The organism is Bacillus sp. J33 (genome assembly GCF_000518885.1).
Classification (GTDB): Bacteria; Bacillota; Bacilli; order Bacillales; family Cytobacillaceae; genus Cytobacillus.
This window is the reverse complement of the sequence record NZ_JAEL01000044.1, coordinates 1-46,252: the sequence shown is the minus strand read 5'-3', so window position 1 is coordinate 46,252 and position 46,252 is coordinate 1. Positions and strand designations below refer to the sequence as shown.

Annotated in this window: 45 protein-coding genes and 1 pseudogene; 20 read left to right on the top strand and 26 right to left on the bottom strand. The window is 37.1% G+C overall.

Annotated features, from left to right (window positions below; translation table 11 throughout):
- Positions 1-182 (bottom strand): IS200/IS605 family transposase (gene tnpA, locus L634_RS32725; protein WP_026582985.1); only part of this gene is annotated, 182 nt, incomplete at its 3' end.
- A gap of 297 nt (positions 183-479) precedes the next feature.
- On the opposite strand from tnpA, the gene L634_RS0113970 reads away from it, so the two are divergent.
- A complete protein-coding gene (locus L634_RS0113970) occupies positions 480-908 on the top strand; it encodes a cell wall hydrolase (protein ID WP_026582984.1) in 429 nt (142 codons plus the stop codon).
- 48 nt (positions 909-956) lie between these two features.
- Here L634_RS0113970 and L634_RS0113965 read toward each other — a convergent pair whose 3' ends face one another.
- From L634_RS0113965 to L634_RS0113945, 4 genes are all read right to left on the bottom strand, one after another.
- The gene (locus tag L634_RS0113965) at positions 957-1,556 is read right to left on the bottom strand and encodes a YdcF family protein (protein WP_026582983.1); all 600 of its coding nucleotides are present in this window, start codon (positions 1,554-1,556) and stop codon (positions 957-959) included.
- Between the two features lie 130 nt (positions 1,557-1,686).
- Positions 1,687-2,322 (bottom strand): FMN-dependent NADH-azoreductase, encoded by a 636-nt coding sequence (locus L634_RS0113960; RefSeq protein WP_026582982.1) that lies wholly within the window; start codon positions 2,320-2,322, stop codon positions 1,687-1,689.
- 213 nt (positions 2,323-2,535) lie between these two features.
- Entirely contained in the window at positions 2,536-2,685 is a 150-nt protein-coding gene (locus tag L634_RS33860; RefSeq protein WP_198029770.1) for a hypothetical protein, read from the bottom strand.
- A 430-nt stretch (positions 2,686-3,115) separates the two neighbouring features.
- Positions 3,116-4,348, bottom strand: coding sequence for a hemolysin family protein (locus L634_RS0113945; protein ID WP_026582980.1), 1,233 nt, complete (start codon positions 4,346-4,348; stop codon positions 3,116-3,118).
- 362 nt (positions 4,349-4,710) lie between these two features.
- Between L634_RS0113945 and L634_RS0113940 the strand changes: the two genes are divergently transcribed.
- A complete protein-coding gene (locus tag L634_RS0113940) occupies positions 4,711-5,961 on the top strand; it encodes a hypothetical protein (protein WP_026582979.1) in 1,251 nt (416 codons plus the stop codon).
- 50 nt (positions 5,962-6,011) lie between these two features.
- Here the strand turns inward: L634_RS0113940 and L634_RS0113935 are convergent, their stop codons facing one another.
- From L634_RS0113935 to L634_RS0113915, 5 genes are all read right to left on the bottom strand, one after another.
- Positions 6,012-6,722: an ABC transporter ATP-binding protein gene (locus tag L634_RS0113935; protein ID WP_026582978.1), complete on the bottom strand. Its 711-nt coding sequence runs from the start codon at positions 6,720-6,722 to the stop codon at positions 6,012-6,014.
- Between the two features lies 1 nt (position 6,723).
- A complete protein-coding gene (locus tag L634_RS0113930) occupies positions 6,724-7,671 on the bottom strand; it encodes an ABC transporter permease (RefSeq protein WP_026582977.1) in 948 nt (315 codons plus the stop codon).
- A gap of 32 nt (positions 7,672-7,703) precedes the next feature.
- Positions 7,704-8,177, bottom strand: coding sequence for a nitrous oxide reductase accessory protein NosL (locus tag L634_RS0113925; RefSeq protein WP_026582976.1), 474 nt, complete (start codon positions 8,175-8,177; stop codon positions 7,704-7,706).
- On the bottom strand, positions 8,167-9,525 hold the full coding sequence (locus L634_RS0113920) for a right-handed parallel beta-helix repeat-containing protein (RefSeq protein WP_026582975.1): 1,359 nt from the start codon (positions 9,523-9,525) through the stop codon (positions 8,167-8,169). The genes L634_RS0113925 and L634_RS0113920 overlap by 11 nt, the downstream gene beginning before the upstream one ends.
- 129 nt (positions 9,526-9,654) lie before the next feature.
- The gene (locus L634_RS0113915; RefSeq protein WP_026582974.1) at positions 9,655-10,716 is read right to left on the bottom strand and encodes a multicopper oxidase domain-containing protein; all 1,062 of its coding nucleotides are present in this window, start codon (positions 10,714-10,716) and stop codon (positions 9,655-9,657) included.
- A 258-nt stretch (positions 10,717-10,974) separates the two neighbouring features.
- On the opposite strand from L634_RS0113915, the gene L634_RS0113910 reads away from it, so the two are divergent.
- Positions 10,975-11,802: an undecaprenyl-diphosphate phosphatase gene (locus L634_RS0113910; RefSeq protein WP_026582973.1), complete on the top strand. Its 828-nt coding sequence runs from the start codon at positions 10,975-10,977 to the stop codon at positions 11,800-11,802.
- A gap of 754 nt (positions 11,803-12,556) precedes the next feature.
- Here the strand turns inward: L634_RS0113910 and L634_RS0113905 are convergent.
- A complete protein-coding gene (locus L634_RS0113905) occupies positions 12,557-13,123 on the bottom strand; it encodes a DUF1836 domain-containing protein (protein ID WP_026582972.1) in 567 nt (188 codons plus the stop codon).
- 347 nt (positions 13,124-13,470) lie between these two features.
- Between L634_RS0113905 and trhA the strand changes: the two genes are divergently transcribed.
- From trhA to L634_RS0113885, 3 genes are all read left to right on the top strand, one after another.
- Positions 13,471-14,118 carry a PAQR family membrane homeostasis protein TrhA gene (gene trhA, locus L634_RS0113900; RefSeq protein WP_026582971.1) on the top strand — a complete coding sequence of 216 codons (648 nt, stop codon included), beginning with the start codon at positions 13,471-13,473 and terminating at the stop codon, positions 14,116-14,118.
- A gap of 739 nt (positions 14,119-14,857) precedes the next feature.
- Positions 14,858-16,009, top strand: coding sequence for a hypothetical protein (locus L634_RS32265; RefSeq protein WP_051428336.1), 1,152 nt, complete (start codon positions 14,858-14,860; stop codon positions 16,007-16,009).
- A gap of 327 nt (positions 16,010-16,336) precedes the next feature.
- On the top strand, positions 16,337-16,723 hold the full coding sequence (locus tag L634_RS0113885) for a M67 family metallopeptidase (protein ID WP_034262690.1): 387 nt from the start codon (positions 16,337-16,339) through the stop codon (positions 16,721-16,723).
- 76 nt (positions 16,724-16,799) lie between these two features.
- On the opposite strand, the gene L634_RS0113880 is transcribed toward L634_RS0113885, so the two are convergent.
- On the bottom strand, positions 16,800-18,044 hold the full coding sequence (locus L634_RS0113880; RefSeq protein WP_026582969.1) for a hypothetical protein: 1,245 nt from the start codon (positions 18,042-18,044) through the stop codon (positions 16,800-16,802).
- 352 nt (positions 18,045-18,396) lie between these two features.
- On the opposite strand from L634_RS0113880, the gene L634_RS0113875 reads away from it, so the two are divergent.
- The 3 genes from L634_RS0113875 to L634_RS0113865 all read left to right on the top strand — a co-directional run bounded on the left by L634_RS0113875 (position 18,397) and on the right by L634_RS0113865 (position 22,510).
- Positions 18,397-19,899 carry a hypothetical protein gene (locus L634_RS0113875; protein WP_157452404.1) on the top strand — a complete coding sequence of 501 codons (1,503 nt, stop codon included), beginning with the start codon at positions 18,397-18,399 and terminating at the stop codon, positions 19,897-19,899.
- Between the two features lie 599 nt (positions 19,900-20,498).
- Complete coding sequence (locus tag L634_RS0113870) at positions 20,499-21,380, top strand: glycosyltransferase family 2 protein (RefSeq protein WP_026582967.1); 882 nt, start codon at positions 20,499-20,501, stop codon at positions 21,378-21,380.
- A gap of 53 nt (positions 21,381-21,433) precedes the next feature.
- Positions 21,434-22,510, top strand: a complete 1,077-nt coding sequence (locus L634_RS0113865) for a glycosyltransferase family 4 protein (RefSeq protein WP_026582966.1) — start codon at positions 21,434-21,436, stop codon at positions 22,508-22,510.
- Positions 22,511-22,541: 31 nt separating this feature from the next.
- Here L634_RS0113865 and L634_RS0113860 read toward each other — a convergent pair whose 3' ends face one another.
- Genes L634_RS0113860 through wecB form a run of 7 tightly spaced genes read right to left on the bottom strand, consistent with a single transcriptional unit; the run spans position 22,542 to position 29,684 of the window.
- Complete coding sequence (locus tag L634_RS0113860; RefSeq protein ID WP_026582965.1) at positions 22,542-24,296, bottom strand: glycosyltransferase; 1,755 nt, start codon at positions 24,294-24,296, stop codon at positions 22,542-22,544.
- On the bottom strand, positions 24,289-25,029 hold the full coding sequence (locus L634_RS0113855; protein WP_026582964.1) for a glycosyltransferase: 741 nt from the start codon (positions 25,027-25,029) through the stop codon (positions 24,289-24,291). Before L634_RS0113855 ends, L634_RS0113860 begins: the two co-directional genes overlap by 8 nt.
- Positions 25,030-25,049: 20 nt before the next feature.
- The gene (locus L634_RS0113850; protein ID WP_026582963.1) at positions 25,050-25,835 is read right to left on the bottom strand and encodes a sulfotransferase family 2 domain-containing protein; all 786 of its coding nucleotides are present in this window, start codon (positions 25,833-25,835) and stop codon (positions 25,050-25,052) included.
- 43 nt (positions 25,836-25,878) lie between these two features.
- Positions 25,879-26,790, bottom strand: a complete 912-nt coding sequence (locus L634_RS0113845) for an NAD-dependent epimerase/dehydratase family protein (protein ID WP_026582962.1) — start codon at positions 26,788-26,790, stop codon at positions 25,879-25,881.
- The gene (locus L634_RS0113840; RefSeq protein WP_026582961.1) at positions 26,787-27,614 is read right to left on the bottom strand and encodes a dTDP-4-dehydrorhamnose reductase family protein; all 828 of its coding nucleotides are present in this window, start codon (positions 27,612-27,614) and stop codon (positions 26,787-26,789) included. The genes L634_RS0113845 and L634_RS0113840 overlap by 4 nt, the downstream gene beginning before the upstream one ends.
- Positions 27,614-28,600 carry a polysaccharide biosynthesis protein gene (locus tag L634_RS0113835; RefSeq protein ID WP_026582960.1) on the bottom strand — a complete coding sequence of 329 codons (987 nt, stop codon included), beginning with the start codon at positions 28,598-28,600 and terminating at the stop codon, positions 27,614-27,616. Before L634_RS0113835 ends, L634_RS0113840 begins: the two co-directional genes overlap by 1 nt.
- Before the next feature lies 1 nt (position 28,601).
- Positions 28,602-29,684 carry a non-hydrolyzing UDP-N-acetylglucosamine 2-epimerase gene (gene wecB / locus L634_RS0113830; protein WP_026582959.1) on the bottom strand — a complete coding sequence of 361 codons (1,083 nt, stop codon included), beginning with the start codon at positions 29,682-29,684 and terminating at the stop codon, positions 28,602-28,604.
- 298 nt (positions 29,685-29,982) lie between these two features.
- Between wecB and L634_RS0113825 the strand changes: the two genes are divergently transcribed.
- The 4 genes and pseudogenes from L634_RS0113825 (at position 29,983) to L634_RS34930 (ending at position 34,128) form a co-directional block, all read left to right on the top strand.
- Positions 29,983-31,749: an SLC13 family permease gene (locus L634_RS0113825; protein WP_026582958.1), complete on the top strand. Its 1,767-nt coding sequence runs from the start codon at positions 29,983-29,985 to the stop codon at positions 31,747-31,749.
- Positions 31,750-31,774: 25 nt separating this feature from the next.
- Positions 31,775-32,383, top strand: coding sequence for an adenylyl-sulfate kinase (gene cysC / locus L634_RS0113820; RefSeq protein ID WP_026582957.1), 609 nt, complete (start codon positions 31,775-31,777; stop codon positions 32,381-32,383).
- Positions 32,384-32,400: 17 nt separating this feature from the next.
- The gene (sat, locus tag L634_RS0113815) at positions 32,401-33,555 is read left to right on the top strand and encodes a sulfate adenylyltransferase (RefSeq protein WP_026582956.1); all 1,155 of its coding nucleotides are present in this window, start codon (positions 32,401-32,403) and stop codon (positions 33,553-33,555) included.
- 82 nt (positions 33,556-33,637) lie between these two features.
- Positions 33,638-34,128: pseudogene (locus L634_RS34930) on the top strand (CotY/CotZ family spore coat protein).
- A gap of 293 nt (positions 34,129-34,421) precedes the next feature.
- Here L634_RS34930 and L634_RS34320 read toward each other — a convergent pair.
- From L634_RS34320 to L634_RS34310, 3 genes are all read right to left on the bottom strand, one after another.
- A complete protein-coding gene (locus L634_RS34320) occupies positions 34,422-34,559 on the bottom strand; it encodes a hypothetical protein (protein ID WP_232233766.1) in 138 nt (45 codons plus the stop codon).
- Between the two features lie 129 nt (positions 34,560-34,688).
- Positions 34,689-35,081, bottom strand: a complete 393-nt coding sequence (locus L634_RS34315) for a hypothetical protein (protein WP_232233765.1) — start codon at positions 35,079-35,081, stop codon at positions 34,689-34,691.
- 23 nt (positions 35,082-35,104) lie between these two features.
- The gene (locus tag L634_RS34310; RefSeq protein ID WP_232233764.1) at positions 35,105-35,695 is read right to left on the bottom strand and encodes a hypothetical protein; all 591 of its coding nucleotides are present in this window, start codon (positions 35,693-35,695) and stop codon (positions 35,105-35,107) included.
- A gap of 275 nt (positions 35,696-35,970) precedes the next feature.
- Here L634_RS34310 and L634_RS0113795 point away from each other — a divergent pair, with 275 nt between their 5' ends.
- Positions 35,971-36,753 carry a CsxC family protein gene (locus L634_RS0113795; RefSeq protein WP_051428334.1) on the top strand — a complete coding sequence of 261 codons (783 nt, stop codon included), beginning with the start codon at positions 35,971-35,973 and terminating at the stop codon, positions 36,751-36,753.
- Between the two features lie 80 nt (positions 36,754-36,833).
- Entirely contained in the window at positions 36,834-38,696 is a 1,863-nt protein-coding gene (locus L634_RS0113790) for a hypothetical protein (protein WP_026582954.1), read from the top strand.
- Between the two features lie 36 nt (positions 38,697-38,732).
- On the opposite strand, the gene L634_RS0113785 is transcribed toward L634_RS0113790, so the two are convergent.
- Positions 38,733-39,437, bottom strand: coding sequence for a CsxC family protein (locus tag L634_RS0113785; protein WP_026582953.1), 705 nt, complete (start codon positions 39,435-39,437; stop codon positions 38,733-38,735).
- Positions 39,438-39,764: 327 nt separating this feature from the next.
- On the opposite strand from L634_RS0113785, the gene L634_RS31140 reads away from it, so the two are divergent.
- A complete protein-coding gene (locus tag L634_RS31140; RefSeq protein ID WP_051428333.1) occupies positions 39,765-40,979 on the top strand; it encodes a S8 family peptidase in 1,215 nt (404 codons plus the stop codon).
- A gap of 107 nt (positions 40,980-41,086) precedes the next feature.
- Positions 41,087-41,491, top strand: coding sequence for a hypothetical protein (locus L634_RS31135; protein WP_051428332.1), 405 nt, complete (start codon positions 41,087-41,089; stop codon positions 41,489-41,491).
- 665 nt (positions 41,492-42,156) lie between these two features.
- Here L634_RS31135 and L634_RS0113770 read toward each other — a convergent pair.
- On the bottom strand, positions 42,157-42,960 hold the full coding sequence (locus tag L634_RS0113770; protein WP_026582952.1) for a PHP domain-containing protein: 804 nt from the start codon (positions 42,958-42,960) through the stop codon (positions 42,157-42,159).
- 125 nt (positions 42,961-43,085) lie between these two features.
- Complete coding sequence (locus L634_RS33425) at positions 43,086-43,250, bottom strand: hypothetical protein (protein ID WP_157452403.1); 165 nt, start codon at positions 43,248-43,250, stop codon at positions 43,086-43,088.
- 125 nt (positions 43,251-43,375) lie between these two features.
- Between L634_RS33425 and L634_RS0113760 the strand changes: the two genes are divergently transcribed.
- From L634_RS0113760 to L634_RS33420, 3 genes are all read left to right on the top strand, one after another.
- On the top strand, positions 43,376-44,140 hold the full coding sequence (locus tag L634_RS0113760; RefSeq protein ID WP_026582951.1) for a type II toxin-antitoxin system SpoIISA family toxin: 765 nt from the start codon (positions 43,376-43,378) through the stop codon (positions 44,138-44,140).
- Entirely contained in the window at positions 44,121-44,300 is a 180-nt protein-coding gene (locus L634_RS31130) for a type II toxin-antitoxin system SpoIISB family antitoxin (RefSeq protein WP_034262688.1), read from the top strand. The genes L634_RS0113760 and L634_RS31130 overlap by 20 nt, the downstream gene beginning before the upstream one ends.
- 105 nt (positions 44,301-44,405) lie before the next feature.
- Complete coding sequence (locus L634_RS33420) at positions 44,406-44,549, top strand: hypothetical protein (protein ID WP_157452402.1); 144 nt, start codon at positions 44,406-44,408, stop codon at positions 44,547-44,549.
- Positions 44,550-44,577: 28 nt separating this feature from the next.
- On the opposite strand, the gene L634_RS0113745 is transcribed toward L634_RS33420, so the two are convergent.
- Positions 44,578-45,948 carry an aldehyde dehydrogenase gene (locus L634_RS0113745; protein WP_026582950.1) on the bottom strand — a complete coding sequence of 457 codons (1,371 nt, stop codon included), beginning with the start codon at positions 45,946-45,948 and terminating at the stop codon, positions 44,578-44,580.
- Between the last annotated feature and the right edge of the window lie 304 nt (positions 45,949-46,252).

Genomic DNA, 46,252 nt, shown 5'->3' with positions numbered 1-46,252 from the left:
ATGTGGTCTGGCATAGCATGTGCTTCAATGATTTCCACATCTTTCATTTCACACAGCCTTCTCAATATCGCTCCTATATCTCGTCTCAACTTTCCATAAATTACTTTTCTTCTGTATTTTGGGATGAAAACGATGTGGTACTTACAATTCCACCTGGTATGTGATAAACTATTGTCACTCATGAGTACTGCTCCTTTCGTTATATAGAAGTTGGTTTGACGGCCAGTTTCTATTATAACGATAGGAGTTTTTTTATGTCACATTACCACTCTAGAAGCTTTGTTTTCACACGTGCAGAGCACGTGGTTTTAAAACCTATAATAAATAAAAAGCATCTGCATATAAAATTTGCAGATGCTTTTTTATGAGGGTTTTGCCATTGTTAAAAAGGACTTAACGCTGCTAGTCTTTGAACATTTCATTTATTCATGCATAACCTATAACAGCCTAACACAAATTTTTGATATGGCGGTGAGAATATGGCAGTTGTTAATGCCCGCGAAGCGGATATTGATTTATTGGCCCGGCTCCTGCGTGCAGAAGCGGAAGGTGAAGGACAGCAGGGAATGCTGATGGTTGGAAATGTGGGCATCAATCGAATAAGAGCCAATTGTTCAGATTTTGTAGGCCTTCGTACCATTCCCCAAATGATTTATCAGGAGCATGCCTTTGAAGCAGTTCAAAAGGGGTATTTTTATCAAAGAGCCAGAGAAGCTGAGAAAAGGCTTGCCCGCAGGGCCATTAATGGGGAAAGGCTTTGGCCTTCCAAGTTCTCCTTATGGTATTTCAGGCCGCCTGGCGATTGCCCGCCAACCTGGTATAACCAGCCGCATGTTGGAAGATACAAGCTGCATTGTTTTTATGAGCCGACTGCAGAAGAATGTGAGAATATTTATAATACCTTTTAAAAAAGTTCCTGCCATCCTAATCGTGGCAGGAATTTTTTTCGGCTTTATTTATATGTCCATATCATATAATATCCCCTGCTGGACATAGGAAATAATTTTTTTCGCCTCATCCTCTGCCCTTTTCCGTCCATAGGGATTTAAAAACCAATTGTCAGCTCTTGTAGAACCATCGTTTGCACAAACTAAAGAGTATTCAATCCATTTTGGCATGTAGGTCTTCATCGTTAAAAACATCCTCCGCATATGAAATGGAGCCGTCACAATAATTAAACGGTTAACGTTTTGAAGTCCAATTATCCGGTCAAGCACCAGCATCGAAGCCAGGACATTCTCCTTTGTATGGAGTGACATATCTTCCACTAATATATCCTCTTTGGGAACACCCATATCGATAGCCTTAATCTTTAAAATTTCTGCTTCTGTTAAGTTGCTGCCTGGCCACACTACGCCTCCAGAAAAAAGAATCTTGTTTGCCCTTCCCTCTTTGTAAAGCCGTATCGCTTCCGGAAGCCGATACTCAGCGGCCTTGCTGCTCCCAGGGACAAATATGCAATCTCCGTCTTTCATATCATCCGTAATACAGGAGTAAAGCAGCCTTGCTATATCTTCATCACTCAATTTTTCAGGATTAAGTTCGGAAATTTTCATACGGCCTCCCCCTTCTCTTATCCATGTATTGCTCCTTTATTATACTATTCATTCTGGACAAGAAGCTCTAATGGGAATGCCTATTTTTCGGGCAAAATAAAAAGCAGCGGATTCCGCTGCTTTTTGCTGATTAGAATGTTTGCGCCTTCTCCTTTGCACGGGCAATGGCATTTGCTTTAATTTCTTCTGCTTTTTCAGGCATCGCATTATGCCCTTCTACAAAGATTCCATCAAATGAAGGGACGCCGAAGAAATTCATAATAATATTAAGGTAACGGTGTCCCATTTCCATTTCAGCTGCAGGTCCTTCAGAATAGATACCGCCGCGGGCTTGAATATGAAGAGCTTTTTTATCGGTAAGTAATCCAATTGGGCCTTCTGCAGTATACTTGAACGTTTTTCCGGCAACTGCAACAGAGTCCAGATACGCTTTCATAACAGGCGGGAATGAGAAGTTCCAAAGTGGTGTAACGAAAACATATTTATCGGCTGCAACAAATTGTTCGCTTAATTCAGATAAGCGGCCAACCTTAGCTTTTTCATCTTCTGAAAGTTCCTCGAATCCTTTGCCGGATTGAAGCTTGCCCCATCCGCTAAACACATCTACATCAATATGGGGAATATTTTCTTTATACAAATCAATATGAACCACTTCATCATTCGGATTTGCTTCTTTATACGCGTCAATAAATGCTTTTCCTACTGCCATGCTGTATGACATCTTATCATCATGAGGGTGTGCAGTAATATATAATACTTGTGCCATAATCAATCACCTTTCTGTATAAAATGATATTTTAGTTTGAATCAGAAACATGATATGTATTCACCTGCAGGCTGAATAAATTTTATTCTGAATTCGAGATAATATTATTCGAAATAACATCCAAATTCAACTCATTTGCTCACGAGCTTATTTATTTGATTATAAATATTCCTTAATTAATTCCAAAATTAAAAAAAGACCCTAATGGGGTCCTTAAGCCTGATCTTCTGGGGCATACTGGTTACGCCCGATATTTTTTCTCATTTCCTCTGTCATTTCAAAAGGAATGTTATTATTTAGGTCTTCGCTTTTTTCATAGTTTATTTGTACGCTTCCATCATAATGATAAGGCTTTTGATCCATGTAAAATCACCTCGTAAAAGTTATTGTGTTTATTATATGCTGAAATAGGCCCATTTTATCAGAAAATACAAAAATCTATTTATTTTATTTCCCTTTTTTATAGAGTTCCCTGCTTATTACTTTTTATTATGGTTGGCTGTAAAAAACGTATTAATAATTTGAGCATGCTGTGGACTGGAGAATTTGTCTAAAATGGAATTCATATTTCTTTCGTTTGGGGATTTTGCAGGAAGCAAACTTTCAGTGGGAGGAGCGTGCCATTAGACGAATCTGCAGGAAAAAAGACTAAGGTGTCCGACTGCCTGCAGCTCAAAGCGTCGGAAGAAACTGCAAGGGCAAGGTTAACAGAAAAAAAGCATTATCTCCAAATGGAAATAATGCATAACTTTTATTCCCTTGCTAACGGGCAGTGTGAGATGGAAGTTTCACTTTAATTCGGGGCTTTTTTCTTAATTTCGACGAGTTTTAGCCTATTATCTTCAATAGATTTGATCTCAAAATGCAAATGATGGTATTCGAATGTTTCCCCTTCTTCAGGAAAATGGCCCATTTCTTTCAATAGAAATCCTGCCAAAATATCTTCCTCTTCAGGGATCTTTGTTTTAAAGGCTTCATTAATTCTGCGAATGGCGAGTTTTGCATGTACAATAATATGGTTTTCAGTTAATTCTTCGATTAGAACCTCACTATCTTCGTCCGTCTCGTCTTCAATTTCCTGGCCGAGCATTGCTTCAAGTATATCTTCATGTGTAATAATGCCTTCTGTACCGCCATATTCATCTAGAACGATGGCAAGATGTTTTCTTTCCCTCATCATCATTTTGAAAACTTTATCGATTCTATGGAACTCATAGACAAATAAAGGTTCAAGGTCCGTGAAATCCTTTAGCGTTTTATCCGGGTGATTTGACCATGCCAGCAATAGTTTTGAGTGGAAAACGCCAATAATGTTATCCATATTCTCTTTATAAACCGGATACCTTGTAAACCGGTTATCCATAACAATATCCTTGGCCTCATCAATGGTTGCATCAAAAGGTATGCCTTCGATTTCCATCCGGGGAGTTTTAAGAGCGTCCCTTACGTCCAATTTATAAAAGTCAATAACCCCTTTAATCCTCTGGGTTTCTTCTGCTTGGAATGTTCCCTCGCTAGTTGCAATATCCACCATCGTAATGAGTTCTTCTTTGGAAACTGAAACCGATTCAGGGGTATTTTTTGACAATAGCTTAATAATAGCCCTTGTGAGTTTGGACAATAACCAGGTTAATGGCTTTAAAATGATTAATAATAGCCTGATAATTGGAAACACAAGATAAGCAATTCGATCGGCAAATGTAGCGGCAATTGATTTGGGGATGACCTCTGCAAATATAATGAGCGCTACAGTTAGAATTCCGGTTGCAACTCCCACGTTAATTCCATATTCGATGGCAATAATTGTTACAAGAGTTGGCAGCATAATATTTGCGACATTGTTCCCGATTAAAATTCCGGTAATTAATTCATCCGGTTTTGATACCAATTCCAGGATCTTTTGTGCTTTTTTGTCATTGTTTTCTGCTCTTGTTTTCAATTTCATTTTGTTAACTGCTGTTAAGGCTGTCTCACTTCCCGACAGGAAGAATGACATAAGCATAAAAAACAGTATAGCGATAAACAAAGTTCGTTTCCTCCATTATTTGTACATTTGTATTGTTATTTGTACCCACTTTGTATAGGCAAAACACCTTTCTTCGCTCAAGTTTTAATTAATGATTTATATTATAGAGCACTTGAATGGATTATAAAAAAGAAATGACTTCAAAATAATGCTGGCTATTCAAGAAAATAGGCATATAGGGCATTTTTTACAGCTTCAGCAAAAAATGCCTTCAGCACCCCAATCAAATTTTTAATGTTTACTATGCAATACGGCCTGTTGGATCTTTCGTTTCATTTTTAAAGGATCTTTTTCTATAAAAGCTCTAAACATGCCAATACTAATATTTGCGTTGAAATAATGAATTGAAAGAAGGAAGATACATGAGGAAACTTCTTTTCTTAATCAGCTGCATCATCCTCCTCTTTCCTGCTGTGGCATTTGGGCAAACTGGGGAACAACAGGTCAAGGCTGCTTTTATTCGAAATGGACATTTATGGTTAAAAATCGGCAATAAGGCAGAGCAAATTTCTGCTGAACCTGCTAAATATTATCACTCCCCGAAATGGTTGCATGATGGGCAATGGCTAACATATGAAAAAGAATCCAAGGAGCCGATTAATCCAAATTTGGAGAATCAATCAGATATATGGGTTTATAACCTTAAGTCAGGGAAACATAGGCTTATTTTTCGAAATGGGGGCAATGCCAAGTGGTCTCCTATTGATAACAGAATTGCATTTACTGCTGGAGGAGTATTAAATGTTTCTGATTTAAACCAGTTTTATAATGTGGCTTTGGGGGTTGATGACTTTAATTGGTATCCTGACGGCAAAAGCTTAGTAGCATCATCAAGTGCTGTTCCGAGGCCTGATGGCTGGACAAGTCCAGTCCTTTATAGAGTTGCATTGCCTGAAAATTTGAAAGATGTCAAACTGAATGAGAATGCAAAACCGCTATTTATAATTCCAAAGGAAATCGGAAACGGCAATGCGACAATAATGTCCATCAATGCCACCACTTTCGAATTTTCACCTGATGGCAAATGGATCTCCTTCATCGTAAATCCTACTGCATCTTTATCAATGGATAGCGATATGGTTTGTGTCATGAGGGCTGATGGAAAAAACTTTAAAGTTCTTGATGAAATGATTCTTCATTTGGATGTTCCCAAATGGGCGCCTTCTGAAAATTTATTGGGATATATTGCAGGCGGCGGAAGGATTGTATTTGGCTTCAAAAATAAAAATCTTAAAGTAACAGAATTGCCGGCCTATAGGACACTGAACCTTACCCCTCGCAGATTTGCAGAAATGGGTTTTACTTGGGTGGACAATCGAACCCTTATTGTGTCAAGAGTAGTTGAAAGCGAATGGTCAAATGATCCTCAAAAGCGGCCAGAGCCTGCACTGTGTATAGTCCGTTTAGACACGCCACATCAAACTCGAGTAACCTATCCAAAGCCATCAATTGGAGACTATCACCCGCTTTATCTTAAGCAAGCTGACAAAATTACATGGATTCGCAAAAAAATCGCTCAAGAAGACGGAGATATTTGGATGGCAGACAGCAGCGGAAAAAATGCAAAACGATGGGCAAAAGGGGTCGAGAGTTATTCCTTTTATATAAATTAGATAATGTAAAAAGCGATTGCCCATAATAGGAATCGCTTTTTTGCTGACCTTTAGGCCTCCTCACTTTTATTCTGCTGCTCGCTTTTATGGATGAACAGAAATACTTCTTCAAGCGAACCGCACTTGTATTCTTCATATATTTTATTCAGTGTGCCATAAGACTTTACTTTTCCATTAAATAAAATTAGCACTTTATCAGCGATTTCAATAGCATCCCGCATAATGTGGCTGCTGACAATGACCGTTTTGTTTCTGATTTTAAGTTGCTTAATGATTTCCTTCAGCTGAATCACCCAAAATGGGTCGAGTCCGTTTGTCGGTTCATCAAGAATATAGATATCTGTATCTGCCAAGAGGCATTGTGCAAGATTAAGACGCTGCGACATTCCTTTGGAGAAGCCTCCGACTCTTTGATTCCTCTTCTCCCATAACCCAACTTTTTCTAAAACAGCCTTAATGGAACCCTTGCCTTTATTTAATAATTGACCATAATACTGCAGAATTTCTATAGGGGTAAGTTCTGGCGGAAAATTCATTTGGTCGGGCATATAGGCAAAACCTTTCTTTTGCTTGGAATGAAATGCCGCCTTTCCTTTGGATGGTTTTTCAACACCAGTAAGAAGCTTGATCAATGTGCTCTTCCCTGCCCCGTTTCCTCCGCATAAAACAACACATTCACCTTTTTCTATACAAATGTTCACAGGCCACAATGCAGTCTTCTTTTTATAGGCTTTTGATAAATCCGTTAATTCAATTATCAAATTATACACCCCTTTTCTTTAAAAGCTGGGTGGATGAACCTATTGTAAACAGAATGATCGCTGCCAGCGATATTATTAAAGATAGCGTAAGAATGCCATTTCTTCCCCATTGCTCAATCATTAAGTATTCTGGCCCGAATACATATTCTGCGTTTAATCTGGATATGGACCAAACCCGAATAGACTCAATTGGATTTAGCAATATGAAAAAAAATAGGATGCTTTGCTTAAACGAATACGGAATTAAATCAATAGCTGAAAAAATAATGAATTCATAGACAAAGACAACGAAGCTCCAGAAAAACAGCGCCAATGAAAATCCTTGCATTCTTGTTTTTGAAACTGCACCTGCCATCAATGAAGCAGCAGAGAAAACAAGAATCAGAAACATATTGACCAGCATAAAAATCTGATAAATTCCAGCGGCAATTGAATTTCCGGAAAGTGAAAGGATAAATCCAAACAGACCATATGATACACCCATTACGATAAACATCGATAGGACCAGAGACAAAAACTTGCTGGCCATATAATAGCCTAAAGAGGCTTGATAGGTTTTATATAATGAAAATCTGCCGTTTTCTTTATCAGAAATAATTGAATTTGCCCCAAGGATCATACAAATGATTGGGAGCAGCCACAATGACAGATTAATCAGCATCGCAATTGAACGGCTATAAGCAGATTGGTTCGCGTTTCCCTGTTCTTTCTGCTTCATTTCCTGAAGTCCATAATATTCAGGGTTCACTCCCATTGTATCAATATTTGTCTTTACACCCTCTATTCCATAGGATATTTCAGCCTGGTCAGACTTTACAGATTGAAGTCCATAAAAATATAGAAGCCCAGACAAAAATATAAATAGAATCATAAAATTCAGAAGCCATCTGCTTCTCAAAAGCAGCCGCAATTCATGCTTTGTCATAGAGAATAACAAAGCAGACTTCATATCCATTCCCTCCTTATGAGGCTCACATACACCTAGTGGCTATGTTTCATTCCAGGTTTCTTAAAGCTGTTTAAATCTGCATTCAGCAAATCATCCTTTGAATACGCTTCACCTTCATGCTCTTCAAGAAATGCGAGTGCATCTTCTTCTGAATGAAATGCAGCGATACCATAGCTCATCGGACTGGCAATATTCTGATCGTGAACAAACCAGCTTGCATCGAATGATATCCATTCTTTGGTTTGATAATCATGAACAAAAGCAGCTTCATATTCCGGTTTTTCTTTTTGAAAATATTCCACCATGCATCCAATATCGTCAAAAAGAACAGGCTTGCCATTTTTTAAAATCATCTGTGCTGCGGCGTCCATTTCTTCAATGCCCATATGGCAAACATCACAGCTATCTTCATTTTGCCTTATATCGACGGGCTTCGCCGCTTCCGACGTACAGGCTGCCAGCAGTATAGTTAAGCATGACATATAGATAATTTGTTTAAGCTTCATGCCGTTTCCTCCCTGCGTTAAATAAAATAAACAAGCTTCCGAATAAGGCTATGACAAAAAATAGAATTATATTGATGTCATGGCTGCGAGCAGTGTCACCCGTTTTAGCGGAGGTTTCCTTCCGTTTCATTGGAGCCGGTTCTGCCAGAGGCGCTTCATCTACTATCAGGGATTCAGAAGGGATCGGTGTGTATTGTTCAATTGTATTCCATAGCTCCACTGCCGGGCTTTGAAAAAATACCTGCAATAAAGGTTCGCGGCTTGCCATCTGATAAAATATATCCCCGCTTTTGTAAGCGTAATCGACCGTGCTATCTTTATCCATGTTTAAAGACCCATGGTTATCATAATAATTTCCATAACCATCTTTATTAAAATTATTGCTATTATCTTTTTCAGAGATTATCTGTCTTGTATTTCGATAATAATTGTTAAAAAAGATTGTATTATCATTAGAATTGATCCCTATTTCAAGTCCAGTATCATTTTCCAGCAATGTATTAAATTCAATTCTGTTTCTTTGAGCATTTTCAAGCACGATGCCCCTGTAATTCCCTTTTACAATATTAGAAGAAATTTTGGAGTCAAAGGTGTCATAAATAAACATCCCGGCTCCATCAATCTTTGTATTTAAATAGAAATAGTTTTCCATTATGAAAATCTCGTAGCTTTGCATTATCATTAAGCCATTAATGCTTTCAGTCACCTGGTTATTCGCTATTAAAACATTACGGGAATCCATTGTATGAACTCCGTAACGCGCTTTCCACATTGAATTCCGTGATACCTCACAGAAATCCGAATAAGAAACATAGACCCCATCCTGAGTATCATAAAAATAATTCCCTTTTACGGCCGTATTTGGCGACTCAACGAGATAAATCCCATAACCCTTATGGCTTTTGGAGCTATCAAAGCTTGAAATCATATTATTTTCTAAGCGATGGCCATACGAATCACTGGCATAGATCCCGTGAAAAACATTATTAAAGGCATTCCCATGAATATAGGATCGGTCTCCTTTTATATAAATGCCGGCATTTTGCGAACCGCTCCCCTCTATAATCAACCCTTCAACAATGACATCATCTGCTTCTATTGTCATGACATTGCCTCTATTAGGACCTTTAATCACAGTTCCCTTTTCCCCTTTAATATGAACCGTTTTTCCTACTGAAAAATTCCCTTCATATTTTCCGGGTTTGACTTTAATAACGGAAACTTCCTCATCGCTGGACAGGGCATCCATAAGTTCAGCAGAATTGGATACTGTCCGTTCCTCGCCGAACGCTTTGCCGGCCAGGATCATACTAAAAAGGACTAGAAACAAGCCTATTCTTATAAACATTCAGCATTCACCAGCCCGGTTCTTTCAAATTTCCGGCCTCCATTTTTGAAAAGAGGAGGCCGGAAAAAAGATTCACATTTCTCTATTTTTCTTGTATACTTATTTTTAGTTGAGTTTTTATTTATATTTTTAATGGCTCATTGTAGCCTTGCCGTCGTCTTCACCGGTCTCTGTTACCTTTAAAGTTGCGACGGCTCCTTTTTGTGCATGGTTGAACTGGTGTGTAACGATTGGATAGCTGCCAACACGGGTAACAGTGAATTCGACGACTGCCCCTCCGCTTGCCGGAAGCATAACGGTTTGCAATCCTTTGTAATGATTAAATGGATTGCCGTCAATGTAAACATCATCAAATACCGTTCCAACTACATGGAATGAGCTGACTTCGTTTGGCCCTACATTATTGACATATAACCTTACCCTATCTCCCACCTTTGCCAAAAGCGGCTTGTCTTTTAATGTGAAAGTATCCCCATTGGTATTAGGATCTCCTTCCTTCAAGGCCTTTGTTGAGAACACGACATGGCTTGGAACTCCATTTGCGAAATCGTCCAGATCATTGTATTTGTACCACTCATTTTGGATAATGGCATATTCTCGATCAATCTCTTTATCTGTCGGATAGCCATCTTTCGGTTTTACAATAATAGTTCCGTGCATTCCATTTGCAATATGTGACAGAACTGGTGACGTACCGCAGTGATACATAAACACGCCAGGTTTATTTGCCGGGTAGCTGAAAGTACCAGTTTCATCCGGCTGCACGTTGGAAAAGTCCTTGGAAGGAGCAGCGTGAACAGCATGGAAATCCATGCTATGCGGGATCGCCGGGTCCATATTCTTTAATGTGAAAATTATGGTGTCGCCTTCATTGACTACGACAGCTGGTCCAGGAGCTTCCCCATTAAAGGTCCATGCTTTGTAGAATTTTCCTTTGTCAATTTCAATGTCCGTAATCTGGGAAGTCATCTCAATGTTTACTTCATTGGGCCCCGCCCTCTCTACTTTTAAAGGAATCGGCTCCTGATTTAAATCCTTATGAGGCGCAATTGCTTCAACTTTATTCGATTCTGCTGCAAGCACTTTTTCCTCAGGCTGCTTGGTCTTTTCAGGCACAGCCCCTTGACTGCATCCAGCCAATAAACTTAAGCCAATCGCTGAAGTCACCAAAAATTTTGTTCCTCTTTTCATCTTTGTTCCTCCTCTTAAACTATTGGTTTATCTGCTTTTATCATATGGTAAATAGAGCCTTTTTTTGGTGATTTTTCTCACAAGACTCCATTAATCTGTGAAGAGTTTGTGAATTAGTGATCGTACTTTAGTTAACACGCAGAACTAATTTAAAAACCTTAATCTAACAAAAATGTACCCATTATTTATAGATGCGGTTATAATCAATGAATGGAGTTCTGATTTTCTATTAAGGATAAAGGAGAAATACTAGTGGAATTGGATTTGCTAACAATCATTAAAGCAATTATTCTTGGTTTTGTTGAAGGCATGACAGAGTTTGCCCCTGTGTCCTCTACCGGGCATATGATTATAGTGGATGATATGTGGCTTCACTCAAAAGAGTTTTTATCAAAGTATGAAGCCAACACGTTTAAGGTTGTCATTCAGCTTGGCTCCATTTTGGCTGTTGTCATTATTTTTAAAGACCGCTTTATAGAAATGCTTGGACTGGGAAGCAGGAATAATAAGACAAAAGGACAGAATCGCTTAAAACTATCCCAAGTCATAGTCGGGTTAATTCCAGCTGGGATTCTGGGGGTTTTATTCGAAGATTATATTGATGAGCATTTGTTTTCGACTGAGACTGTTTTGATAGGATTGGTTATTGGAGCAGTGCTGATGATCATTGCAGATATTTATGGAGGAAAACAGCCGAAAACGCTAACTGTTGATCAAATCACATACAAACAAGCTTTTTCTATCGGGCTGATTCAATGCTTCTCCCTCTGGCCAGGCTTTTCACGGTCAGGTTCTACCATTTCCGGCGGTGTATTGCTTGGCTTAACGCACCGGGCAGCTGCAGATTTCACATTTATCATGGCTGTACCAATTATGGCCGGAGCCAGTTTGCTATCATTGCTGAAAAATCTCGAATACTTTTCGATCGATGCCCTGCCTTTCTTTATTGCTGGATTTCTAAGCGCATTTGTATTTGCTTTAATATCGATCCGCTTCTTTTTAAAGATGATCAATAAGGTGAAATTAATCCCTTTTGCCATTTACAGAATCATGCTGGCAGGCTTGATTTATTTCGTATTTTTATAAAAGCAGCCGGTCCATTGATGGCCCGGCTTTTCCTATTTTATTTACCCAATTGTTTGAGTGGCTTCCATTAACCAGTTATTTTCTTTATTTGCCTCCAAAAATTTAATAATGTCACAGGCTTAATATTATTTTTCCAGGGTGAAGGGATCCTGGTTTACGATGGAATCAGCCTCCTCTTTCCCTTTACAATGAAAGACCATTAAAGCACCCTCATTATCGGTAAAAGGGCCTCATAGCTTTAAATGACCTTCTTCACTTAGTTTTTATAAGTATTGAATATGGCTGTCCTTCATCAAGGTTATGAAGGCCAAATCTTGAGTCTGCTTCAGGCAAAATGTCCTTTATTGAGGTTATGAAGGCCAAATCTTGAGTTTGCTTCAGACAAAATGTCCTTCATCGAGCTTATGAAGGACAAATCTTAAGTCTGCTGCGGGCAAAACCCCAGCTGTAAGAGAAATTGCCTTCACTCAGGGTCTTTGCCCAATGTCCTTCATATTTATTTATAAATTCCATTGTTATCTTTATAAGCAATCTCCACTAATAGTGAGCCAGTTGCTTTTGAGTTGTTCTACTTCTCTTTTATTGCTCGAAATACTAAAACAAGTTTTTAATCATCTTCACTAATATCCTTGGCACCCATAAAATGATCTCGGCAATTACGGAGAAAATGACCGAATCACGAACTTCATGGAAAATTTCCCGAATGAAGCTGTGTTGTTTCCTGGTTTTCTTTTTTATATTATTTATTGCCTGTCTATTTGTGGTCTTTTTCATCTATTAATTCATCAACCAGGCGTTCGGCCGCTTTCCTGTATAAATTGCTCATGTGTACTAAAGATGTTGCCATGAGGACTTTATCAAGCTGAACAGATGCTGTTTCATTAAGATCCTTGGCCTTTTCTTCTATCCTGCTCGATTGATTTTGCAATTCCCCCTTAAATGTTTCCAGATTGATTTTTGTCAGGTCCAAGTATAGCTGATAAAAATGATCAAGATCAAAATCACCTTCTCCAGTCTGTTCGTTTATTCCCTTTAAGACAGTTTTAATATCGCTGATTGATAAAGCTCCTTTCAGCTGATAAATCAGGGCAATAAAAATTAAATGTTCCTTTGAGTACTTCTTATTTTTTACAGGAAAAAATAGTTTCCCCTTCGCATAATTATTAATCATCGTCTTCGTTAGGACCTTTTCATCTTCATTCCGTCTTGTATTGCTGAATGTATTTTCAAAAAGCTGAATTACCTGGTCCATATATAAATCTATTTGCGGTATATCTTCAAGGTGAATTTGATTATCCGCAATTAACTTTTCCAATTCCATTCTATCCCTCAAATCATTCATATTAGTGGTAAACTTGTCTGTTGATTTTCGCTCAAGGCGCTCAGCGCTCGCAGAAGAACCGACGCTCCTCTTTACTTTGCGCCTGCAGGATCTCCCGTTGTCAACATTCCCCCAGGACATTTAAATAGCGCACCGTGTGCAGATAATACGAAAGCATTATCGGGGAACAAAGTGCCAAAATCAGCATTGATCTTTAACACAGCCATCTGATAAATAAATTTTACATAAAAAAGGCCAAGATGTAAACATTGACTACCTTTCGTTTTATCTATACCATTATAAGTAGTTATCGAAACTACATACGGAAATATTAGGAGGAGATTATAATGAATACGTACATCCGGGAGCCAATCAATGGCCTAACTCATCTTGCTGGAGCTATTTTATCCTTTGTCGGACTGCTTGCCATGGTTATTAAGGCTTCCTTGACAACATCTTCACCGCTTAGTATTGCGGCTGTTACAATTTTTGGGGTCAGCTTAATTCTGCTTTATTCAGCATCTGCAACTTACCATATGGTCATTGCAAAAGATAAAGTGATAGCTTTTTTAAGGAAACTGGACCATTCTATGATATTCGTATTAATTGCAGGATCCTATACACCTTTTTGCCTTATCACTCTAAACGGGGTAACAGGCTGGGTCCTTTTTTCAATTGTAACAGCCGTTGCAGCTGCAGGTATACTTTTTAAAATGGTCTGGTTTAACTGCCCGAGATGGCTTTCTACAGCACTTTACATCGCCTTGGGCTGGATTATTGTATTTGCCTTTTCACCTCTTTCGGATATGCTGAGCATGGCGGGTGTTTCCCTATTGGTGCTTGGCGGCATCCTATACACAATTGGCGGAATTATTTACGCTGTGAAACCGAAATTCCTTGAGTTCAAGCATTTGGGATTTCATGAGATTTTTCATATTTTTATCATGATGGGCAGCATGGCGCACTTTCTTTGTGTGTTTATGTATGTGCTTTAAATTAAAGTTATCACTTCATCTTCTATAAAAAATCCCTTTGAAAAGCTATTTTATGGTCATAATTATTGAATTAGCGGAAAATCCATCTGCCTGTCTTTAATCCTATAAAATACAAGCAGTTGGATTTTCTAATATGTACAACTATCAAATTTAAATCAATTTAATCAACGGCATTTGACAAGGTTAAATGTCTTTTTAATACTTCAATAACTCTTCCTCTCCTTCCAGCAATATAAAGTGAGAATCAAAATTTCTTCACCCTTCATATAATATTAAGTCCTTGTCATTGAAATACTTTCATTTTTAAACTGCATTTTAACCCGGTATTTTTCATTTCTTTTTCAATTTCACCAAAAAAATTTGTTCATCTATAAAATGAATGTTTGTACCCCAGACACCAACTTGAACACTCTTACTATAAAAAATTACTAGCAGTACTAATTTTCCTCCTGAAAGGGATATTATTTAAAGCCTTTAAAAAATAGGTGGAATAAAAGTTGTGTAATCCTTTCGAAATAATTCATAAATTGACGTAGACAAGATTGATTTTATTAATGGATGCAGAATCCTCCTTCTTTTTATCCTGAATCAACTGCAGAAAACGGCTGATTAACAGAAAATAAGGATTTTAGCCTATTATAGCCTATTTTAAAAGATAACTGTACCCGTTCCACTTATTCACCATATTATATTAAAGAACTAGATATAAACATCAATTTAATGAAAGGAAAGATGTTGGATGAAAAAAAACATCAAGCCCATTCAGGGTCAGCAAGTTACGCCAAATCCCATTGGGCCTGAATGTATTCGTGTTACTAAAGTTTATGACTGGGTAGTCCTGACTAATCGTGATCGGAATAAGGTTCCTATTCCTGATGAGTGTTTTGCGCAAATTGAAACTTGCCGGGATGAAGGCAATAGTATTACTGCTACATGCTCTGAGGTTTTAAATACCAGGAGCTGCGATTTTATTGGGGCTGTGCCTGCTGATATTGGAGTTCCAGGGGCACAAATTGTTACTCTAGCTTTCCATGTGCACATTCGTGTTCAATTTTTCTGTAATGGTGTAGCACTCCCGGGCTGCAACTTTGTCGTACCAGTAAGCTTTGTTGACGATGTTATATTGTGTTTCCCGGAAGGTACAGAAATTAATTGCAATATCTTTGATGTTCAATGTACAGTATTGCTAAATCAGATGCTTGGTAACATGGTCGTAATTGATGTTGTAATGTGTAAGGATGTTCAGGTTGAAGCAGAAGTGAAATTGGAAGTGGAAGCAAGATTCTGTGGACCTCGGCCAGTTATTCCGATTCCTGAAGAAAATGCTGTCTGCCCTCCTTTCCCTAGGTTCCCTCAGCAATGCCCAACCTTCTTCCCTCCTTTGAACACAGTTGTTCAGGGTGCAGCTGAATACGATGGGCCTGCAACGATCATTTATGCAGAAGGTGAGGATGCAGGAGGAGTAGCAGCACTGGCAACCTTCAATGCGACACCAACTGGAGAACTAGATTTAACAGCCTTAATTGCTGATCAGTGTAACCTTGCAAACAGCAGCCTTCAGGTTAGCTTCCTGGATACACCGGGACCAACACCAATTGGTACACCTGATGATGAACTTGATCAAAGTTTTACATTTACAGCTGCAGAATTCAATCAGCCAACTGAGGTTGGGACGAATGGACTAAGTGTTACGGGTACAGGTACTATTACTCCTTCTGGCGGTGTAACGGAAAATGCTACCTTTACTTTAGTAATGAACGATGTTGATCCAGCAGGGGATACCTTGACCCTAACAATTACAAGTCCTTCCCTCTTTATTCGAATTAACTTGAATGAAACGGCTAACCCTGGACTTGAGGTTGAAGTTGAAGATTGTGGCAGCAATTTCTAAGAAAAGTGCTGCTGAACCAAAATTTTTCATTTGCGCCAGGAGGAGAAAGTATTCTGTCTCCTGGCTTAATTTGGTTATTTGAAACTTATTATTATTAGGAACCCAATTGTTTCTTTCGGTGTAGCGATACCAATATTCAAAATAATAATGGAGTTGATTAAATGGCTAACGGCAGATTAAAGCGCAAAGTTAAGAAAAAGTTAGGAATATCCAATGCACAGCCTGTTCAGTTGAAACAGAATAAACCAGCTAAAATGAAAGTTCAGCAACCCAGTACAAAGGGATGTTGCGGCAGAAGCAGATGATTTTCAACCTGAAATAGTAAAAGTGACATCTAATGTTTATGATTTGTTGGTCTATTACTGCCGGAAAGAATTACCTAATGAGGCATGCGGTTTATTATCTGGAAAAGAAGGACTGGCAGCTACTATTTGGCCAATGAAGAATATGGATAAGAGCCCTGTTTCATTTTCAATGGACATCAGGCAAATAGAGCATGTATTTAACCGAATTAAAAAAAAGAATGAAGAGGTTCTGGGAATCTACCATTCACATCCTACTGCTGATGCCTATCCCTCAAAAGGGGACATAGCATTAAATAATCATCCGGACCTTTTCCACATTATTATATCTTTTGAAACTATTTACCCCAAGATTAAGGCCTATCAAATAAATGAAAACTATGTTACATCGAAAATAATTCAAATTGTTTAACTAAACTCGGGGTATAGTAAGCGGACCATGGGTCTAATACCCCGAGCATCCATATTATGCGCTGGCTTGATTAATTTTATTTTTGCTTATCTTCCTTTCCATTATTTGTTAATAATAGAGATATTTTATTACTTGCTGGTATTTCAAGGCTTTCTTCTTGAAAGAAGACAAACGCGTCTACCTGTATATTCCTATGATCTTCATTATTCAATAGTTTTATTTGAATATTTGGGATAGAAACTGTTTCCTGTTCAGGTATACATAGATTCTCAATCGTATTTATCCATAATTCTCCCTTTTCCTCTAGTTCATTAAACCACTCTTTATTCATATATTTCCACCCCTTTGCTCCGTTACCTGTTTGAATTCCCATGGTATTAGTTAAGTGTGGAGGCAATATTTGTCCTGTAATTTTTATGCTGCCGGGGGGACTTACCCGAATACATACAATTGGATTGTTTAGATGAACATTTCCAGTATTTTTTATATTTAAGTTTCCTATTATTTTTATATTTCTGCTGTGCATTTGATCAACTAATAGATGATAATCAAAAAATGCTTCAGCACTTGCCATTTCTTTATCTTTGTCTATTACAATATTTTCTTTTATAGACTTATTATCATCCACAGGTTTTTTTGGCTGAATGTTCACTTCTTTTTTGTTAACAGAATGGTTCATTAACCCTGCATACACCTCAAAGGGCAGTAAAGAAAATGCTGCTGACCCTGCCTTATCTAATAGCATGCACATCAAACCAATTGAAAGGATATGTGACAATGTCTTTGATACTTCTTCCTCCTCTATATCTTCTTTTACAATCGAAAACATAAATTGCACTTTGACCCATGGCGTTTCACCCAAATTTTCTTCTGGATAAGATATAAATTTTATTCCTGATTTTTTACATTCATCTTTTAGGAGCAGAATCCACCTGTCGTGTTCTCCTTTTATATCATGGTATATTTCCATAACTGGTTGCTTCAGCCCCTGCATTTTAAATAATTCCAAGGAAAATGCTAAGTTCATTTTTATTTCCTTATTGAATTCTGTTAAGTGACTTACTTTTGCTCCACACTTGGAAATATAAGCTCCAATTGTTTCCAGTGCCTTTTCCTCCAACCCAGGTTTCCTCAATGGACTTTGATTTAATGTTTTCTCTCGCAATATACCAACCTTCTTATCATGTAAGCTAGTATTCAGCTGCATTTTTTTATCACCTAAATTAACCTGAAAACCCATTTCCCTGCTGAAGAAATACAAAGCAGGAATATACTCATTTTCTATGGAACCAATATACATATCTCCCAGTTGGATTTTCATGAAACAAAACCTCTCTTTCAATCTTCTGTGATATTCCCTTTATAGATCTGGGCTTCTGTAAAATTGTACGTATTTATTTTATGTTCTTAAAGGCTTTGTATGATAATTGCAGCAAATCCCCGAGCAGTAAATCTGTGAATGTAACATCCAGTGGATATATGCATATAATTAATATGAAGAATATCAATTTAAAAACTACTACAATGCTAATCAAGTTGAACAGTTTCTAAATTAAAAACAGTCAACTAAGGATGTGAACAGTTATGCGGTGTCAAACCATATTCTTTAATATAGATGGAGAAGAAGAGCAATGCTGAATGACTCACACAATAGAAGGTTTACAATCCTGCAAATGGAACAATTAATTATTCATCTTAAATCAGAGGTCGAAAAATATAAGGTTTTAGCTCAAAAATATGAGGAGGAATACAAAAAAAGCAATTTAAAAAAGCTTAAAGATAAATACTCGGAGTTAATTCTGGAAAATGAAAAGCTCCGGCAATATTTAATCAATGAAGAGGAAGATAAACAAATGTTAAGGGATAAGATTGAACAATTAGAAAAAGAACTTAAATCTTATGAAGCGCAAATAAAGGAGAAAGCTGCCGCTTATGAAGAACAAATGCAAAAAGAAAAAAAACATCACAGTACTCTCGAAGAAGAAAACTTGCAATATCGGAATTTAATTAAAAGCTTTGAAGCCAAGCAGTCAAATTGGCTTTATCAGCAAAAAGAATTACTAATTGAAATTGAACAAATGCAAAAAGATAGAGAAATTATAAAAAAACTTGAAGCAAAGTTATCAGATTATACAAATCAAATAAATTCTCGAAGTGAAGAAATCAAGGCATATCAGGATCGTGAAATTGAATATAAGAAAGAAATAAATGCCCTTTTAAGCGAAATACAGGATCTGGAAATCAAACATGATCAAGAGATTAAACAGCTAATGAATGAAATTTCTAAACAGCAAAATTTAGAAAAGGACTTCCTTGATGAGAATCAACGTTTAAAATCATTATTGGCAGAAAAAGAAAAGCAATATAAGTCAGATATAGAAAAAATAATAAATGAACAAGTCCCAAGCGAAGATGAAAAAGAGTCCTATCTTAAAGAAATCGAACGTTTGAATATCCAATTAATTGAGAATCATGAGGCCTATTCTGAAGAATTGCTTCAACTTAGGGAAAAAGCTTCCCTTCTTACTGAAAAAGAAAAACAGCTTAACAAGGAAATTACGCGATTGGATGCTGCCTTAGTTGAAAAAGAAAAATTTTATAGCAATAAAATTGATGATATGCAGGATTTGTTTAAAAAAGAGGAGCAATTAAAAAATCAGCTATTAGAAGAACTATTGGAGAAAGACGAAAAGAATCGCAACAAAATAGACATAACTGAACAAAAACTGAAAAAGGCAAAAGAAGAAACAGATAAACTCGGAAAACAGCTTAAAGAAAAAGAACAAAAATGTGAGGAGCTGGAATCATTTATTAAAAAAATGAAACAAAAGCAGCCAAAAGACTCGGATAAAAATGAGCAAAAGACAAGATTCTATTTTTCACATAAAGATATAGAGAAAAAGTCCCGCTTGCAGACACCTTCTGTTTCATCAAGACAGATGGAGCCAGATCCCAGTGATCATAACCATACTCAATTCCAGTTCAAACAAAGCAGTAAAAACGTTCAAAACGGAATGGTATCATTAAAAAATAATCATAACAATCAAACATCCAAAAGTACTAAGTTATCCGAAAATTATTCTTTAGAAAGATTCTTTGAATCCCACCCTTTATATAATTCACAATATCCCTCTATGAATACTACATTGGATCCATTTAAAAACATTAGGAAATGAAAGCGGCAGCTCATTACTTCAGGAGTTGCAACTTTCTAATTTTGTTATTCCCCCAATATTATAAAGCGGGTGGCAAAACTGAAGTAATGGCCACCCTATTTATTTTATTACCGTATGACTTTCATATGGGGAATCGGACACCTTTTGCTTCATTTCCTGTTACTCCCAAACTGCTAAAATTGTTTTGAATTGCTCTTATCTTGGTAAATGTTCAGGAACGAAAAACAATTTAAAATTTCACTTACTTTTTTATTTTATAAGCAAGTTATTTTTTTTAAGTACTTTTTTAAAATCATCCTTCAATACCACTGAGTACCACTGAGTTCCTTTCGAGGGTTAATATAAATTATGATTTAAATTTTATTTCGACTTGTACTATTGACTAGGGCAAAGATACAATTTTTTTCACTCCCCTTATGATAATTGAGTATAAAAGTTGATTTGCTTGCATTGATTTTAAAAAGTTTTATTTCAAAAATGTTGGATTCATTTTTTTGTTTGTATCCTCATATATTTAAAAATGGGATTCATCCAGATAAGGAAAAGGCTTGCCTATTAGAATCCAACATCCAAGAATTAGGTAAAAAGGGGATTATTTTATGCAAAGCACTACTAGTATGGTTTCTATCATTTTCCCTGTTAAAAATGAAGGAGAAAATGTAAAAAAAACGTTAGATTCCCTATTTACAAAGAAAACAAATTATACTTTTGAAGTCATTATTGTAAACGATGGATCAACAGATAATTGCTGTGAATTTTTAAAAGATTCTTATAGACAGGAAAAAATTAAACTTATCGAAACAAAAGGAATCGGCGCTGCAAATGCACGGAATTTGGGTGCTGATTTCACTTCAGCGGCTTATCTAATATTTTGTGATGCCCATATTGAATTTGAAGACTGGTGGATTGATCGCCTGCTTGAACCATTAATTTATGGCAAAACGGACGCTATTTCACCTGCAATTGGCTCTATGACTAAAGATGACTTCACCGGTTTTGGTCAAACACTGAAGCCTAACCTTAGAATTAAATGGAACCCAAAGCCTGCGGCTCTAAATGAAACAGCTATATTGCCTGGAGCCTGTCTGGCAATAAAAAAAAATGTGTTTGATAAGGTTGGTGGTTTTGAAAGAGGCTTTAAAACATGGGGCCATGAAGATATAGAATTTTCTATAAGGCTATGGCTTTTTGGCTATAAATGCCACATTCTCCCTACTGTAAAAATCCTTCATCTTTTTCGAAAAAAGCAGCCATACAATATTAGTTATGAAGAGGTAAATTATAACCTACTACGATTGGCTTACTCTCATTTCAATGCTGAGAGGATAAAAAAATGCAAAAAACTGTTAGTTAGTACAAAGGCTAGAGAAATAGAATTGAAAGTTTTAAAAGACGGTGTTCTTAACCAAAGGAGAAATTATTTTAAAAAACGCACCAAAGACGATGATTGGTATTTCAATAAGTTTAAGGTTAATTTTTAGTGTCTCCACATAGTTTAATGGTACGTCAGTACTGTTTTTCATAAGGAGGATATATGAACATATTATTTGTATTTTATATACCGAGCGGCGGTGTAGAAACTTTGAATCGGCAGAGGGCTGTTGCACTTAAAAACCGGGGGATAAACTGCCACTTCCTCTATTATCAAAAAAAACGAGAGCTTGTTAATAAGCATGAAGGTCCTGTTTTTATTTCGAACAATGATAACGAAATCAAAAAGATCCTAAATAACGGAAATTTTAAAGCAGTAATCATCACTTCAGACTACAGGGCACTTGAAAGATTCAAAAAGCTAGGTTATAAAGGAAAGTTAATTTTTGAAATTCAGGGCCTTGGAACAAAAGAAATGGCTATATCAGAACTGAAGAAAGCTATACCTCTTGCCATTTCATACGGGGATGGGGTATTAATGTCAAAAACACCGCATATAATAGAAATCCTTTCTAACCAAGTACTTCCCCTTCCCCAATTTATATTTAATAATTGCTTTAATGCCAGCGAATTCTCATATAAAAAATTACCCCAAAGTATTAATCCTATTTTAATGTGGATTGGCCGGATCGAGTCAAATAAAAATTGGAATGAATTTTTGAAAATTGGCCATAAACTTATCAACGAATTTGACCCCAATATAAAACTTTATTTATTTGAAGATTCTTCTCTTTCAGATCCAAATGAGAGGCAAAGATTTCAACAGACAATAAAAGAGTTGAAGCTGAAAAAAAGTGTCCATATCTTTTCTAATATTCCTCATGAAAAGATGGCAGAGTATTTTTCACTCGTTGGTGACTCTGGAGGATTCCTTTGCTCTACTTCCATTATTGAAAGCTTCGGATATGCTATTGTAGAAGCTATGAGCTGCAAGTGTCCTGTACTTTCCACAAAATCTGATGGAGTTATAAATTCAATCATTCATAACAAGACTGGAAAATATTACACTCTTGGGAATATTTCCGAAGCTTTTAATGAAGGGAAAGAATTATTAACAAATTATGAATTAAGAGAACATATTCGTTTAACTGCCCTTAATCACATAAAGAAGGAATTTTCTCCAGATTTATATGGGCAGCAATTTATTGATATGTTAAAGAACTTAAGGATCAAAATATAGGTAATGCCGGAACATGCAGTCTTGTTCCGGCTCAGAGGTCCAGTAAATAATTTAAATAGGATGCAAAAGGTGAATATTCTGGATGATTTGATAGGACCTGCAGCTGTTTTTTTATTGCCTGTATTTCCTCCTTTGAAAAACCATTGCTAAGATTTACAAGTCTGTCGCCATCCCAAAGTTTTTGGGCAATTTGTTCAAGGATTTTGTAAAAGATATTTTTTACACCTGTATAGTCATCAGGGTAGGCTAAACTAAATTTCAAATATGAATAGTAAACAATATTAAGCTGCCGGAACGTGATGCCCATGTAGTGAAGAGCAAAAATTCTCATCTGAATTTCCGGGTATTTATTAAACATCCTTACAAAGTTTCTCGATGCATCTAAAGGATTCGATTTTGCTATAGGATGCTCTTGATGATATGCAGTCAAACCTGTGTGATTAAGAAAAGTATATCCCTTTTTATATAGGCGGTACCCCATTTCATGATCATCCCACCCATACCCTGGATATTCCTCAAATAATCCCACTTCTTTTATCCCTTTTGCTTTGACCGAAACATTACCTGTACAAAATAGGATCCAAGGGAAGTTAAACTCCTTTAGCTCATTTCCGTAGAGGTTAAATAATGTATCCCTATAAATTTGAACAAATGGCTTCTCAAATGAATATTTCATGAATGACTGATCATAAATATGTTTTTTTGTTAAAAGGTTAACTGGTTTTTTATTACGTAAAATGTTAGGAAGATTAACCATCATTGCAGGGTTTTTCTTTATTAAGATTTGCAGCTGCCTTAATTGATCGTCATTATATTTAGGATGATATTTCGTGAAAACCCCGTGCAAAACCATGCTCCCGCATACTACAACCTGGTCTCTTTCCGTATGAGCCTTAAAGTGCTTGTCAATAAAGTCAGGCTTTACCAATATCTCTGAATCTAAAAAAATTAAAACTTTCCCATTTGCATTTTTAATTCCCAGATTCCTCATATTTGGCCGGCCAATATTCTTGTTGGAGCGTATATAGACAATATTAAATGAAAAGGCATGGTGGTTAAAAATCTTAAAAGTTTCATCCAGTGAACCATCATCGGCAATAATAACCTCAAATTCCTTCTTGCTAAATCGCTGGCATTCTAATGAATGAAGAGTCATTAAAATCTCTGAATACTTGTTATATGTTGGCATAATAACCGTTACCTTGGGTTCTAAAAGAAGCCCATCCTTATAGGTAATTCCATTATGAAAATTCTTACTCCAGACAATAGTTGAAGGCATTACAATATTCCTGTCAAGTAAATGGCCAACCTGCTCTAGTGTCAGACTTTTTTTCCACAGCTTTATAGAATGGACTTTTCCTGTAAAACATTCTCCTTTTTCGTTCCCGCCTAAAAAACCAGACGGAATAACGTGTTTAAACATACTTTTTTTACCAGTTGCAACCAGCTTCCCGTTTAGATAAAGGAAAGGCTTTTTATCGGTATAAACAAGTACCAGATTAACCCATACTGAGGTTTCTGAATGAACGAGTATGACCGTATTATACTTGTGCTGATTGTATTCAACGATACGGATCTCTGGACCGTTCATAATAATTCCTACCCCTGCACTGTCACCTTCTGCAGAGGCTGGGGCGATGAGATAACTCGATTTGTTATTGCTTAAGACTTTTTGTGGGTTGGCCAGAACAATAAATTGGTAGCTGAAATTATCAGCTACACCATTTGTATTGGGTAAAAAGTTCAAATATTCATTTCCTTTGAATGAAAAGGACTCATTAAACATCTGTCTCCGCCCCGTTCTTTTTTTTAACAATCAGATTATCTATGGCTAATCTATATTTTTCCCTGACTTTATAAAATTCTTTCATCTGGTCCTTGTTGTGTAATATTGATCCCATTTCATTATGGACACGATAATTTGTTAGAGTCATCTTTAAATAATGAACGGGAAAATGCAGAGCTGCCCGTATCCAATAATCATAATCCTGTGCATATTTAAGTGACTCATTAAAGTATCCAATTGCTTTTACCAGATTCTTGGACATCATCACCGTACATCCATTTATAGGGTTGTGGTTTCTAATCGTTTGAAGAATTTCTAAATTATTTGTAAAATTTCTTCCTACATTAAATTTTGTAATCCTGTTATTTTCATCAATTATATTAAAGTTTGTAAAGCTTATAATTGATTTATTTTCTAACATAAAGCAAAGCTGTGTTTCAATTTTCTTTTCATCAAAAAGATCATCTGAGCTAAGCCAGACAAGAAAATCTCCGTTTGCATTTTTAATACCTTGATTTAATGCAGAAGCAACACCCATATTTTTTTGTTCGATATAGAATATTTTAGATAAATAAGGTGTAATTAAATCATTATATTTAGTAGAGCCATCATTCACCAAAATAATTTCTATATTTTTGTATGTTTGGCTTAATATGCTTTCAATCGCTTGGTTAACATATTGGCAGTTATAAAATGGTATTACTGCGGTCACAAGTGGTTGAGAGGAATCCAAGCAATCAACTCCCTTCGCAATTATTGCATCTTATACTCATAAACCATAAAGTCGTTTTTAAATATACTATTCACCAAATTGGTTGTTTCATTGTTATAAAAACTATCATATGTGGGAAGCTTTCTATTCTCTGAGAAGGTTTCATTAGTTATCTCCAGGTTAGAAAACTTGCCATCTAGAATCATGGATTTTTTCAGATGGTGAGAAGAATAGGTCAATTTCGAAAGATTGGATTTTTTCAATTTGTATTTTCTTTCAATAGCACTTATCTCAGATGTAAAGGATTCAAGGTAAATGTAATTCTTCACAAATAGTTCCTCTCCGTCCATATATTGAGGCTTAAAATGATCATCAATTACACCCGGATAATCTCTTATATAAATTAGGAATTGCTTAAAGGTGATCCCTCTTTTGCTATTCTTATCATTATAGAAAAATTCCCTGATTTTCTCCCATTCCTTTTCCCAGTAAGGCATACCTTTTGTAGAGGCAAGGATTAAAAATTGGCTTACCGCTCTTTTATACGGATTGCGGACAAGCTTCATCGTTTCTTTTTTCTCTGTCAAAATACAATCGATTACTTCCTGTTTGTAGGTTTGGCTGCTTTTATAAACCTCTTCCTCATAATAATGTATCCATGGGTTGTATTTTTGGGCCTCATCCAGTAAACCTAATTGAAAGAAAAACCATTTTAAGAGTGTTGTACATCCGCTTTTTTGGCTCCAAAATAAAATAATTGGAAAATCAACATTGTAATTTGGGACTCTATATACAATCATATTTTCTAATAATTTCCTTTTATCCATTATTTCACTCCATTATTCCAGATTTATATAAAATGAAGGTTTACTATATATAATCTTCATTTAATTTTCGATAAAAGTTTAATATGCATGAGAGGGATTCATCATAGGAAATAAGAGGCTGCCATCCTAATTTTATGATTTTATCAGGGCATCCTCTGACTATGTCTTCCTCACATACTTCTTTGGAAGATATAGTGAACTCTGCATTCGAATATAATTTGAATTTATTTATTACTTCCTCAAGGGAAAGCGTATTGCCAGTCGCTATTTCATATATTTCTCCTGCATTTGCATAATTAAATAGGAAGTGGTATCCTCTGACCGCATCACGTACATCTAGGAAATCCCGCCGTGCATTTAAATTACTTACTTCCAATACGTTATTGCCTATTTTTCTTTCCATCTCCACTATTTTTTGGGCAAAAACTGAACATACGCCATTTGAATATCCAGGTCCGATTAAATTGGATGGTTTAGCTATCACAATATTCATGCCGAATAATGTTTCCCAGGCCTGTGCAACCAATACCTGCAATGATTTGCTCAGACTATATGGGTGGGGCAGCTCAGAGATATTATTAGGATTAAACTGAAGGGCAGAACCCAATACTATAATTTTACATGCTGGATTTATTTGCCTCAGTGCTTCTAAAAGATATAAAGTACCTAGTACATTTGATTCCACAGACAACACAGGATCCGCCCAGGATTTTCCTACATGGTTCTGTGCAGCCAAATGGAGAACATAGTCAGGGCACAGTTTTCTTAACAGCCTATTAACGTCCTTCCTCTCGAGGAGATCACATTGCTCTGTATACCAATCAACATCTTTGCTGCAGGAATTCTTCCTTGATACTGCAGTTACTTCGAACCCTGCATTATGAAAATATCTGCATGCATGCATTCCCGTAAATCCACTGCCTCCAGTAATTAGCATTTTGGGCTTTATGTTCAAGACTCATCTATCCAATCTTTTAGTTCTAGCAGCATTTCTTCATATGAAGGTACTGAAAAGACAAAATCTGTTCTTGTACTTCTAATAGTCCTGTCAATGACCACTTCTGAATCAGAAACAATCTCAACATCATGCTTCCCAAAAATTTTTTGAATCAATTTAAGAAGTTCATATTTGGAAATTTTTTGTTCTGCTCCAAGATGGTACAGTCCAGTAACACCTTTCTTTATCAAAGCCTCTACAGCCTTGGCTAATTCTAGAGTAGTTACACCGTTCCAAAATGCCCTTTTATAACCTTTTATTTTTCCTTCTTGCTTCATAAACCATAAAAACAAACCTATACCGTGCTCTTTAACCTCAGGACCGATGATAGAAGTGCGAATGGTTAAATTTCTATCGTCAATTATTTCGCCAAGCTGTTTTGATTGTGAATATATGGTAGTGCCATCTGGTAAATCTTCTTCTGTGTAACTTCCTTTACTTCCGGAAAATACACAATCTGTACTGATATGAATAAGTTTTCCCTGATGGCGCTCTGCGAGTTTTGCCAATTGGTGGGGTAATAAGCTATTAACTTGGAAAGCTAACTTAGGGTTTCGGCTGGCAAATTCATTTAGGATCCCAATGCAGTTAATAATTATTTCAGGCTTTATTTCTTCTATTAATTCCTCAACTTTCGTAGAGCTGGTTACATCTAAAAAAACTGCGTCCTTATCATGAGGGTTTCTTGAAGTAAAATAGACTTTATATTCTGGGTTTTTCCTGAAATAGGATACCAACATATGACCTGCCATACCTTTTCCTCCAAGAATAAGAATCTTCACTATATAAACCTGCCTTTCTTTAGGATCTCTCTAATTTCATCCTTGCTCATTAGCTCTTTGCTAGAATTATAATTATAGAGATTCGCTGGTTTATAGTTAGCATAGGCCTCTTTCAACCCCTCAATATGAATAGGGGGCAGTATGACAAAGTATTCATCATCATAGGCAATTGTTGTTTTGCTTTCATATTCCGACAAAAGCAGTTCATGAATTTTCTCTCCAGGTCTGACTCCAAGTATTTCAATCTCAACATTTTCTTTTCCTGAATCTTCTATAAGCACGTGGGCAAGGTCTATAATTTTGCATGCAGGCATTTTCATAACAAATATTTCACCGCCTACACTTTCACGCGTCGCCTTGAACACAAGCTTTATTGCCTCTTCAAGTGTTAAGAAGAAACGAGTCATATTAATATCAGTGATACCAATTTTTCCTTTATCCTGAATATTTTTTTTAAACACGTGAATTACGCTTCCGTTTGTTCCAAGTACATTTCCTCCACGGATACAGACAAATTTTGTATTGGTAGCTAATGTGTTGGCATGAATGATAAGTCTTTCACCCATCGCTTTAGAAAGACCATAGAAATTTGAAGGGTTAGATGCCTTATCTGTTGAAATGTAAACAACCCGTTCCACGTTAGAGAATATAGCCGCCTCTATTACATTCTGGGTTCCGTTTACATTTGTTTTTAAAGCTTCAAGCGGCTGGTCTTCACATACTGGAACATGTTTTAATGCCGCCAAGTGGAATACATAGTCTATACCCCTGCATGCCTCAATTAGTTCCTTCTTCTCTTTAATATCTCCTATAATGAAATTCAATTTTGGATTATTATCAAATTCTTGCTTCATTGTAAATTGATTTGATTCATTCCTTGAAAAAATCCTAATTTCTTTCGGATGAAAGTCAAGAAGTTGCCTGACGAGTTCATATCCCCATGAACCGGTGCCTCCTGTAACCAAAATCGTTTTATTCTTAAACAATTCACATTCCTCCTAATATAATCTTAATTACTTTATCAGAGACATTTATGTGCTGATATCCTTCGGGTAGATCCCAATTGGTAGGCATTTTCATCATGGCATGTACACATTCTGCGATGCGTTTGGCATTTATGCCTGAAACAACATTACTGCCGCATTCGACTGTTTCAGGTCTTTCTGTTGTTTTTCGAATTGTAACGGCAGGAATATGAAATATGCAGCATTCTTCCTGTACAGTTCCGCTATCTGTTAGGACACATCTTGCATTTTTTTCAAGCTTTATAAAATCAAAAAAACCGAACGGCTCATGGAATTCAACATTTGGGTGCATTATTATATTGTTCGTCTTATCTATACGAGATTTCGTACGGGGATGTATACTGCATATAACTCGTTTTTGGTAAGTCTCAGCAACCATGTTAATTCCCGCCAAAATTTCTGCTAGCCTATTTTCATGGTCCACATTTTCTGCACGATGTGCTGTCACTAAGAAATAATCACCTTTCCTGAGTTCCAATTTTTCAAGAATGGTGCTCTTTGCAATTTCCTCATTGTAATGCATAAGAACTTCGTGAATGGGGTTACCTGAAACAATAATTCGGTTTCGATCTATCCCTTCATTCAGTAGATTTTCTTTGCTCTGTGGAGTGTAAGGCAAATTGATGCTCGAAATTGCATCAATTATTTTACGGTTTTTTTCTTCCGGAACTTCTAAATCAAAGCATCTATTTCCAGCCTCCATATGGATGACAGGAATGCCCATCCTTTCGGCCAGAATGGCACTTAATCCACTGTTGGTATCACCTAAAACAAGAACTTTATCAGGCTTTTCTTTTAAGAGAATGCCTTCAAGCCCTTTATAAATGACTGATAATTGTTCCCCAAACGTATGCTGCTGGTTAAAAAGAATATAATCCGGCTTTCTTATCTTCATCTCCCTAAAAAACACATCACTCAAGGTTTCGGTAAAGTTTTGTCCGGTATGAACCAGTACGTGCTCCTCAGCAAACATATCTAATTTCTTAATGATAAGGCTTAGCCTGATTATTTCCGGTCTTGTACCTAAAATTGTCAATACCTTCATAAACGCAACTCCCAGTCTTTTTTTCTTGGTTAATCTAATTACTAATTTATGCTTGTATAGGAAAAATGCTATAGGCAAGTCTATTATTTTATTCAAATAGGAACTTAAAAAGGGATGATGGTCCAAACAACAAAAAAACAGAACAAACACACTTGTTCTGTTTTTTAATAAGTTTTTTAGAAAATCTCCGGCAAATTAGGCCAAATTTTTACTGTAATTCAAGGCGGATATTATGGACAGGGAGCAATGTCCAAACATACATTATTATGACCTATGCTGATTACAAGGAGCGATACGAATGTCCATGCAGGCCATCAGTTTATGCATCGTATTAATGGTTATGTTCACATTCTTGATCAAAGAATGGTTTCCGGCAGAGATTACAGTTTTCCTGGCTATGTCCACCCTCATTCTTACTGGTATTTTATCGGTTGAGGAAGCATTATCGGGTTTTGCCAATCCCGGTGTCCATACAGTAGCCCATCTTTTCATCCTGGGTGCTGCCGTAGCCAAATCTGGCATACTTCATGAGATTGTTGAAAAGTTATTGGACGGAAGCCGGTCATTATCCAAAACTTTATTCAGGATCATGCTGCCCACTAGCGTATTATCGGCTTTTATCAACAATACGCCCCTTGTTACTATTCTGTTACCCTCCCTGCAAAAATGGGCCATATCCAATAATATCAAGCCTTCGAAAGTGCTGATCCCGTTATCTTTTGCAGCCATTTTAGGCGGTACTATCACCCTTATCGGAACCTCAACCAATTTAATTGTACAAGGTCTCATTTTTGAAAAAGGTCTGGAAGGTTTCCGTCTTTTTGATTTTGCATATTTTGGGATTCCAATTGCATTCATTGGAATCATTTATTTGGCTTTGGCGAGTCCCCGTATCCTGCCGGATAGACAGCATAACATCCAGCTGTTCCAGCAAGAGCGTCATTTATATATTCACTGCTATGAAGTTAAAAAAAAATCACCGCTTATCGGCAAAACAGTTACTGAAGCAATGCTGAGAAACTTAAAGCAGTTATATCTTATTGAAATAAAAAGAGGTCAAGCAGTCATTTCTCCAGTTTCTAAAGAAGAAATTTTACAAAGTGGTGATATCCTGGTTTTCTCGGGAAATCCGGATGGTGTTATTAATGAAAAGCATTATTTAGGGTTTAAAAATTGTACAGAGGAGACACTTTCCAAGCTTGACAGACCAGGTTCAGAACTTTTTGAGGTGGGAATTCCCCTTGCTTCCCCATTGATTAACATGAAAATCAAGGATATTCATTTCCGGTCAAAATATCATGCAGTTATCGTAGCCATTAAAAGAAAGGGACAGTTAATTTCATCTGGTTTTGGAAATATACGTGTTTTGGAGGGTGACACACTTGTTTTGCTTGCCAAAACCGGATTTGAAAAAACTTGGGGAGATTCAGGCGATTTTTACTTTATCACTCCCTCTGCCAGTTCAGAAAAAAGAAGCCGAAGGGAAAAGTCTTTTATGCTTTTTATCCTTTTAGGCATTATTGTACTGTCAATCTTTCAGGCTATTCCCATTTTTAAGCTGACTTTAATGGCCTCCATCTTTTTAATCATAACTGGAACAATAAATATAACAGATGCAATTAAATCGATTAATTGGAGGATCATTATTCTAATGGGAAGCTCGCTTGGAATCGGAAAGGCAGTTGGCGCAACAGGACTTGCCTCCAATATCTCAAGTCTGCTGATTGGTTTCCAGAATAGTTTAGGAATCATTGGCATACTCATTCTGTTTTATCTAATTACAATGGTTCTAACCGAAATCCTGAATAATCTTGCCACCGCTGCATTAATGTTTCCTATTGGATTTGCAATATCTGAAGCGTTAAAGTTAGAGCCTTTGATGTTTGCTATGTTAACAGCGATAGCAGCTTCATGCAGTTTCCTGACACCAATTGGATATCAGACTAACATGCTTGTATATGGCCCCGGTGGCTATAAATTCAAAGATTATTTCAAGGCTGGTCTGCCTTTAAGCCTTATATGCATGTCCACAGCCATATTTATGGCTTGGTTAAAATGGCTGTAATAACAGCCCGAAAGGAGAATGTTCGATGAATAGTTCTGACAAAGATATTAAATGGCATCCCCTATCTATTCAAAAAAATGACAGGAATAAAAAATATGGCCATAAAAGCTGCATCCTTTGGTTTACGGGCCTATCTGGTTCTGGTAAATCAACGATAGCCAATGCTTTACAGCGAAAATTATTTGCGGAAGATATACTTGTATATTTGCTTGATGGAGATAATCTCCGGTATGGCATTAATAAAAATTTGACCTTCCATCCTAATGACCGGAAAGAAAATATTAGAAGAACTGCTGAGATAGGCAGGCTTTTTGTTGATGCTGGCCTCGTGGTCCTTGCTTCCCTTATATCCCCATCTGAAATGGACCGAGGGATGGCAAGAGAATTATTCGAACCAGGGGATTTTATAGAAATTTATGTAGAATGCCCGCTTAAAGAATGTGAGAAAAGAGATCCAAAGGGTTTATACAAAAAGGCGAGAAATGGAGAAATACAACAGTTCACAGGGATTGATCAGCCATATGAGGAACCTGAAAACCCGGAAATCATAATAAATACAGATACCATGACAATAAGTGAGTGTGTTAAGACCATTTCATCATACCTTTTTAATAAATACAAATTAAGAGGTTAATAAAGGAGTGAGAAGCATTGATAAAAAGCATTCCACACGGGGGAAAGTTAAAAATTAGAGTGAACCTGACATATGACATTTCTAAAATTGAAAAGGAAGTAGAAATGGATGAAGCTGCATTATCGGATTTGGAGCTGATTGCGAATGGTGCCTATAGTCCGCTTACCGGGTTCCTTGGCAAAGATGATTATAATTCTGTTCTTGAAAATATGAGGCTTACAAATGGAACGGTTTGGAGCATTCCTATTACACTGCCGGTTACAAATGATGAAGCAAATCGACTTTCAATTGGGGAAAAAGTCAAACTTAATTATAAAAATGAAACATACGGGTATTTGATATTAAAGGAGATTTATACACCCGATAAGGAAAAAGAAGCTTATAAAGTGTATCAAACCACTGACAAGAAACATCCGGGGGTAAAAATATTGTTTGAGCGCCCCGGAACTTATATTGCCGGACCTATAATACTTGTAAAAAAACCTCCGCGTGACCCGCATTTCTCTCAATATTATTTGTCTCCATTTCAAACAAGAGAAATTTTTAAGAATAGAGGCTGGACTACTGTTGTAGGTTTCCAGACAAGGAATCCCGTTCACAGAGCTCATGAACATATTCAAAAAACAGCTATGGAAATTGTGGACGGGCTTTTTCTCCATCCTTTGGTCGGTAAAACCAAAGCGGATGATATACCTGCATTGACTAGAATGAAGAGTTACGAAATTTTATTAAAAAACTATTACCCTGAGGATTACGTTCACTTATCCGTTTTTCCGGCTTCAATGAGATATGCAGGGCCCCGAGAAGCTATTTTCCATGCGATTGTAAGAAAAAATTACGGCTGTACCCACTTTATTGTCGGCAGAGATCATGCAGGTGTGGGGAATTACTATGGCACATATGATGCACAGAAAATATTTGAGCAATTCACTCTTGATGAAATAGGCATTATCATACTTCCTTTTGAACATTGTTTTTACTGTAAAAAATGTCTTGCGATGGTTTCGAAAAAGACATGTCCCCATAGTATTGAAAATCATATACACCTATCTGGAACTAAAGTTAGAGAACTACTTCAAAATGGTATACAACTTCCGCCCCAATTTAGCCGGCCGGAGGTAGCTGATACTTTGATAGAGGACTATAGGAATCGGAGTGAAGATGGGCTTTAGCCTTGAAACAAACTCACCCTTTGCCTAATTATACCCACTTAGGCGCCGCTATTAGACGGTGTCTTTTTGAGAAGTTTATTATATTGGAAATTTTAGGCAGTATCCTCATTCAAAACAGCAGAAGAAGCCGTATGCTAAATGTGTAACGATAAAAAAAGAAGAAGGATACAAATCCTCCTGCAAAGATTCTATTGATGAACTTTTGGGTAGGTCAAAAAAGCCTAAAAAAAATACAATTCCATTTATTCTTTATTTTGGCGGCTGCGAGCCATTTAAAGCAACAGGGGTTAAAACATTCACCCATCATACAAAGGAAAAAAATTTGCTTGTATTAGTTCTTTTATTTTTAGGATAAAAAAATTTGATGGGAAATGTGCTATTCTTGAATTATTGACTTTTAAGCAGAACAAATCAAGAAAGGTTCAATTTAAAAATGCTTTAACAGATTTTTGTTCTCCATGCAGTCAAATTGATTCTGAAAATGTCGATGATTTAATTCAAACAGGAATTTGCATTAATGTAGATCTTGCTTGCTTCTGTGGAGTCACTTGTTTGCCTGCTGTACGGTTATAATTTCTTAGACAATGTTGCCCAAAACAAATAAGGTGTACCTTATAAAAGGTGCACCTTTTATGTTTATCCCCAAAATGCTTCAAGGACATCTGCTACTTCTTTTAGATCCACTCCGCCTTTTTTTGAGTTGTTTCTGAAAGCCCTTGCTTTCTTATAGTGTAGGCAGGTATGGAATCTGACTTCATTAGTTTTTTCAGCTCTGAGATTTCTGCCAGGATTTTTTCGACTCCTATAATTTCTATGTTTGGATGTAAATAATTATGGATGGCCGACAGTACAAAATGATTCAATGTTTAATTATTTGTATGATATTCAATTTGTTTCCTAACTTTTTGAGTAAAGAAAATATTGCTGCCTGTTTTAACATCAATGAATGTTTCAGAGGTCGTAATGGCTGTTTTATTCAGATAATCCGTGTACGTTTTGGACATAAGCTTCATCCCTAACCTTTAGCGGAAACGGCATGGCTATTTCCTTTTTCTTTTTTTAACTGATTCATTTTTGCCAGTACCATCAAACCTTTAACATTTAGCTTTTCCATATCCTCGGGGAACATTAATTCAATAGGTCGGCCTCTTTCTAACCATTCGACTGCTGCCTCTTGAATATGTTTCTGGGCTAATTTGCCCTACTGCAATATACCGTGCAGCTCCTTTAATTTCATTAGACCCGCTGCGTATCCGATCAAAATGTTCCAAGTATATTATTGCCATAGATTTTAGCTGGGGATTAATATACTTACTGATATCTTTTCTGATGCCGGCGAACGGTTCAACATACCATTCCGATTGGCCTGCTGCCAATTTTTCCTCAAGCTCTGTACGGGAATCAAAACGATATAGTTCATTTTTGCCCACCTTTTGAATAATATTGTCAAGAAACTTATTGATTCCAAAAGGTTCACCTTCAATTGATGCAACTGGCTTGTTATTTTTTATACCAACAAAGTTCACCGAGTCACCGCCGAGATCACCAATTATGATTCCTTTATGCGACTTTTTGACCAGATCTTCATTTTTATTCCCAACGTTTCTAAATCTCTGGTCAAACCCAAATATGCACAGGCCCCCTCTGCCCCAATGATTACATCTTGGATGTGAAGCTTGACTTCAAATTCTTTTGGGTCTGGGAATCCTGGGACTTTGTGAAAGATGACTGTATGGGTACCTATTAAACGTTCTTTGAGTATCTTTTTCCGCTCTTTATATTGAGTGGTAGGCAAAGAAATTGCCAACTGGTCAACATAATAATTTACACTCTGTTCATCAGTATTTCTAAGGGCTGCATGATAAGCTGCCAACCCAAAGAGTAAAAGATACGTAGGGTCCTCATCTGCTTTTTGGTTATTATAAGCAGTTAAGTTAACATCTTTTTGCCTAGCAGCTCCTTTTCCAATGTAAAAGATTTCTCTTTTATTTTTGACAGAGATGCTTTTTATTTCTACGATTAGGTTTTCCTCAAAGATAACATCTTCATCATCGTATGGTTTCTCATAATATTCTTCGTTAAAAAGAGCTATCGCGTTTGGAATCTGATATTCGGATAACATTCCATTATCAAAAGCCAAGGCTTTTTACCAGATATCGCCAAAAAAATTTTGTCTCTCCACTTTTTCACTCACTCCTCCTTTTGAATCTTATGCACGATTGGAGTCCAGATGTGCCCGTACTTTATAACAAAATTTTAACTATACTATTTTTTCGGAATATACTCCTGTTTTTCCATGCGGGTTTAAACGTTATTTACAACGCCTATAGAAAGCACCCATTTATAGGGCAAAAGCCCATACATAGTCATTTTATACGCATAGGATGCTATATCTTGACTTCAGGAGGCCCTTTTATGTCTGAAACACATAAAGATAATTGTTTGAGTGAATCTAAAGCTGTTACCTATCAATGTGAATGTCAAAACTGCCATGAACACTTTCCTCATATCAGCATTGGAAAAATAATTGCCAAAGTACCTGTGGTTCTTGCTGAACTTACCGCACAGATTAATATAGATGCAATAATTAAGTTTCCCGAGCCTGTACTAGAAATTAAGGATATTAAAAAAACGGTAAAGCTCACACAATGCAGACTTCTTTTACCTACAAATAAACTATTCATAAAAGGATTTGTCCGAAAAAATATTCAGTATGCAAGTCCTTGCCCTGATATAGAGATGCACAGTGAAAAAAGCGTGGCCTCAGATTTACATTCCTATACGGTTGATATACCTTTTCAATCCGTAGAAGAAATTAAGCAATTTTTAACATTACCGACTATGCCAGAAATGACGGACAGGACAGAATTTGATTTTTTCGTATCGAAGCCTGTGCACCAGAAGCATTCTGATACTCAAGAACTTCAATTAAAAGATAATTCCCAATATCATCAAGAAAGTATTCAGCATTACAACGAGCTGCCTTATTGCGAACTAATCTCAAGCAGAATTGTTGAATGGGATGAAGCAATCGACAAGCAGCCTCTTCCTAAACATGCACCTTTGGGTGAAACCCTATTTACAAGGGTTGAAGAGAAAATGGTCTTGGATTTAACATTAAAAGTTCTGCAAAAACAACAGATCCGTGTATCTTCCACTACGAATGATAATGATGATTGCTTTCATCATTGTGAGTAATTTCCAGTCAAATAAACAATAAATTTGCAGGTAAGGAGGGGATTGGAGAGAGTGCTATTTAGCAGCACCTTTCTTGGGATATGACAAATATAAGAAATGTTAATGAAATATATCATACAGACCATGAAAAGCCGCGGAAGCAACAGCCATTATTCTATTCTTTAGCAGCAGAAAAATCGGCAAGCAGACCAGTTTATTCGGCTGAGAAATTGGTGGATGAAGGGCTTAAAGTATTAAAAAAAGACCTTGCCAAATCTCAAAAAAAGGATTCAGTTCCTTTCATTTTACCGCCGCCGAAAGTAGCAGACAGGCAAATTAACCGATTGCGAGAAAGGCGGGAAAATAAAAGCGAAAAAAAATCTTTAGCTAAGGTTTATGAAACTGAGAAGAGCGATCGAAAGGCAAAAATTCCAGACAGTTTAATAAAATTGCTGACACCCTTTTCCCCTATGCTAAGGTGGTCCCCTTCCTTACCAGTGAAACCGCCTCAAAATAAAGAAATAAAAATGAGAGACGGAGAAGTTTTCCAATCAAATAAAACTCTACTTATTGAGGAAACTTTATGGAGGGATATGGAATACAGTGAGAATCGTTGTTGTGAATCCCCGTTTAGTAAATATCCTGATTCAAAAATTGAGGAGGAAATAACCTTAGAAGAAGAGTTTCTCACTTGGCTGGAAGAGTCTGACTCGTGTGAAATGGATCTTGGCTCCACATGTCAAGATCAAGCTTTTTTATTACTGGCAGAATCCTCATATAACCATAATGAATCTTCCCCTTTTCAAGAAAAAGAGAAATGGATGGAAGTAAAAGACGAGTTATGGGCTTCAGGTAATGAAATGAATTTTTTCGAATCTACTGATGAAGAATCCTCGGCAGAAACAGAAAAAATTACTAAACAGCTTGATGAGAATGAACTAAAAGAGTCCTCATCGTTCGAAGGAGAATTTTCTGCCCTCCTGAGAAAAGCTTATTTTATACTTGATGAACCTTTACGAGATAACAATTCACTTCAGGAAAAATTTTTAGAATTGATGGAGGAATCGTCATCATACATTCATGATCTGCAGGTCCTGCTAAGGAAGACGCATTTTTCCGACAAGGCATCCATTGGCTCCGAATCAAAAAATGACTTCGAAAGTGAACGATATGAAAAGGTATCTTCATTGCTTGAGACCTTTTCTTCTATGCTTAAGGCGAATAACGCAAGAAGTGAGTCAGAATTAAACAATAACGATTATCTGCTCAATAGGAAGAATGAGGTGGACACTGAAAAGCTCCCAAAGAAAGAAACTTGCTCGTTAGGGATTGAATCAGATTTTCGAGAGGAACTAACAGAAAAGCTGGAGGAAACGCCAGGCCATTGTGCTGGTTCTGAGTCAATGGAAGATGAAATTCACAATTCCTCTTTCTTAGGCAATTGCCAAATCAAAAACCAAAAAGGTCCTATTGTGAAGCTTCCAATATTAGTTGCCAGAAAAGAGCTTGAATTTATTATATGTGATTCCTTGCCGAAGCTAACGGGCATTCATTGTACGACTGATGTTGAATGGAGTGTAGAATCATTACACTGCATGACGAATGTTCCTTCGAATATGGCTTTTATTAAAGGAATGCTTATAGCAAAAATTCAGTATGCAGATGATAAATCGATGCATGCAATAAGATTACCTATACCCATAGAGAAAACAATTGAACTAAGCTGGCTTTCACTTCCTATGCTGCCAAGCCCGAACATAAAGAAGGAATATATTTTTCGGAAAGAAACAGACCATGAGATACATTATGAATTTTCACAAAATTTCTACGAAGAGATCACTTGCTGCCTAAAGAGTATGAAGATTACCTGGCATGTGAGTATGGAACTAGATAAAACCTTGGAAATCCAGGGCAGTGCTTTATTATGTGTAGATTTTTTTCAGGAACAGTATATGAAATTATAGAAAGGGTATCAAAACGATACCCTTTCCATTTTTGTATTAACCGTTTACTGCTACCAATTGTCTCTGTGTTAATCTAACTAGCAGATTTACTTCAACTTTTTCAGTAAGCTTTTCAAATCTGCCGTATTTGTCAAAGTCACTTAGAAGATCCATTTGTGTTACTGTAGCATTAAGGAGTTTACACTTGATTGGCTGATTGAAGAATTCAAAAGTAAATGAACCAAAGCTGCAGCGATCTGCACCAAAGCCATCTTTGGCAAGCTCTCTGATTTCATTAACTTGGTTGCTCTTTGTGCTAAATTGCCAATCAATAGCCGGCAGGTCGTCCACTAATGAGTAGCATTTGAAAGGAACATTTACACTATAATCTTTTACGCAGCCTTCTCCATCCTCTACATACTGAATGTTTTTATGAATATAGCCTTCAACAAATAATTTTACAGAAGTTGGTGCTACTTCAGGGAAGCCTTCCGGAATAACCGGTACTGCTTTACATTGAGTTAGATAAACGTTCTTTCGGATTTGTTTAATATCGGTAGCATTAGACGGAAGATAGATATCTGCTTCTGTCAAAGTCTGGATCGGAACATCACCTAAAATAATGTTTTGCTCGACATCCCCTTGGTTTGCTGCTGCACCTACATCACAAAAATGGGTATGAGATTTTGCAACATCACTTGCCGGTACTGGCGGACACTTGTCATTGCCTTTTCTGCAGCCATAAGAATGATTCTTTTTCATACAATTCACTCCTTGAATTTTTTTTAGTCAAAATCAGACAAGGGAGGTTTGTTTCATTTGACTTAATACTTTATATGTAAATAGATTCATTAAGGAGTGGACAAGTAACATCCGTCATTAATCTAATTAATGGATATTTATGAAAAAAACGCATTTGCCTAATTTCACAGATAATATAAATTAACATTTCTTACTCAATGAACTGACTAATAAATATATTAAATTCATATATTAATAATCCATCAATGTCCCCTGTCAACTAACTATACCATTGGTTTTGTTCGTGAATAGAATATGGTATACCTCAAATGGAAAGGTGGCTTTTAAATGGATCAAAAAATAGATTATGTTATTTCTAATTTTCTTAATCAAAAAGATATTAAAGAAAATTTAGATGTAGTCATAGTTCTTAATGATGACTGTATGACAGTAGATGTATCCCAGTTATGCACATTGCAAAAAGCAGATCGGCCTGAACACCATTTAAAGGAAATAAAACAAATAACTGGAAGTTTTTGTGCAGATACTTTACGTCAGCTGAAAAACCATTCGGATGTCAAACATATCCACCATGATTATTCAGTCAGAATAAATCTAAATACAGCAACAGCTGCAATTGGTGCAAATATAGCAAATAATTCTTATGGGCTGAGAGGGAGAGGGATTACAGTTTCCGTGATTGATACCGGCGTTTACCGGCATTACGATTTAACATCCCCCAGCAATCGAATTATTGGGTTTAGAGATTTTGTTAATGGACAAACTGTCCCATATGATGATAATGGACATGGCACACATGTTGCTGGAGCAATAGCCGGAAATGGCGCAGCCTCAAGTAAACAATACAGCGGAGTTGCACCTGAAGCCAACATTGTCGGAGTAAAGGTTCTAGATAGCCAAGGAAACGGAAGTTTATCTAATGTGGTTGCAGGGATTAATTGGTCGATGGCAAACCGGTCAACTTATGGCATCCGTGTAATCAACTTATCACTTGGTGCCACCCCTTCTACATCATATGTAAATGATCCTCTCGCTCAGGCATGTGAGAAAGCATGGAAATCAGGAATAGTAGTAGTGGCCGCTGCAGGAAACTCAGGGCCCCAAGGAACGATAGATACTCCAGGATTTGATCCTATTATTCTGACTATAGGTGCGGCAAATGATAGAAATACTATTCCGATACAGGACGACATACCCGGTAACTATACAAGCAGCAAGCCAACAATTGATGGATTCATAAAGCCTGATATCGCTGTTCCAGGAACAAATATCACTTCGTTAATGTCACCTAATTCAACTTTGGCCAATCAACTCCCTCAAAACAGGGTAGGAGCCCATTATTTAACTTTAACTGGAACATCTATGGCTACTGGCGTTGCCTCTGGAATCGTGGCACTACTACTTCAAGCATCACCGCCTTATACGCCCGATTTAGTAAAAGTACGTTTAATTGAAGCAAGCCGCTACTTCGCTCCAGACTTCGCAGGTTACTCCATTTTAACAACCCTATTTAATATGAACAGGCATTATAATACTCTCTAGCAGAAATAAAACCACCATCTGGCCCGCGCTCTAAAAAGCGGGCTTTTCGAACGGAAATCAGAAGGCAAGTTTATCAGAGCCTTTTATTTAAAGGAGGTGAATACGAATTGGCTGAATTATTTTCAGTAGGTTCTAGTGTGCCATCCAATGGCAACACTCCCATAACTATAGATATAAGCGAATTTCCCACCAGACTAGCTGCATTTGGACTTTCAACACCAAGCGGTGCAAATAGGGTCTTTTTAAACGCAACTGTGGGGGTTAGACCTTTGTTGTTAAATCCGGTTGTCGTTTTTCAAGTAATTCGTGATAATTCTGTGGTCGTAGCTACTATAAGACAACAATTATTATTAGCCGCTAATGAAGTACAAAATGTTTCTTTCAATATTGTTGACAATAATGCACCTTTAGGATCTCATGGCTATGCACTCACTGCAGAATTGGAAGGCATGCTCTCTGATGCAACAATCGTTGGCCCTATAATATTTTCAGGAGCTTCCTACCCCTTATAGTGTTTCCTCCTTAAACCAACAAGCTTAACAAATCAATCTATTAATTATATTCTGCCCAGTAAATACTAAGCCTCAAAGAATATTAGTCCACTTCAATTTATGTACTTTAAGTTAGTTGGTCTCCTGGTAAAATTCTTATCAAATCGAAAAATAATAAATAATATAAAATTGTATTTTAAGGAATCCTGAAAAGAATTATTAAGACCAATTAAATTATAATTAAAGTTCCTTATTAAAAGGGACTTTTTTTAGTATTGGAAATTTTCAATTTAAATGAAAGCTGTGTTAAATATTATAATGTTGATTTTGGGACCCTGTTGATTGGAGCTGAGGCGCTAATTCCACGAAAATGCATCCGCATTTTCTTCGTGCGGTGTGCATTCGGGGAAGCTTATTCAAAGTCATGCGGGAGATGCGACTCAAAGGGAGACCCAACAGGCGCGAATGCGCTGAGAAGCATCGGACCGTCCGCTGTTCGCTGAGCGCCTAGAGCAGAAATCAACTGGCAAATTTAACAGAGCCTAAATGAATGTATACAACCGTTCTCTTCAATAAGAGAATCTGGGATAATTAAGATGGCCTTCTCCCGAATGAATACCGGGTAAAGGCCCTAAGCTTAGTATCTGTTTTTCTTAGTCTATATGGCAGGGGTTAATCTAAGCAGCTCATTTGTACAAATCGAAGCCAAACTCACCAATAGAATGCTCTTCATTATGAAAGTCGGATCCGCCAGTTATGTTTTTATTATATTTTTCTGCCAATTTTTTGTAATGCTTTGAATCTTCTTGGCTATGTTTCCTATGCCATACTTCGATTCCGTCAAAATCCAGCTGCATGAGTTCTCCTATCATCCCGTCATCTTTTATAAGAATAGGATGAGCCAGTACAGCCAATCCACCTGCTTGATGTATTATTCGTATTCCATCTTCTGGTGAAAGAACCATTTTATCCACGGCACACGGTTTTCCATCACCTAAATAAAGGTCGAATACTTCTTGTACATTTTTCGCATATCCTTTTTCCACAACTGCTTTTGCTATATGAGGGCGGGCAATAACCTCACCTTTACTGTGCTTTTGGACATCTTCCTCTGTAATGGATATCCCTAATTCGCAGAATTTCTTTACAATGATTTGAGCACGGTTTTCACGGTGATCCCGCATTTTCTTTAAAGTTCCTAATAGATTCTTAGATTCGCTGCTTATACCGTATCCCAAAATATCAATATTCTTCCCTTTATACTTTGTGCTTAACTCGATTCCCGGAATAACGTTTACACCAAGCTTCTTTCCTGTATCCACCGCTTCCTTAATACCCTTTGTTGTATCATGGTCAGTAATGGCCAGTGTGTTAATTCCTTTCGCTGATGCCATTTCAACTACTTCAGCAGGCGTAAAACTCCCGTCAGATGCAGTGGTATGAAGGTGCAGGTCAAAACGGCCATTTTGAATAACAGTCTCAAGATCCATTTTTTTCTCCTTTATCTTTCATTTTAAAAAGGCTATTTAGAAAACCTCTTCATATATAATATGAAGGAATTTTATAAATTGCTGACCAATAAACCTATACAAATGCCATCCATTTAGTGTGTAAATTATTTTTCACAGCCTACACTCCAATTAAAAGCAAAAGCATCTTTTTCAACGCTCGGCATCCCCTTGCCCTCCTCACATAATTCCACTGCTTTATCGATGCTTCTGTGATTGATCACTGAAAGAATAATCAAGGCTGATATCAATATGAATAGGTATTTTCTCATGTTTTTCCTCCAGCCCAATTTTATTTTCAATTCATTGACATAATCTCTGTTATAATGTAACTATAAGGCAAATTTTGCAAATTTTCTAACCTTATTTAAATTTATGGATGGACGAGGCGATTCTTTTGCTCCTATTTTTTAAGATTGCAGTTTGGATGATCGTCGCTTGTCTCGGGTTTTATGTTTTTTCTGTATGGAGATGGGAAAAGAGAGTTAAGGAAAGAATTTTTGCAATCCGGAAAACCTGGTATATCATCTATCTACTTGGAGCAGTTATTTATTGGACCAAAGAGCCGGCTTCCATTTTCACCGATTGGCTGAATTACCTGATTGTCGCGATTATCTTTGCTTTAGTTGACGCGTTTGTTTTCCTGGGCTCCTATTTAAAAAGAGTCGGAAATAATGAACTTGCCACCGATACAAGAGAACTGCTTGAAGAAAACAACGATCTTTTAAACTCGCACATGAATAAGCTGAAGTCTTTCCAGTATCTATTGAAAAATGAACCCATCGACATTTATTATGGAGATAAGGAAGCCTATATTGCCGGCATCGAAAAGCTTTTGGCGGATTATGCTGAAAAAGTGGATATGAAAGCTGCTTTATGCAGATACACAACTCAGGAAGAAAAAGAGCATCTGCTTGAACACTACCCTGATAAAGCTTTAATTTACAGCCGCCTTGACCGCAAGGAAGTGTATTATGATGCCGATGAAAAATTGGCTTTGATTCCTTTTTCCATACTTGAAGATTATTATGTTATTAAATTGACCTCCGATGATTTTGTCACCGAATTCGACTACTTGCTATTCACTTCACTTATTTCAATATACGATCTAATGCTCCCAGCTGAACAGGAGGACGAAGACCATGAAGGATCCAGCGGATAATAAAAACGACAAAGCCCCTATACGCACAAAAAGCTCCATGAAAGTTATCAGAAAAAAGTCACGAATCAGCCTCCCTTGTTTTGAAGTCAGCCCGCATACTGAACGGATCATAAATGAGAATAAAAGATTGATAAGCGTTTATACAAAACATGAAGCATAAGCATACTATATGGCGTGGAAGGATTTTTCTTCCGCGCCTTCATTCATGTTCACTTTGCAGGGACATATAATAAAGAAACACATCCTATAAAAAGGGCTGATTCAAATGAAAAAGCTGACGAAGAAAGTTAAAAATATAGACTTCCCCACCTTCTCTATTTCCCCTTATACGAAAAATCTATCCAAGAAAACAGAAGCTGCCATTGGGGATTTGCACAAAGGGAAAAAGCTGCCGAAAAATAATGCATAAGAAATTACCGCCATTTGGCAAGATGGCTTTATTTTATAAACATCTTCACTTTCTTTAAGGCGTCTTTCGTTGTTGGATATCGGAAAGGCAAATCAAATTTGGTTGTTTGCTTCAGAATGCTTTTTTCATGTGAGAACACATCAAAGCTTCCCTTTCCATGGTATGCGCCAATACCGCTTTCCCCTACCCCGCCGAATGGCAGATAAGGTGAGCTGAGATGGTAGACTGTATCATTTATGCAGCCGCCACCGAAGGAAATGCTGCTGAGAATTTGGTTTTGTACGGCTTCGCTTTCTGAAAAAATATACAGCGCTAGCGGTTTAGGACGTTTGATTACCTCGGCAATCATGTTGGACAGGTCCTCATACTCAAGGACTGGCAGGATTGGTCCAAAGATTTCGTCTTCCATCACTTCATCTTTCCATGTAACATTATTTAGAACGGTTGGTTCAATAATGAGCGAGCTGAGATCATGGCGACCGCCGTGAACTGTGGTTCCGTTACTTAGAAACCTGGTGAGTCGGTTAAAGTGCCTCTCGCTTACAATTCTAGTAAAATTGCCGGCAGCAATGGGATCCCCGCCATAAAGTTCTTGTATCGCTTGTTTTACTTCCTTTAGGAATTCTTCCTTAATGCTGTTATGCGCATAAATATAGTCAGGCGCTACACATGTTTGTCCGGCATTGATGTATTTTCCCCATGCAATTCTTTTTGCAGCAAGCTTCAGGTTGGCATCTTTATGGACGATGCACGGGCTTTTCCCGCCCAGTTCCAGCGTAACAGGTGTCAGATTCTTCGAAGCGGCCTCCATGATTATTTTTCCGACAGGCACACTGCCTGTGAAGAAAATATAATCCACCTTTTCATTTAGAAGTGCGGTGCTTGTTTCAACTCCCCCTTCGATCACACAAATATACTCTTCCGGAAAGTTTTCGCTGATTATTTTTGACAGCAGGGCAGAAGTTTGCGGCGTCAATTCGGAAGGCTTCAAGATGGCGCAGTTTCCTGCTGCAATAGCGCCAATCAGCGGTGCTATTGCAAGCTGAAACGGATAGTTCCATGGCGCAATAATAAGCGCAATTCCATAGGGTTCGGGGTAAATGAAGCTTTTCGAACCGACTTGAGCAATCGTCGATTTAACCTTTCTTGGTTTTGCCCATTTCTTGAGGTGTTTCATTGTAAAACGAATCTCTTCCAAAAGAATTCCAATCTCTGTTAAATAGGCATCGAACTCGCTTTTATTGAGATCAGCTTTTAGTGCATCCATTAATTCCTGCTCATGCTGCTTAATGACCGTGCGAAGCTTGCCGAGTGCCTCCATCCGGAAAGAAACATCCTTTGTTTTTCCTTGAGAGAAGAAACTTTTCTGCTTTTGGATTAAATCTGCGTAGTTTTCCATGTAAGGCCTCCAGACTCAGGTAAGTATTAAGATTATATTATCACCTTGAGTGCCGGAAATACATAAATAGGTATGTTTTAAAAATTTATTTGCTAGTTTGAAGGAGTTGTTTGCAAACTTTATAATTTGTTTTTTAGTTAGGCTGTTTTCGTAAAGTTTGTTGCTTTGAACTGCAAACTTAATTTAACCTACCGAGTTGATTGTAGCGGAGGGCACTTGATCCTCGAAAATGCTACCGCATTTCCTTCGTGCGGTGCCAGGTCAGGGAAGCTTATTCAATGTCCTGCGGGAAGTGAGGGAAGTG

Coding starts and splice junctions, on each gene's coding strand:
- L634_RS0113970 (WP_026582984.1), top strand. CDS start 480: ATGGCAGTTGTTAATGCCCGCGAAGCGGATATTGATTTATTGGCCCGG.
- L634_RS0113965 (WP_026582983.1), bottom strand. CDS start 1,556: ATGAAAATTTCCGAACTTAATCCTGAAAAATTGAGTGATGAAGATATA.
- L634_RS0113960 (WP_026582982.1), bottom strand. CDS start 2,322: ATGGCACAAGTATTATATATTACTGCACACCCTCATGATGATAAGATG.
- L634_RS33860 (WP_198029770.1), bottom strand. CDS start 2,685: ATGGATCAAAAGCCTTATCATTATGATGGAAGCGTACAAATAAACTAT.
- L634_RS0113940 (WP_026582979.1), top strand. CDS start 4,711: ATGAGGAAACTTCTTTTCTTAATCAGCTGCATCATCCTCCTCTTTCCT.
- L634_RS0113930 (WP_026582977.1), bottom strand. CDS start 7,671: ATGAAGTCTGCTTTGTTATTCTCTATGACAAAGCATGAATTGCGGCTG.
- L634_RS0113925 (WP_026582976.1), bottom strand. CDS start 8,177: ATGAAGCTTAAACAAATTATCTATATGTCATGCTTAACTATACTGCTG.
- L634_RS0113920 (WP_026582975.1), bottom strand. CDS start 9,525: ATGTTTATAAGAATAGGCTTGTTTCTAGTCCTTTTTAGTATGATCCTG.
- L634_RS0113915 (WP_026582974.1), bottom strand. CDS start 10,716: ATGAAAAGAGGAACAAAATTTTTGGTGACTTCAGCGATTGGCTTAAGT.
- L634_RS0113905 (WP_026582972.1), bottom strand. CDS start 13,123: ATGGAATTGGAAAAGTTAATTGCGGATAATCAAATTCACCTTGAAGAT.
- trhA (WP_026582971.1), top strand. CDS start 13,471: ATGAATACGTACATCCGGGAGCCAATCAATGGCCTAACTCATCTTGCT.
- L634_RS32265 (WP_051428336.1), top strand. CDS start 14,858: ATGAAAAAAAACATCAAGCCCATTCAGGGTCAGCAAGTTACGCCAAAT.
- L634_RS0113880 (WP_026582969.1), bottom strand. CDS start 18,044: ATGAAAATCCAACTGGGAGATATGTATATTGGTTCCATAGAAAATGAG.
- L634_RS0113875 (WP_157452404.1), top strand. CDS start 18,397: ATGGAACAATTAATTATTCATCTTAAATCAGAGGTCGAAAAATATAAG.
- L634_RS0113870 (WP_026582967.1), top strand. CDS start 20,499: ATGCAAAGCACTACTAGTATGGTTTCTATCATTTTCCCTGTTAAAAAT.
- L634_RS0113865 (WP_026582966.1), top strand. CDS start 21,434: ATGAACATATTATTTGTATTTTATATACCGAGCGGCGGTGTAGAAACT.
- L634_RS0113860 (WP_026582965.1), bottom strand. CDS start 24,296: ATGTTTAATGAGTCCTTTTCATTCAAAGGAAATGAATATTTGAACTTT.
- L634_RS0113850 (WP_026582963.1), bottom strand. CDS start 25,835: ATGGATAAAAGGAAATTATTAGAAAATATGATTGTATATAGAGTCCCA.
- wecB (WP_026582959.1), bottom strand. CDS start 29,684: ATGAAGGTATTGACAATTTTAGGTACAAGACCGGAAATAATCAGGCTA.
- L634_RS0113825 (WP_026582958.1), top strand. CDS start 29,983: ATGTCCATGCAGGCCATCAGTTTATGCATCGTATTAATGGTTATGTTC.
- cysC (WP_026582957.1), top strand. CDS start 31,775: ATGAATAGTTCTGACAAAGATATTAAATGGCATCCCCTATCTATTCAA.
- L634_RS34320 (WP_232233766.1), bottom strand. CDS start 34,559: ATGTCCAAAACGTACACGGATTATCTGAATAAAACAGCCATTACGACC.
- L634_RS0113795 (WP_051428334.1), top strand. CDS start 35,971: ATGTCTGAAACACATAAAGATAATTGTTTGAGTGAATCTAAAGCTGTT.
- L634_RS0113790 (WP_026582954.1), top strand. CDS start 36,834: ATGACAAATATAAGAAATGTTAATGAAATATATCATACAGACCATGAA.
- L634_RS0113785 (WP_026582953.1), bottom strand. CDS start 39,437: ATGAAAAAGAATCATTCTTATGGCTGCAGAAAAGGCAATGACAAGTGT.
- L634_RS31140 (WP_051428333.1), top strand. CDS start 39,765: ATGGATCAAAAAATAGATTATGTTATTTCTAATTTTCTTAATCAAAAA.
- L634_RS0113770 (WP_026582952.1), bottom strand. CDS start 42,960: ATGGATCTTGAGACTGTTATTCAAAATGGCCGTTTTGACCTGCACCTT.
- L634_RS33425 (WP_157452403.1), bottom strand. CDS start 43,250: ATGAGAAAATACCTATTCATATTGATATCAGCCTTGATTATTCTTTCA.
- L634_RS31130 (WP_034262688.1), top strand. CDS start 44,121: ATGAAGGATCCAGCGGATAATAAAAACGACAAAGCCCCTATACGCACA.
- L634_RS33420 (WP_157452402.1), top strand. CDS start 44,406: ATGAAAAAGCTGACGAAGAAAGTTAAAAATATAGACTTCCCCACCTTC.
- L634_RS0113745 (WP_026582950.1), bottom strand. CDS start 45,948: ATGGAAAACTACGCAGATTTAATCCAAAAGCAGAAAAGTTTCTTCTCT.